We start from the raw sequence: 57,671 nt of genomic DNA on the forward strand, positions 1-57,671 counted from the left end.
AGCCAGCAGTGTTTTACCACTACCGGTAGGTCCGAGCAGCATGATATTGCTCTTACCCAGTTCTACGTCATCTTTTTGCTTGTCACCGTAACGCAGACGCTTGTAGTGATTGTATACAGCAACCGACAACACTTTCTTTGCGCGCGGTTGACCGATCACGTATTCATCGAGAATATCCTTGATTTCCCGGGGTGTCGGCAACTTGTCGGAGGAAGTCTCAGTTTCACTGTCCTGAATTTCTTCACGGATGATGTCGTTGCACAGATCAACGCATTCATCGCAAATAAATACGGAAGGGCCAGCAATGAGCTTGCGCACCTCATGCTGACTTTTTCCGCAGAAAGAGCAGTACAGCAACTTGCCGTTATCTTCACCCTTGCCGCTAGTTTCGTCGGTCATTCGATTACCTGTTGGAGGAACAACACCTGTCTTAAAAACAAGATGCAGGCATTGGGACGTATTTTCAAGTGTCAAACAGGAGAAATTACAGAAAAACGGTCAACAAATGCCAGTCAGACCCATTTTTCGTCTATCAAGCAGGAACTGCAGTGAATTCAGTACAATCCGTCACATACTGGCAGTCTGATACCGATATTTTGACTGTCTCCAAAGTACCAACCGACCACGTTCGACTATCTTGATAGATTTTAGCCAGCTGGTATCGGGGAGCCTGAGCGAGATTAGACAACACGAGCGCTATTTCGTTCAAACTCCACGCATTTTTACTTTTCTGTCGGAATGCGACTACTCAGAACCTTGTCAATCAGGCCGTATTCCATCGCCTGCTCAGCACTCATAAAGTTGTCACGATCAGTGTCTTTTTCAACCACTTCCATGGGCTGCCCGGTATGTTTCGCCAGCACATGATTCAGACGCTCCTTGATGGTCATAATTTCCTGAGCGTGGATGGCGATATCAGACGCCTGCCCCTGAAAACCACCCAACGGCTGATGAATCATCACTCTGGAGTGAGGCAGCGCGAATCGCTTGCCGTTAGCACCTGCAGCCAGAAGCAGTGAGCCCATACTGCAGGCCTGACCAATACACATGGTTGAAACATCGGGCTTAATAAACTGCATGGTATCGTAAATAGACATACCGGCAGTGACCGAGCCACCCGGAGAATTAATATAGAGATGAATATCCTTGTCGGGATTCTCTGACTCCAGGAACAGCAGCTGAGCCACGACCAGATTAGCCATGTGATCCTCAACCTGACCCACCAGAAAAATGACTCTTTCCTTGAGCAGCCTTGAGTATATGTCGTAAGAACGCTCACCTCTGGCGGACTGCTCAACGACAATAGGCACCAGGCCGGAATTGGTGATTGCCACGGATTGCGTTTCGATCAGTCTGGACATGTCCTGTCTTAACTCCTTGCCAAGTCGAAGAGGAACGACCCGCTCAGAGCGGGTCGCGAAACGTGTCATGGTTTAACCTGAATAATGCACCACCCTGAGGTGACTAGCATTATTAACGCGCACAAGGCGTTAATACGGCAGCGCGCGCCAAAACCTTAGACGACGCCCTGATCAGGCCTGCACTTCTTCGGAAGCTTCGGCTTCTTCAGTTTCCGCAGGAGCAGCTGGCTTGATGGCATCCTGGTAGCTGCATTGACTATCAGAAACCCTGGCTGCTTCCAGAACAGTATCCACCACCTGCTCTTCCAGAACAACATACTTAACTTCAGAGAGCTGTTCTTCGTTGCTGTAGTACCAGTCGATGACCTGCTGTGGCGTCTGGTAAGCAGAGGCCATTTCTTCGATCATGGTGCGAACACGATCGTCGTCAACCTTGATTTCGCGTTGCTTAACGATTTCGCCAATCAGCAGACCCAGAGCAACACGCTTCCTGGCATCTTTTTCGAACAGTTCAGCAGGCAATTGCTTTGGATCAAAACCGCTCTGAGCACCACCAAACCGCTGAGCCGCCTGCTCACGCATACGATCGATTTCCTGAGCAACCAGCGGAGAAGGAACCTCGATCTCGTGAGTGGTCAGCAAACCATCCATCACCTGGTTTTTAACCTTGCTCTTTATAGCCTGACGCAGTTCGCGCTCCATATTTTTGCGAACTTCTGCACGGAAAGCTTCTTCTCCGCCCTCGGTCACGCCGAAACGCTCAAAGAACTCGTCATTTAGCTCTGGCAGAGTAGCAGCCTGAACCTGGTGCACTTTGCAGGCAAATTCAACAGCCTGCCCCTTCAGCTCTTCAGCATGGTAGTCTTCCGGAAAAGTCAGTTCCAGCGTCTTTTCTTCGTTCACTGAGACGCCTACCAGACCGTCTTCAAAGCCCGGAATCATCTGACCGGAACCCAGCTCCAGAGTAGAATTCTCAGCTTTGCCGCCTTCAAACTCTTCACCCGCTTGCTCTCCTGAAGCATAGGTTCCACGGTAATCAAATACGATTTGATCACCCAGTTCAGCAGCACGCTCAACACTTTCAAAGGTTTTGCTCTGAGTACGCAAAGTTTCAATCATTTCATCAATGTCAGTGTCGGAAACTTCAGCGACGGGACGCTCAACTTCAACACCCGCGAAGTCACCCACTACGATCTCCGGGTAAACTTCAAAGATCGCGACAAACTCGAAATCCTTACCTTCTTCGTCACTCTTTGGCTCAACACGGGGCGCACCGGCAGGATTCAGATTTTCCTGGGTGACCGCCTCTATAAACGCCTCTTGCATCTGCTCACCGAGCACTTCCTGACGAGCACCCAGACCATAGCGACGCTTAACGACCTTAATAGGCACCTTGCCAGGACGGAAACCATCCAGGCGAACACGACGGGACAGATCTTGCAGTCGCTTGTTGATTTCCCCGTCGATCTTGTCAGCAGGGATTGTAATTGTCAGGCGACGCTCCAGACCGGAAGTCGTTTCTACGGAGACTTGCATTTGCGTTCCTCAATAAAACCTGAGTTGCAGTACGTATGAAACAAAGGCGCATAGACTAGCAAAAGTACTTATAGGTTGCACCCCGGAACACATAAACAGGCCATCTACCCCTCTCACGCCTCACTAGTAAGCCAGGACTGCGGACTAGTGGCAGATGAAATGTTCGACTCAACCAGGCTACTTTTCCAATACAAAAAAGGGGATAAGCAAGCTTATCCCCGTATCGTTCACTGGTGCGGATGGAGAGACTCGAACTCTCACGCCTTGCGGCACTGGAACCTAAGTCCAGCGTGTCTACCAATTCCACCACATCCGCTCACAGCACTCTACCGATGCTGCTTAACTCTTAACAAACCAACTATCAGGCCGAAGCCTTTTTTTTAAACTGGGGTGGACGATGGGGTTCGAACCCACGACCACCGGAATCACAATCCGGGGCTCTACCAACTGAGCTACGCCCACCAGCAATGAGCAAATCATTGAGACAGCAAATTATGGCGCGCCCGGCAGGATTCGAACCTGCGACCATCCGCTTAGAAGGCGGATGCTCTATCCAGCTGAGCTACGGGCGCATCATGTACCACCACACCGTTAAACACTACAACATTTTAACCCGTGGTTGAAATGGTCGGGGTAGAGAGATTCGAACTCCCGACATCCTGCTCCCAAAGCAGGCGCGCTACCAGACTGCGCTATACCCCGAAAACGATCAAATTTCCCGTCAATCCATTTGGCTGCTCTTTGCAGCGCGGCGAATATTACCTAGAACCGAGTGCCCCGTCAACGTCGTTTTGATTCACTCATTTGAGCCATCCATGACACGCCAGAGCTGGGATCCGCCTCACCTCGAACGGCGACTAATCTAACACAGCAGTACCAGACTGACCAGACTTGATGCACCCATTGTTTCTGTCTAATAAAGTCACATAGAACTCTAAGTGCTTCAAGGAAGCTCTATTTGCTGCCAATTAGTCAATTCAGCCTATTCAATTCATGAACTATGTAGAACTTCCATGATAAAATGAAAAACTCGTCCGCTTAACAGGCATCCACCAAAAACCATGACCGCTAGAATCATTGACGGCAAGGCCATTGCCGCAAAGCTGAAAGATTCCATTACCGAACGTGTTAAACAACGCATTGAACAGGGACTCAGGGTACCGGGTCTTGCTGTCATTCTGCTGGGTGACGACCCGGCCTCTCAGGTGTACGTAGGCAAAAAGAGAAGTGACTGTGAGCGTGTTGGCTTTCACTCTGTCTCTCATGACTTGCCTGCGTCCACCAGAGAAGCAGACCTGCTGGCTCTTATTGACCAGCTGAATGAGGATCCTGCTATCGATGGCATCCTGGTTCAACTTCCACTGCCAGAGCACATCAATTGCGATCTTGTAATAGAACGCATTCGTCCTGATAAAGATGTTGATGGCTTCCACCCACACAATATTGGCCGACTGGTTCAACGCATCCCTATGTTGCGCCCCTGCACTCCAAAAGGTGTTATGACCCTTCTGGAAAGTACCGGTGAGGCCATTCGTGGCAAGAATGCTGTAATTGTGGGCGCATCCAACATCGTTGGCCGCCCCATGACTATGGAGTTGCTGTTAGCAGGCTGCACAACAACGACAGCTCACCGCTTTACCCACGACCTCGAACAAGTGGTCGGTGGAGCCGAGATTTTGGTGGTTGCCGTGGGCAAGCCGGGACTGGTCAAAGGGGAATGGGTCAGGGAGGGGGCAATAGTCATAGACATTGGCATTAATCGTATGGACGACGGTCGACTGGTAGGGGATATCGAATTCGAAACTGCACAGCAGAAAGCCAGCTGGATCACCCCTGTACCAGGCGGCGTGGGTCCGATGACCGTAGCGACTCTTCTGGAAAACACGCTCTACGCAGCGGAATATCTTCACGACTAACGATCCCTATAGTGTTGAAAAGCTCCGTTGAACAGACCGGAGCTTTACTCCCTCTGTCACAATAGATGTCCATTTTATTCACTTTACTTCGGGCGTCCTCACCAGATGTCAATAATGAAAGGCTATATTCCTTTGTTATGAGTGGCATCTTGGCTATTCGGCTAAGATTTTTCTTTGATCTATTTATTTTTGCCAAATGCATAGGATAATCAAGTATTTTAAAAGGAAGCCCATATAGAGTCGAAGTCATGTCCCTGGTATCAACAAGACTGCTACGATTGCTTTACAAATACCACGAGCCTTCCACACTTATTATCTCACGATCGCTGTCCTTTTGACTCGCACCACTTTCAATTCACATCAGGAATCCGAACCTAATGTAAATAATGAAAGGCTATGGATCTTTGTCAAGAGAGGAATGTTAGCTATTTTGGCAACTTTTTTCTTTGATACAAATCTTTCGGCCTTGCCTGCCGGATGATCAATTTGACAAAAAGGAAGTCCATACAGACGCATGTCTCTGGTATCTATAACTACCGATTTTGGGCGATCTTTGGTATCACCGACAAACATCTGATTTATGGGAACGCCTTTTGAAGATATAAAATCAATTAAACTTAAAAAACCGTTTTGCGTACCTAGATAGTTATAGTATCCACCTACAATATGACATTCAAGATTTTGCATTTTTTGTTCACCACAAAACTGAAATATTTCTGACAGGTTTTCAGGTGAAAAGTCGGAAGCACACAAGTGACAAAGTAGCACTTTATTTTGAGATTTATCAAAAAGAGCGACACAAATACAGGGGGAAAGTCCTGTAGTAAAAATGTATCGTGGCGAACCATCTGTGAATCCCACTTCATACATATCTATCCATAACATAGAAGTATCGACATCGTTTAATGCTTTTGGATTGTAAAATGGAGTAATAGGTATTGTTTTAAGGGGCATCTCCTCTCCACCCAGTGTATGAATGTATGCCTGAGGTGCATCCTTAAACTCGACAATCAATTGATTTTTACCATCACTTTTCTGAACAATGGGAATAAGCCTTTCAGCTCTCAGCAAATCGGGAATATCAGTATTACTAAAAACCTCTCCAATCAAATAGTGATATTCACTAGCTTCAAAACAGCAATCCTGATCTTCACAAACATTTTCAGTTAAATCAAAAACAAGCTTGTTTTTATTGATATTGACGTTAATTCCGACACTTCCTAAAAAAGTCTCTTCGATATGTTTAAATAAATCAGCCCTACAATGATCAAGATTGGAATACCTTCTTAGCCTTATTGATGTTTGCTGACAACTACCAGCCACCTGCGTATCAGACGAGACTAGTGGCATCACACTCGCATCAGTATGCCCCCGAATGGTTAATTTCTCTTTTCTCTGACCACTTAAATCATTAACTATATAAGCAAACGAGTGATTTCCATCCAAGCCTATTTTTGAGTCCACAATATTACCCTTTGATTATTCAATTCCTTTGTTATATTAGTGACACAATTTCGATACTCATTCACTTTTATTGCTGACAACCTTGTAAGAATACCTGACAAATACTTCCAGCTTATTACGAATAATACCTCACGACTTCTGGCCTTTTTCACTCATCACTTTCAATTAACATCAGGAACCTAAACCAGATGTAAATAAAGAAAGGCTATGATTCTTCATTAATAGCGGCATCGTAGCTATACGGATAAGTTTATTCTTAGAGATATTCCTTTCAAAAATATCTGTTGAATACTCAAGTCCAGAAAAAGGGAGCCCATAGAGACTCATGTCTCTGGTATCTATAACTACCGATTTTGGGCGATCTTCTGTATCACCGACAAACATCTGTTTTATGGGAACACCTTTTGAAGATATAAAATCGATTAAACTTAAAAAACCGTTTTTTATACCCAGATATTTATAGTATCCACCCACAATGTGGCACTCAAGATTTCTCATTTCTTGCCCATCACAAAATCCAAAAACTTCTGATAAATTTTTGGGTGAAAAATCTAAAGCACCAAAGTGACAAAGCAGCACTTTATTTTGAGCTTTGTCAAAAAGGGCGAAACAAATGCAAGAAGCAAGCCCCGTGGTAAAAATGTATCGTGGCGAACCATCTGTGAACCCCAATTCAAACATATCCACCCTCAACATAGAAGTATCAACATCGTTTAATGCTTGAGGATTACAAAATGGGGTAATAGGTAATGTTTTGAGAGGTTTCTCTTCTCCATCCAGAGAATGAACGTAGGCCTCAGGGGCATCCTTAAGTTCTATAATTAATTGCTTTTTGCCATCACCTTTCAAAACAACAGGAATTAGTCTTTCAGCTCTAATTAAATCAGGAATATCAGTACCATCCAAGACACTTCCGATCAAAGCATGATATTGTCCTGTTTCAAAATATAAATCCTGAAGTTCACTCGTTTCTTTAGTTAAATCAAAAACAAGCCTATCTTTACTGATGCCGACAGTCATTCCAAACTTTTCTAAAATAACATCTTGAATATGTTTGAAGACATGATTTCTACCATGATCAAGTGAGGAGTATCTCCTTAACCTGATGGGTGTTTGCTGACAAGCACTCGCCCATTGTAAATCAGAGGAAACTACAGGCACTACTCTCGCAACAGTATGCCCCTGTTTTGTTGTTTGTTCTTTTACCTGGTTATTTGAAGCATTATCTATAGGAGCAAACGAGCGGTTTCTCTCTAAGCCTACTTTTGGGTCCATAATATTATCCTTTAACTTTTTAACTCTTTAGCTAATTTGGTCACTCAATTTCGATAATTGTTCAATATTATTGCTAACAACTTTGTAAAAATACCTAACAAAACACCCCAGAAGACTGTGGATATCGAGCACCATATTGAGCTGATCAGAAAAATTTACTTAGACCTGAGGCTTTTCTCACAGGCTATTGTTGTTTTTTCTTCCATAGTGTCAGGAGTTGATAGTTCAAAATCCAGATTCCTTCCATTAATTTTATCTATCAAACTCAAACGATCTCCTATCCGAAAAGCAGTACCCCATAATTCAAGATCATTATTTCTATCACTTCTAAAATAAAAATCCCATTTTTTATCAGTGATGCTTTGTTTTATAAAACCGATAGCAACATAGTCAGTACAACCATGCCCTGTATTTTTTTCCAATAAAACCATCATTAGCTCCTTTCCACCACATGAGTCTTCTTCTCCTTTTTTACAAGCTACTAACATACCTGCAATCAGATCTGACTTTATCTCTTCTGGATTCAGCAGCCACCAATAGCCATAGGGAGGCTTTTCAAGGACATCATCGGCCCTGGCACTATGCTGAATAAATTCCGGGCTTAGATAAATAATGGCAAAGCACAAAATGATATAACCTGAATCACGCATGTGAATTTCTCCGAATAGTTTACCCACTTAAATCGATAGTCCCCAGAGTAGCTCATTTTACATGGTTTAAGTATGCCTAACCGCTTTTGTGTCGTTGCTGAAACACTAAGGCCAAAGGCATGGGCTGCGACACGCTTGAAGCGAGGTTTCCGAGCATAAAAAAGTCAGTAGTATCAAAGACCATAATATTCCATTATCTCACGTCTAAGATCATCTCGTTTTATTTTATCAAGAATCACCATTAAGTCTTTAAAGGTAATTCGACCTTTCCTTTGTTTCCATCGCTCTAGCATTTGCATTGTTTTATCAACAACTCCAACAAAATTGGCATCAATAACTCTTACAACATCATAACTAATAACATCCGTATTTATGGCAAAGTTTTTCCAATCATCACCTAATTTATAACCAATATTCAGGAGTTCCCACTGTGATAAAACAGATTCCATGATAACAGACTTCGCTGTTCTTCTTTTTGGTTGCTGATACAGCGGTCCCGTTGCGTGAGCGGCTGCTTGTGTTAACGGAACAGATTCGGGATCCCATTGCCCGGACAGTTCATCAGACAGATGTGTAGGAACCATACCAAAGATCAAGAACATATTACGAATGAACTCATCTTTTTCTTCTGGTTTGGTATGATCCAGCATCAAAACAAGCCTTTCCGAGGCATTAAGGGAAAAATTGCTTAATAACTTAAGTTGCTCATGGGGTACATCTTTGGCAAAAAGAGCATGTTCAGGTAAGATAGCTCTTAAACGTTGCGCGAGCATAGATCTTACAAGAACCACAACGGTAAACATTGCTCTAACTTCTTCGAGATTTGATGACCCATCGGAAGAAACACTTAATGCCAAGGTTTGAAGTGGTTCATAACTGTGGAGTTGATGTAATATTTCACTGTTATAACTCGTAATAAAAGAATATTGATTATGACCCGAAAAACCCCACATAATATTTTCCAACTCTAAACTTTCGTCGTTGATAGCCGGAATGCCAAAAAGATATTTATAATAAATATCTCTGGCCAAGGCATTTAACATTCTTATTGTTATATATTCTGACGGAAAAATTTCACTTTGTAGCAAGTTACCAAGTTGTTCAAATACCTTATAAATAGAATTAATCAACTCTAATTTTTTTTGGGAATCCAACCCTGAATAAAGATTTTGAGTTGATTCATCAGATCCCAAAAGATTATTTCTCGTTAAGTAGTTCGATAATTCGTTTCCAAATCGCTCCAAACTTAATTTACTCTCAAATTCATCCCTTTTAAGAGCAAGTGCTTTAACTATTCTTGTCACCTCAGCATAATTCTCGACCCCTTGGGATTTTGCCAACTCACCAACTTCTGAAATAAGGTGATAAATTGAAATACTACCATGTAAAAACCCAACCCATTTAGAATGAAATTTACTTAGAGTATCTTTATCTGACATGAAACTTTGTGTTAAAAGATTATAAAGCTCTGGAAACTTATAATAGTCATTAATGTGAAAATAATCTCCTCTCTTTCTTCCATCAAACTTTAAACTTTGGAACCATTGAAATATACGAATTGCTGAATAATTAGCATCTTCTTTAGACACCATTATCTCACTATCTCGTCTTATTACAGGATTCGATTCTTTTGCTGCTCCCTCTTCAACCAGATTAGACTCACGATTCAGGCATTCATGGCATTTATTAAAGGCGATTGCAGGTTTATTACAATTTCGGCATAAAACACTGTTCGGTGATCCACCTGAACCATCGTCTCCTCCACTCCTTCTTCCACTAGTGCTGCCTTGATTATTATGCCTGTAATACTCTTTAAATTGGGTATTGGTGGGTGGCTTCGTACTAAGAGCCATTTCCTTATCAACCTGACTGGTTCCTCCAGAACAGCTGACCCCAGTAGGACAATGACCCGGAAAAACGGACACACTGCGTAATCGTTTTGGACCTAAAATGAACTCTTGCCGGGTATAACGACGGTAGTCTTCTTTTTGTAGCGGTGGTGCCGGGTTACTTTTCAGGTAATGATCAATTGCTGCCTCCAGATTATCCGGATTTCTGGACAATGTCAGAAAAAGACCAGGATTCTGTTCAAGATTTGCCCCCCTTATTTTGTTCCATAGTTCCTGCGAAATAATGATCACTTGCTCATTCCAGCCCTGCTTGACTTTAAGTACAATCTGGTTATCCCAAATCTGTTTTTTAACTGTCTGGCCGTCACTGCCATGGACAGGCACCAGAATCATTCTGCTGACCGGTTCACTCGTCCATTCAAAAGAGTAAAGGGGTGCCATTCCATTTCCAGGCCTTTTCTTGAATAAATCGTCTAAATCGTCGCCACCACTAAAACCGCCATCGCCAGAGCTTATGAATGACTCGCTATTATCGGCGATATCCGGAGTTCCGGGGGTTGCCAAAGGTCCACTGAAATGGCTTTTGTCCTCAAGATAGCCAGAGCCATTTTTTACCGCCCTTGTGTTGCGAAAAATAATATCGACGGATGATTTTTTTTGGTTATTGGAAGGGTTATTGTTGTAAATAATACGACCCGAAGGAGACGGTGAAACCGTACTTTCTGAGACAATACCGCTGCATTCCGGCTCTATAGCCCATCCATGAACATTGTCTTCAATGGACAGAACCAACGACTGATTACCTACCGGTAAACGCCAACTGGCCGAGTATTCATGCTGCCAGCGATCAGTGTCTGGTGCCAATGTCAACCGTCTCATTCCCAAGTTTTCTATACCAGGTATACCCTGAAATGTTAAAGGCCTTCTAATAGTCGGGAGGGAAGGAATATTTCCAGTCAACAATGCAGGAGGCGTCCTGAAACAAAAATTAAACAGGTCGCCTGGTTGGCCATCCAGGATTATATAAAGCTGATTGTTCTCAAGGTCAGAAACTATCTTGCTATTCTCGTCAACCCTCTTGAGATCGTAAGTAAGATGGAGAGGTGGACTGCCTCCTATAAACGACAGTTTGCTAATCTCTCCTGATGCTTCATCCCACGTCTCAATTGTTTTGGACGAACTCCACCAACCTGTCCAGCTTAATAGGTTGGTATAAGCAGCACTATGACCAGCGACCGGTAATATAACAGACAGAATAAATAACAGAAACAAGCCAACCAAAGTGTGAAGTCTTACTGTTTTCATATTTGGATTTTCCTACATATTTTACAGACCAGGCATAACAATAGACCTTAAAATTCGACTATGTTTGATTTATCGAGAGTCTTTTTAGTTCGTTCAAAAAAACCATTAAATTGCAGCGCCCACCTTGGCTGAAACACGACATCGTTTACCTTTCTCAGTTCTTTTGTTGTAACTGTTGGAGCTGAGGAGGTCTGGGCGTTTTTTGAATAATCATACTGAGTTATGGCTGTTTTATTTTTCACTTTTCTAAGTCTGTACTGAGTACTTCATAAGCACTGTTTCCAGATGAGTAAAGTCAAGAAAAACGCCTGATGAGTCATCATGAGTTGACTCACTGTCGTACAAAGTGAGCTGTAAGTCTAATTCTTGCATTAAGGTTTCAATCAGTGTGCATGCTATCTCAATGGCATGTAATATTTTCTTATTATTCAGAAAACCCGGGATTTCCTGATGTAAACGTGTTTTGACTTGATTTAGAAAATTGACATGCACAAAAGTACAGAGAATAATTGCAACGGCCACTCATGATAAAACGACTATTCGCTCATATCGGATATTTCAGGTGACTCGCTGACATTATAAACGACCGAATTGAAATTGCTCGATTAAATGTAGCTGCATAGTGTTTAAATCTGGTTTGCCGTAGACAGACGTCATCTATATGCAATGCTGAGCAAGGCAAATAATTCGAATGGAAATTTTGCACCAAAGCTGAGAGCTTGTTCAAATTTGACGAAACCAAATCAAAAAACTAAAAACTGGTTTAAGCCAAAAATATCCTCGCCATAAAGATTAATCTCTGAACCAAAATTTAACGCTTTAGGAAGTAATCATAATGATTTTGATCTTTGTTAATGTCTGGCTGTATTCAGCACTAAAGATGGCATTGCTCTTTATACTTTTTATGCTAATGTTGCATTAAAAAAATTAATATATACAACCTCTGGCAACATAAAACTTAATAAGCTAAAAAGGAGCAACTGTGGAACAGGCGATTCTTGTATTTCTTGAGCTAGTTTGGTTCAAAAACGTTTACTTAGCCCGTTTAATTGAAGAATGTATTGAGCATTATCCAGTCGTTCACCTCTACGTATCACAGGTTTTGAATAACCCTTTCTTTGAAAGTTACGAACAAATCGATGCTATTTCAGATTATATTCATCTTTATTGCACAGAGTATGGTTATCCGGATGGCACCTAACAGTCTTTAAAAAAACTGTATTACATCCTGTTATATTCAGAAGACTCAGTTTAATATTCATTTAATCCTGCTTCCATCATTCAGTCATAGCAGAGTGAGTGATAATAATTTCTGGCGTTTGAGGACATGAAATGACCATAACTCTCTCTTGATGGAGTCACGACTCATATATGTTAGCAGTATTGAGAGTGAGTGATAAAGTTACCCATTGAACTACCGATAAACATAAGAAATACTTAAATTCCAAAAAAAATGTCTAAAAAAAATCTAATACTATTCTTGCTCTGCTTAATGCAACCTTATTCTTTGAAAGCTGATTTCCAAAGCCTTCCAACATTACCAGACTTTGGGAAAGTTAACTCATACTATGATGCCGTCAGAATACTTTTCGATGATCATTTACAAGAGATAGAAGAAATAAAAACTTCCGGCGGTCAAGTTGAAAAAGTCTTTTCTGTTATACATCTAAAAAAAAGATGGTTTGTTAAAATCACAAGAGAAGACTGCCAATCATGTGAAACTACTCATTTTGATACTGAATGGAAACTAAAGAAAGAATATAAAAAATATTCATGGCTTAGTTTAAAAAATGCTGAGCTTATATTACCTACAAAAGGTGCAACCTTTATTCTGGAACACAAAAAACATTTAATTGCTAGTTATGCTTGGGTTCCTGGTTCAACATTTTCAGATATTTACAGCGAACATTTTAACAAAAAAACAGGAAACAAAACCTTAGAGAAAGCATTTTATCGCTATGGACAGGTTTTATCAGTTATGCACCTCGATCCTGAGAAACCAAGCGAGGATATAGATTTCATATTAAACAGCCCTGTAAGACTCCATCTCAGTGATAGAAATGGTAGAAATGAAAAATACCATGAAGATAAAGATAAAATTTACATCTTAGATTTAGCTGATGATAGTCAATATGTTGGAAGAGATGTGATAGTGAAAGAAGAATTGGAGTTTTGGCTAGTACATATGCTTGATCTTTATGACAATTTAAACACGAGTGAAAATTGCGGTAGCAATCATGAGTGTCTGTTAGTTCCCTTTGATAGTTTTGCGCAAGGATACATATCCTCTCTTCCAACGTACAATGCCAATGTCATCCTGGCTATGCTGAAAACAATATACTTTGAAATAGTCAAATATAATTGCAAGTTCAGCCACTCTGAATTTTGTTTTCTTGAAGAAAAGCTGAGGGCTCAAAACTGGCTCGGCAGTTAACTAATCTGTAGAAAAAGCACCTCAAAGGCTGCTTACGTTGTGAAACACCTCTGTACGTAAAACAAAACGACAGACTCGATTTACCTCAATGGATGATAAAATCCTCTACCCCTAGAGGGTATGAGTACCAGAGAGATAGTCTCCACATTCAAAGAGCCGTATGGTGCAGACGTGTCCGAGTCACTGATTTCCAAGGTTACAGATGCCGTTATTGAGCAAGTGATCGAATGGCAGTCTCGCCCTCTTGATCCCATTTACCCGATTGTCTATCTGGACTGCATTGTCGCGAAAGTCCGGCAAGATAAGCAGGTCATTAACGAGGCGATTTACCTGGCTCCGGGAGTCAATATCGAAAGCAAAAAGGAACTGCCGGGTATGTGGCTCTCTGAAAATGAAGGAGTAAAGTTCTGGCTCAGTGTTCTGATGCAGTGACAGAACCGTGGAATCAAAGATATTTTAAGCGCCTGTGTAGACGGCCTGAAAGGGTTTCCTGACGCTATTAACAGCGCGTTCCCTCAAACTCAGATACGGCTTTGCATTGTGCACATGATGCGAAATTCTATGAAATATGTTCCGTTTAATGGCTATAAGGCTGTTGCAACAGGACTCAAGGCCGTGTACTGATCTGCAACCGAAGAAGGGGCTCAGCAAGCTATGGCCCGGTTTGGTGAGCAATGTTTTTGTATCTTTTGCTTTTCTTTGTTTGCTCGTCTAACTCGTTGGTCCAATTTGTGGATACCCCTCCATCTTAAATTTTATAGTCATAAATACTCTAAATAAAAAGCATCTTTTTTCAACGACTTAACTATTCTAAAGGCTTCTGATATTAGCCGTAATGATGCTCAAACCCATAAAAAGACATATTACAGTACTTGTTTTTATTATTCTTAACAGTTTTTAGATAAAACTATCTACAATTATCTGCAATTGTGCGGGATGTCTCCGGGTTGACATCAACTGGTACTGATTAAAACATTTTCTTCTTTTTTGTGTATAGAGTTGCATGTCAGGCTTTTGTCCTGCATGGCAGCGAATAACCTTTCTATTTGTTATGTAATTCACTCTACAAATCGAGAATGCGTTTCCGGCTTTTTAGCGGAAGGAGTCAATATGAAAAAACTTTTTCGTGGTGTCGGCGTATTGCACAGTTCTGTCATCGTACTGGCATTCCTGCTCACCTCTATGGTTTCTGTAGCAGGTGAGTATGTACTTAATTTTCAAACCTTACAAAGAAACGTCAAACTCTATCTATCTGTCATCCCTGATACAGAGACCGATGGACCATCGGGAGCTCAGGGACTACAAGAGCAACCCTCTCAGTTTTTACCCAATGCTGATACTGAAAGCCAGAGCCCTAAAAGACAAAAACCAGAAACGATTGGAGGGCTGCCAGTTTCTGAGTCGTCACCGTCTGCCCGGCACACCCTCCCTGAACTGACATCCTCCGGTAATGATGAAAACAAGGAGTGTGGAGCCGCTGGCGGCTTAACGGCTTCCCAGGCATGTAAAGCTGTTTCTTCGCCAGTTTCAGTGACTTTAATTGATTCTGATGACAGGGAATCCAGTTCTATCACCCAACCCCTGACCACTCAACCTGGTGCCGGGCCCACTATCAACCTTCTGCAAACCGGAACTAACGCAGCTTACGCCTGGCTGGAAAGAGGAGTGCCTGGAGAAGATGTGCAGTTTTTTCAAATGCCTTCCAGTCAGCTGCAAGAGTTTGTCATGGTGTTCGCCAGTCTGGTTGCTATGAATGCTGGCGAAATCTATACTCGCCGACCTTTCCTTCGGTGCGGTCGCTATATATTTAACTCAGACGTTAACCCGAGCTGGTCTCGTGGAAGATGTGTGACTCCTTGTATGTTTGTCGTGGGAGCAGCAGGTACCGGAGGTGGCCTTGGCGCGGGGCTTCAGGGTCTGGGGTACGGATTCCTCACTGCGGGTTTGCTCTCTACTCTTTGCACTGCCTGTTTGTTTAGCCATACCCGGTTCCATAACCAGATTAATGTGAGCTTCACACTCACTTCGAACAACTTATCCATCGGTCAGGAAATCTACAATTTCAAGCAAATAGTAAAGGTACTGCAGTGCTCAGGGGGCTATAATTTAGTGTCATTTCAAAGAGACAGGGGCTCCCACAAACAGACACTGACGTTTAATGTCCGAGTTCCGGATCATATGAGTAACAGCCATCTGAAAGCCTGGCTCGAGAGAAGTAATCAACAGCTAATCAGACCGTTTCAAATAGATGTGCGCTCTATCAGCGACCCAACAAATATATTTGAACCAAGAACCGATCATTAAGACACAAATTAACTTTATACGGGGCGGCAGGCCGATTATTTCCACGTCGCTGTTGCCCTGTATCGGTAAAGGCGACCTTCTGATGAAGGAGTACAGAACTTGCCAATAGAAATGTAGAAAACAAGCAAAAGGTAATAATACAACCTGCCCAGATCAGTCTCAATACTTTTGCCTGGCAAACAGTTTAACGAAGCGTCTTTATTTTTTCACGTCTCTTTTTTTCTCCTTTATCCCCCTTTTATTAGCTACCTCTTATATTCGTCAACAAGAATGGCTAATCAAGTGCTGTCATAGTCGGAAATATTCTAAATAAATAGCACCTTTTTCCAGTGACTTAACTATTTTTAAAGATTTTTCATGAACAAATGTGATACAGGTGTGGTAATGAAAAAGCTTTGTAAGCCCGAGCTATTCTGCAGTTTTGTCACTGCGTGTGCATTCCTGATGACAACCACGGCTTCAGAAGCAGGTTATTACGTGCTTAATCTTAAAACCCCACAAACAAACGTCAAAGTATTTCTATCTGTCGAACCTGACACAGAAACAGACGCTCGATCGGAAGCGCAGGATGAGCAAGAGCAATCCTTCAGTTTGTTATCCGGAGATAATGCTGAGGGCGAAAAATTCAAAACAGTTGGAGGGTTGCCAGTTTCCGAGTCGACACCTTCTGCCCAGAGCCAGCCCCCTGAATTGACATCGAGCGATAATGATGAAAACCAGGAATGCGGAGCCGTTGGAGGCTTGCCTGTTCCTCAGTCATGTGAAGCGATTTCTTCACCCATTTCAGTGTGTTTGATTGATTCTAATGACAGAGTTGAATCCAATACTACTGACCAACTCTTGACCACTCAGCCTACTATTGTTTCAACCCCAACTATCCGCTATTTGGAAACCGGAAGAGCCAGGGTTGCCGCCTGGCTGGAAAGAGGCGTGGCATGCGATACTATCCGGTTCTACCAGATTTCTTCGGGCATGCTGGAAAAGTTTGTCCTTATGTTCGCCAGACTGGTTGCCATGGAAGCTGACGAAATGTATACCTGCCAGCCTTTCGTCCGGTTCAACAACTATATATTTGATTCAAGCGTTAATCCGCGCTGGTATAGAGGAAGAATTGCGATTTTTGTTGAGCTACTCGACACAGCAATACTTGCCGGTATTGGATTTACCTATGGGATACCTGGTCTGGGTATTGGAGGTCTGATTGCAGGGGGCCTCTTTATTCCTCTCACTGCCTGTTATTCTGGCTATACCCGGTTTACAAACCAGTTTTTGGTGAGCTTTACATTTAATTCAAACAACTTGCTCATCAGTCAGGAAATCTATAACTTGCAACAACAAATAGTGAAGATACTGCAGTTGTCAGGAGGCTTTAACTTATTAGCATTTCGTTTCGACCAATCATCCGCCAGTCAGACACTGACGTTTAATGTCCGGATGCCCAAATCAGTGAATGCCAGACGTCTGCGTCTCTGGCTGGTAAATCGTAATCATCATTTAGGCGCTCCATTTCAGATAGAGGTCTCTTCCGTCAGCGAGCTGATACATACTAAGAAAATCAATAAAGGCTATCCGGAAACCGATCTTTAGCGCTCAGTTCAACTCTAAGCACGACGCTGAACCGAATGCTTTCACTTGGCAACTGTCGTTTGTCAATATAGAAGGTAGCCTTATGAATGAGTATGCTCTGTACTATAGATAGAAATGCTGAAAAACGACCAGAAAGCAACATTACAGCCTAACCAGATCTATCTCAATCTCTTTGACGATTAAAAAGTCTAATGAAGATATTTTACTTTTTAATTTGGATGTCCCATTTATTACCATTTATTATTCAGCAGGAATGGCTGAGTAAGAGTTGTCATGGTCGGAAATGTTCTAAATTAAAACCATCTTTTTCCAGTGGCGCAAATAGCCTAAAGTTCCTGATTACGGGTGTGATCATGAAAAAAATGTGTAATATCGAGTTATTGTGGGGTTCACTCATCGCGGTCGCGTTCCTGCTGACGCCGACGCTTTCAGTAGCCGATTATTATGTACTTCAATTTAAAACTTCACGAAAGCTCGTCAAAGTCTATCTGTCTGTTGAGCCTGATACCAAAACGTTTGGTATATCAAAAATGCACCGATTTCAAGCCCCCCTGTTATCCAGTGACCATAGCGACAGTCAGGAATCTGAAACAGTGAGTGGATTGCCAATTTCTGATTCGCCACCGTCCGTCCAGAGTCAACCCCCCGAATTGACGTCAACTAATAATGATGAATGCCATGAGCGTCGAGCAGTCAGGGGCTCACCGATATCTACCCAGAGTCAACCCCTTCATTTGACGTCAATTGGCAATGATAAAGGCCATGGGCATGGGGCAGTCAAGAGCTTGCCATTATCTAGCCAGAGTCAACCCCTTGATTTAACGTCAATTGGCAATGATGAAGGCCATGAGCCTGGAGCAGTCGGGGGCTTGCCAATATCTACCCAGAGTCAACCCCTTGATTTAACGTCAATCGGTAATGATGAAGGCCATAAGCCCGGAGCAGTCGGGGGCTTACCAATATCTACCCAGAGTCAACCCCTTGATTTCACGTCAATCGGTAATGATGAAGGCCATGAGTCTGGAGCAGTCGGGGGCTTGCCAATATCTACCCAGAGTCAACCCATTGATTTCACGTCAATGAGTGATGATGGAGAGCAGGAGCAATCAGTCGAGGGCATGCCACTGACTGTCCAGCGCCTGCTGGAAGATTTGACATTGGTTGGTGATTCTATAGACCTGGAGCTTGAAGCAAATGAGGGTTTGTCTGTATCTGCCCAAGGTCAATCCCTTAAGTTATCATCGGTTGATCTTAATCAACCCGTTGAGTGTGAGGCCATTGGGGGCTTGTCAGTTTCCCAGACATCTGGACCCGCTCAGTCGCCAGTTTTAGTGCATATCTTTGATTCTGATAATGAGCGTGAATCGACTCCTTTAGTTGAGCCCTTAACCAGTCAACCCGTTGCTGGATCCAAGAATTTAGTCCACTTTGTTCCAACCGAAATCAGAAACGTTTACCTCCATCTCGAAAGAAGAGAGGAGAACGATAGCGTCTATTGGATTCGTGTTCCTTCAAAGCAGCTACCAGAATTTATCCGTGTATTTGCGAGTCTGGTGGCTATGGAAGCCAAAGATCTGTATACCCATCTGCCTTTCCCCCGATGTGGTAGCTTTGTATGTAACTCGATCGCAAACCCGTCCTGGTATCGTGGAAAGTTTGCGCTTCTGACTTCGTTGATTTTAACATCAGCAGGCACTGGTTTTGGGTATGGTATCGGGATTTCTAATTTAGGAACCGGAACGCTGGCCGGAGGTTTGCTCAGTCTTCCTGTGATCACCTTACTTTATAGTTATACTCGCTTTCCAAGGCAGTTTCAGGTGGGCTTCACATTTAGCTCGAGCAAGCTGGAAATCTATAGTTTGCAGCTAATAGAAATCATGCTGAAATGCACAGGGGGTTATGAATTGGTATCGTTCAGATTAAACGAACACCACAATAGCCAAACACTGGTATTTAATGTCCGGATGCCCAGTGCAGTGGATGACAACCAGCTAAGAACCTGGCTCGAAAGTCGTAATCATCAATGGGCTGACCTTTTTCAAATAGAGGTCTCGTCCATCAGCGTGCCGCCCCATACAATTGAATGCGAAACCAGATTTTAGAATTTAGATTAACTCTATAAAGAACCTCAGGCCATTTGCTTGCCTATCTCCATTATCAATAAAAGTGGCCTGCCAGGAGAGAAAGATTAAGCTACCCCTTCAAGAGATCCTGAAAAGCGTCCGTAAAGTAACATCAAAGCCGACCTGAATTGTCTCGATATTTTTTTCGGTATGAAAGTCTAAAAAAAAGCCTTATTTTTGGGTATCCCTATTATTTATTTGATTCTTTAGAAGCAATGGCCGATCAAGCGTTCTCATAGTCGGAAATATTCTAAATAAAACGCACCTTTTTCCAGCAGATTAACTATTTTAAAGCTTCTGATTAACAGGTGTGATTATGAAAAAACTTTTTAGTATCGAAATATTATGGACCTTTATCATTTCAACGTGGCTCCTGCTGGCTCCGATGGTTTCAGCAGCCGACCATTACGTTCTTAATTTTGAATCGCCCCAGACAACCGTCAAACTCTACCTATCCATAGACCCTGATACCGAAGTAGATGAAGCATCGGGAACGCAAGAAGATCAGGAGCCATCTTCCGGGTTGCTGTCCAGTGATAATGCTAAAACCCGGAAACCTAAAACAATTGGCGGGTTACCCATTTCCGAGACCAAACCTTCCGCTCAGAGACAAACCCTTGGATTGACACCCGCTGCCGATGAAAATCAAGAATGTGGAGCCGTCGGGGGCTTGCCAGTCTCTCGGGCAATTGAAGTCGTTTCTTCGTCAGCTACAGCGCCCTCCCGTGCTTCTGATCGACCCTTAACCTCTCAACCCGCTGCTGTTTCGAAACATTCTGTCTACAAACTGCCAACCGGGACTGCCACAGTTACTGCTTTCCTGGAAAGAATAGAGAGTGCTGCAAGTGTTCCGGTCATTCATATTCCATCAAATCAGCTGCAGACGCTTGTCCGCTTATTCGCCAGTCTGGTTGCTATGGAAGCTGACGAAATGTATGCCTGCCAGCCATATCCTCGATGTGGCATTTTTGTAAGTGACCCGGAAGCGCTAGAGCACAAATGTCTGATAGAGTGCTCATGTGGTAACCAGGTATGTGACTCCGTAGTAAATCCGTCGTGGTCCCGTGGAAAGTATGCGGTTCTGGGTGCTCTGTGTATAACAGGAATAAGTTCCGGTGCCGGGTTTGGTGCAGGAATGACTAAATTTGGAGCCGGATGCCTGACCTCTGGACTTTTCGGCTCGGCTCTTGCTGCCTTATTTTTCAGCCACACTCGCTTTACAAACCAGTTTCAGGTGAGTTTCACCTTTGACTCGGACTCAAGCATATTGGACATCGACAGATTGCAGCAGATAAGGCTCATGCTGCAATACACAGGAGGGTATGATCTGGTGTCGTACAGTCTGGGGGAAACCAGCCAGACGGTGAGCTTTAACATCTGGACGTCGAAAGCAGTGAATGCCGACCAGCTAAAAACCTGGTTCGATAATCGAAATCAGCAATGGTCTGGCCCATACCAAATAGAAATCTGTCCCATCAGCAGGCAGACCTCTTTCGAGCCTTCGGATACAGACACTCGCGAGACCAAACTATAGGAAGCCGTTAACGATCTTATTGAAAAGACCACCAGCGACTTCTTAGAATTCAGATTAACTTTACCCGGGGCGGCAAACCGATTGCTTCCCCATCTCAGCGGTCCGGTATAGATGAAGATGGTCTAAAGTCTAAAGTCTAAAGGAATGATTTTAATTTTCAGCTGTCCTTTTATTTTCTCTGCAACGTCCATGACTCATGCGGAATGGCTGACTAAGCGTTGTTATATTCAGAGTCCTTCTCAATAAAAAGCATCTTTTTACAATGGATTAACCACTTTAGAGCTTCTGATTAAAATTACAAAAGTAACCCTTCGGGATATTATCCGATGATGGTGCTGAAAGCCGGGAGTTTAAAACGGTTGAGGGTTGCCAATTACTATGTCACCCCTTCTACCCAAGATCAGCCCCTTGAATTAACATCGACTGGTAATGATGACTTTAGAGCCTGCTGAGCAGAACTGTCCCGATGTTCCTGCCCGGTAAAAAGTCTAACAAGACCTGCGACTGTACTTTGATGGATAATTCTATTGCCTCTCAGACCCGGATCATGGCTGGACTAAGGTGCATCTATCTGTACAATAGAGCGACCCTTCCCTAATGGGCCTGATGGATTTGAGACAATTTGAAAGCTTAAGTCCAACAGACGCCGGAAACCAGAATTGCTATCAGGGTCTGTATTTATGATCAACGCTTATCACCGTGATACCGAGCAGTACTGCATCACCCGCATACAGACCGATATGGTGCTTCCTGAAAATACCCTCTGGCTAGACCTTGTTGAATTGGAAGACAGTGAAGATGAGTGGCTGAAACAGGAGTGTCCGGGATTTATAGAAGACGAAGATGCACTGTACGAAATTGAAGCCTCTTCTCGATTTTTTGAAAGTGAGACAGGTTTTCATATTCGTTCTATTTTCCCCCATCAGGCGGGTCAGGAGTTTCGCAGCATCAACGTTGCTTTCAACCTTCGTGACGACCAGCTGGTTACACTTCAGGATGAACCTACTGCCCTTTTCCGATTAATGAGGAACTATCTGAAACTTCAACACATCAAGGCACGAACACCGATCGATATCTTGATCGCTTTGTTTGATACTAAAGTTCAGTTTCTGGCTGACACTCTGGAAGAAGTTTACGAGAATCTCGAAGCCACCAGTCAGCATGCTCTTTCTGATGATGACACTGACGTCGATGACCTGTTGAAAAATATTACCCTGCAGGAAGATATAAACGGCAAAGTTCGTCTTAATCTGCTGGACAGCCAGCGCTGCCTTGGATACATCCTGAAAAACTGCCGTCACAAGCTGGATGACGGACAGGTCGACCAGGTACGAGACATTCTGCGTGATATTGACTCCCTGACACCCCACACGGGCTTTCTCTTTGACAAGATCAACTTCCTGATGGATGCCACCATGGGTTTCATCAACCTGGAGCAGAACAATATCATTAAGATATTCTCCGTAGCAGCCGTTATGTTCCTGCCACCTACCCTTATTGCCAGTATCTATGGTATGAACTTCAAAGTAATGCCGGAGCTCAATGCCAGCTGGGGATACCCTCTAGCCCTGATTTTGATGTTAGCGAGTGCCCTTGGCACCTATGTGTTCTTTAAACGAAAAGGCTGGTTATAGAAGCTCTGTCAAGCTGTAGCCTGTCAGATGGCAGGCTTTACTCTTATTTCTGAAATGTCAGTCTAACGGCAAAGGATTGTTCATCTTTCCCAAAACTGATGCTGGCGTTATGCCTTTCAGCGACCACTTTAACCAGCGACAAACCCAATCCGTGACCGGGTGTTGTCCGACTCTGATCAAGCCGATAAAGCCTCTGGAATACCTTTTCATATTCTGATTCAGGAATACCTGCCCCCTGGTCAATCACTGATACCGAATTCTGATCAACACGAATTTTGATCTCACTCCCTTCATGGGAGTACTTGATGGCATTCTCAACCAGATTAAAAAGAATTCTGAATAGCAACTGGTGATTCCCCTGAACAACCAGATTCTGCTGCACTTCAAGCATTAAAGACTGCTCACTGGCTTCTGCCAGAGGCTCAGCCAGCTCAACAACCTCCGCGCCTATTTCGGTCAGGTCACAAGGGACAAATTCAAGATGTCCATGCCTATATTCCAGTTTGCTGAGCTCAAGCATGGCATTGAAGGTATGCAGAATGGTATCAAGCTCAGCCTGGGCCTCAAGAATATCCTCAACACCAGCACCGCCATTTAAATGGTATCCATCCAACTTGATCCTCAGTCGGGATAGCGGTGTTCTGAGATCATGAGCAATACTGCTGGTTACCGTTGCTATAGCTTCTACTGAGTCTTCAATCTGCTCAAGCATTTGATTGATATGGCCCGCCAGCTCATCAAACTCATCACCTTTTTCAGTGACTGGAACCCTGGCTGCTAACTGACCTTCACTGACTGTTGCAGTCACCTGATTGATTCCACGAAGCCGTGCCAGTACTTTTTTTGAAAATAGAAATCCGGTCAATAGCCCCACCAGCAAAACCAGTACCATTGCAATATAAAAGGCCAGCGTGAAACGAGAGGCAAACAGGTTAAAGTCTGAAGAGTTGTAGGCCAGTACCAGAGGCCCCCAGCGACTGTTGATACGACTCCCCCTCACCCTCTGAAAGCGACCGTCTCCCAACACCGAATCTCCCAGTATCCAGAAACTGCCCATGGCCGGGGACAGCGGGACGGTTTCAGGCAGATAATTCAGATTACCCTGGTAGCCTTCGGCGCTTTTATACACCACCAGTGCTTGCCGGCTTTTCTCTGCCAGCTGACGAACGGCCAGACTGAACTCACTTTCTGACTGGCTTTTGGCCAAGGATGCCAGAGAATTGAGCTGTTCCAGAACAAACTGATCTTGCCGTTTCTGGTAGAACCCCAGACTATAGTCCTTCACCAACCAAAGCGCTGATCCGCACAGTATCAGGACAATAGCCGTATGCAGTAAGGTGTAACGTAGCAGTGAGGATCTTTGTAACCGACCCAGAGGGTTAAGCCGGCTCACGGAGAACATAACCCGCTCCTCTCACGGTCTGAATCAGGGCTACCCCTCCGGCAGAATCCAGCTTTTTCCTCAATTTAGCGACATGCACATCAATAATGTTGCTGCCCGGATCAAAGTGATAATCCCACACGGATTCAAACAGCATGGTTCTGGAGATCACCTGACCTTTATGCTCAAGAAGAAAGCGCAGAAGTTGGAACTCTCTCGGCTGAAGATTGACTTCCATCTGGTTTTTGATTACACGCCTGGACAATAAATCCACTTCAAGATCAGAGATAGCCAGAGTATTTTCAGCTTCTTTGAAATGCCCCCTGCGTGTCAGGATTTCTGCCCTTACCAGGAGTTCACCAAAAGAGAAAGGTTTGCAAAGGTAATCATCTCCCCCCTGCTTCAAACCTTTAATGCGTTCATCAACACCATCGAGAGCACTGAGGATGATAACCGGTGTCTGGTTTTCAGCGGCTCGCAGTGCCGCCAGCACTTTAAGCCCTTCCATCTGGGGCAGCATCCGGTCCAGAACAATGATATCGTAGCGTTCACCCAACGCCATAAACAGACCATCCCGGCCATTGTCAACCAGATCCACGGTCCAGCCATGCTCCGTGAATCCCTTAGCAATGTATTCACGGGTTGTCTGGTCGTCCTCAACCACAAGCAACTTCATATCACCACACCTGCAAACAGTCTGTTCCGTCCATGACGGAAGGCATCAAAAGCTCAATCATTATCGGGTTACCGGAATCGGCTTGCCAGACTGTAAATCCACAATGACCTTGCGCACCCCCTTATCTGTCAACAACTCAATTTCAAAAAAAACAATGCCCTTCTCTTGTTCAAGCTCTGCCTCCAAAAGCTGTCCCGGAACAATCTTTTTCGCTTCATCAATGGCCTTCTTCAAGGTCATGCCACTGTTCATCAGCAGTTGGTACTTTTTACGCTTTAGCGCCTTGCTGGAGACACTGTCCTTGTCATCAAGCCAAATCTTGCCAGACTCGGCATCCATAATGACCTCCAGCTCAACGCTGTCTTCAGGATCAATAATCGTGAACTCATAAACCATTGAGCCATCTTCATCATCGATTCCAAATTCACTGAGGTGCCCGGGATAGCGGTCAGCAATTTGCATAATGGCCTGTTCCGGCTTGATTTTGGCATTTTCGATGGCCAGTTGCAGCACGACATCATCCTGGCCTGCCAGAACGGCGGTTGATACCATAAAAAGGCTCAGAATGGCCTCTTTTAGCAACCCCATGAGACTAACCTGTAAAAAAATGAGTGAATAATCGCGAAGGATAACCACCCTATAATGAAGACCCAATGAGCAGAAGATTAACAAAAGTTAATCTTCTGCTCATCTTGAATAAATTCCAGCCAAAGGGCAGATCAGACTACCACTTTCCGAAATTGCGTCCATACTGTTTGTTTAGTGCAAAAACCGTTCGTCTCCCGGGACTGGAGATGGACATCTGCTTCTGACCAGATAAACATTCAACAAAGGCAGAACCTGACGCATGAAGCACCGATTAAGCCTTCAGAATATTGTTGGTATGGGGTTCATGACCTTCGCCATGTTCCTTGGCGCGGGCAATCTCATATTTCCTCCATTAGCAGGTCAACTGGCTGGTACCCAGGTCTGGCTTGCAGCTGCCGGGTTTCTGATAACAGGTGTTCTTCTACCTCTACTGGCCGTAGTCATGATTTCCAGGGTTGGAGGAGGCTTTAATGAGATCACCCGTGAACTGCCGCGCAGCGCGATTGTCCTGATGGGTTGTTTTATCTACATCATTGTTGTCCCGATTTATGGTGTGCCAAGAACCGGCCTTGTTGCTTATGAAATGGGTGTCATCCCGTTTTTGGAAGAGCCTGATAGCATTTCCAGGCTGGCATACAGCATCATTTTCTTTGGAATTGCCTGGTACCTCAGCCTGTATCCGGGCAAATTACTTGAATCAGTTGGCAAGATCATTACACCAGCCCTTATTCTGTTACTGGTGGTTCTTGGCGTCTCCCCAATCATCTCCCCTATGGGAGAAGCCGGTGAACCCATGAACGGATATCTGGAGAATCCTTTCTTTCGAGGGTTTCTTGAAGGCTACATGACGATGGACGCCCTGGCTGCACTGTTGTTCGGCATTGTCATCATCACCAATCTGAAATCTCACGGCATTACTTCACCCGGCGCCCTGGTCAGATATTCTGTCATAACGGGCTGTATAGCGGCTTTCGGACTGGCGCTGGTCTACCTGTCTCTCTTCAATCTGGGTGCCCAGAGCCGCGAAGTCATCCCGCAACCGGAAAACGGCGGCCAGATTTTATCCGTTTATGTCCACAAGCTGTTTGGTATCTATGGCAATGTACTGCTTGCAACAGTCGTGACACTGGCCTGTCTAACTACCGCAATTGGTTTGATCACTGCTGCTTCGAAGTATTTCTGTGATCTCTCTGAAAAACTCAATTACAAGGCAATTGTCGCCACCATCAGTTTCTCCTGCATGATGTTTGCAAACCTTAACCTGAACCAGATGATCGAACTGTTTATCCCTGTCTTGCTCATACTTTACCCGGTCTCTATTGCCTTGATTCTTCTGGGGCTGATCAGGAGCCTCATGCCCAACCCTCAACTGGTATACAGGGCTACTCTCCTTGTCACCTTCTTACTCAGCCTGGTTGATGCCAGTAAGGGTTTAAGCCATCCTATTGCAAGACACCTGTTAACGCCTTTTCAGTCTCTGCCAGGGTACGACTTTAACTTAAGCTGGGTTGTGCCCTTTGCAGTGACTGTTGTGCTGTCCTGCCTGATTGGTAAACGCATTACGTTATCGTAACCTGTTCATTAGACCAACGTCTTGGCAAGTAACCAAACATCAAGTAAGCTGCTCGACTTGCGATAGACCATCGCGGCTACCATTCACTCATTTTATGTATAAATAAGTAGCTTACCCATGACCCGTTTTCCGGCATTACCCGCGGTTATCCTGATGATATCCGCTCTGACTGGCTGCCAGGTGCTGCAACAACCTGCTCAGACTAAGGACAGTCAAAAGACCTCTAAGACTGAAACCGCAGCAACCGATCCAGAACATAAAACAGAAGAAGAGCAAGGCAATAAACCTTCCAAGCCTCCTTTCCCGGATACCATTTCTGTCAAACAACAACTGGTTCAGACTCCTGCCCGTGTTGGGGGAAAACTGGTTCTGGGTTTTGCAGAGATAGGCACTCTCACAGAATACGGTCTGGAAATGAATGCCAAGATCGATACCGGTGCAGGACGCTCCTCGATTGATGCCAGAAACATTAAGAACTTTGAACGGGATGGCAAAAAGTGGGTTCGCTTTGATCTCCCCAGAACCAGCAAGGGCAATGTCTCTCTGGAACTGCCCGTCAAAGACACCATCCAGATCAAGGTTCCGGGTGAGGAAAAGTCCCAGACTCGTTATGTTGTCAACATGAACATCAAGGTCGGCGATATTACCCAGAACCTGGATGTCTCATTGAACGACAGAGCTCGTTTTGAATTCCCGCTGCTTATTGGTCGCGATTTTCTCAAGGATATGGCCATCGCCAATGTTGGCAAGAAATACATCGCAAACGAGAAAGTGCTCGATACAGTGACCGTCAAGGTTCCAGCTGACGACAAACTGAGAGTAAAGAAACAGATCGACAGGCCAGTGGATGTCAGTGGTCTTGCTTTGTTAGGCGAGCTTGAGCAGGTACATATCAAAGGATTCAAGAACGCATTCAAGGCACGTATTGATACAGGCGCAAAAACGTCTTCTATCAATGCCACAGATATTAAATATTTCACCAAGAATGGTGAAAAGTGGGTTCGCTTCAAGGTCGTCAATGATGGCAAAAGCCAGACCTTTGAGCGCAAGGTTCATCGTGAAGTTTCAATCAAACGACATGGCGGTCTGGCAAACCAGGACCGAGTCACTGTCTTTATTCCCATTACATTGGGACAGATCTCGAAGAATGTTGAATTTACTCTGACCAACCGCACCGGCTTCGAATACCCAATCCTTATTGGTGAAAGACTCCTGAGCAATACGGCTCTGGTTGATGTTGCCCGGCAAAATATTGCCGAAACAAAAAAGTGAGGTTTTGAATGAAAGGACGTTTTCAACTCAGTCTGGCGGTGGTCATTTTGATCACAGCAGGTCTGGGCCTGACTTTATACAAACACTTTGCCCTGGGGTTCCCCTTAACCCGGGGAGAAACCACCACCGTCTGGAGTGTTGAGGCTGAGATACAATTCAAGGCTGACGGTGGACCTGCCAAGGCATCCCTGACCCTGCCCGATCAGCAATCCGGTTTTCGTATTCTAAATGAGTCTTTTGCTTCTCCGGGCTATGGCATTAACCAATATGATGAGGAAGGGCAACGTCGCGCAGAGTGGAGCATCCGCAAGGCCAGCGGTAAACAGAGCCTGTTTTACAAGGTGAGCCTGCATCCGGACCGACAGCTGGTGGAACCTTTGGCTCCTCCTGTTGAAGAGGACGACGACACACTAAAAGCTAAACCTTCACTGCCAGAACCCTACCAGACCGCCGCAGACTCATTACTGGAACAGGTGAAAGAACGATCCGCTGATAGTCGAAGTTTTACAGGCACGCTGATCAAGGAATTTATAGCCCAACAGCCCAGCCAGAATACCAACATGCTCTTGAGCATGATTGATAGCCGTGCTGAACTCACCAATCTGCTGATCGAGATGCTCTCCATGGCCGATATTCCGGCCCGGGTTGTTCGAGGCCTTTACCTTGAAGACGGCAGGCGTCGTCAGCCCATAGTAGAGATGCTGGAAGTCTATACCAATGACGGTTGGGTACTCTTTGATCCTGAAACCGGTGTATCCGGCAACCCGGAAAACTTCTTCCTCTGGCAACGCGGTGGCAAATCCTTGCTGGATGTCATGGGTGGGACAGCGTCCCGGGTCTCCTTTTCTATGATTTCCCAGAACGAGCCCACAAGGGATCTGGCCATTGAAACTTCTCGAGCTGACAATGCAGCCCTGGTCGATTTCTCTATCTACGCCCTGCCCCTGGAAGTTCAAAATGCCTTCAAGAGTATTCTGCTGATTCCCATTGGTACTCTGGTCGTACTGATTATGCGCATCCTGGTCGGCCTGAGAACCTCAGGAACCTTTATGCCCGTCCTGATCTCCGTGGCCTTCCTGGAAACCCAGTTACTACCAGGTCTGATTATCTTTGTCACCATTGTTTCCATCGGCCTCTGGATACGCTCGATATTGAGTCAGCTCAATATGCTCCTTGTCGCGCGATTGGCGGCGGTCATCATCGTCGTTATAGGCATAATGGGAGTTATGAGTGTACTCAGCTGGAAGATGGGGATTACCCAAGCTCTGACCGTCACCTTCTTCCCGATGATTATTCTGGCATGGACCATTGAGAGGATGTCTATCCTCTGGGAAGAAGAAGGCCCGAAAGACGTTCTGATTGAAGGCTCTGGCAGCCTGCTGGTGGCCACTATGAGTTACCTGCTGATGTCCAATCCACTGGTTGAACACCTGACCTATAACTTCCCGGAGCTATTGCTGACCGTACTGGGTCTGACTCTGATGTTAGGCCAATACACCGGCTACCGTCTATTGGAACTTCGTCGCTTCAAGCCTCTGGTTGGAGGTTAACCCATGGAGTTCATCAAACGGTTTTTCCGCAGTTTTGCCAGCCCTTCCAGCCTCCACGAGGCTGGAATTCTCAGCATGAACATGCGCAACCTGGATTATGTTATTAAATACAATCCCCGCAAACTGCTCCCCCAGGTGGACGATAAACTCACCACCAAAAGGATGGCAGAAAAAGCCAATGTAGACGTCCCCAAACTGCTGGGTATTGTGGAATACCAGCACGATATTAAAAATCTGAGCATCCTGCTTGAAGAACACAACAGTTTCGTGATCAAGCCAGCCCAGGGCAGTGGCGGCAAGGGCATCCTGGTCATCGTGGGTCGCGATGGTGCGAGGTATGTAAAAGCCAGTGGCGACACCCTGGAATTTGAAGACATCAACCGCCATGTTTCCAATATTCTGGGAGGCCTTTACAGCCTTGGTGGTAAAAGTGATGTAGCCATGATTGAGAGCCTGATTGTGGCAGATCCGGTATTCAATGACTACAGCTTTGAAGGCGTACCGGACATCCGTATGATTGTTTTCCGGGGCTTTCCCGTCATGGGTATGTTGCGTCTGGCCACCCGGGCTTCCGATGGCAAGGCCAACCTGCACCAGGGAGCCGTTGGAGTGGGTCTGGACATAGCTTCCGGCAAAAGCTTGAGAGCCGTTCAGTTTGATCTGCCGATTAATCAGCATCCTGACACGGGTCACAGCTTTGAAAAACTGGAAGTACCTCACTGGGACAAACTGCTCAAGCTGACTTCAGCCTGTTATGACATGACTGGATTGGGATATCTGGGCGTGGACATTGTTCTGGATGAAAGGGATGGTCCACTGATCCTTGAACTCAATGCCCGTCCCGGTCTGGCCATCCAGATCGCCAATGACCGTGGCATCCAGCCCCGCCTGGAGCTGATAGAGTCTCTGCCCAACTGGAATATGCCTATTAAAGAGAAAGTCGCATTCTCTAAAGAGCACTTTGCCATGTAATCTCCACTACATCAGGGCTCAGCGCCCTGATGTACGCTTCTCAAACCATTCATCAAAAACATCACTGATAAGTTAACTGAGTGATGAGACCGCCTTCCCTCCTTGGCCTGAAGACCTTGTCTGTGTCACAATCGTTTAAAGAGTGAATGGATTTAAGAATCAACCCTAATAAAAATGAAAAGCTGTCACTTCGTCATGGAGGACTGCCTGAATTGCAGGTTCTAATGATCTACTCATTCTGTTCGCAAAGAACAGTCATCTCCATCAGGACTTTACTGGTCATTCTGCTGACCTTTGTTGTCAGTCAGACTGCCCGGGCGACTGCTGTTGCAGAATCTTCAGAGGCTGGACCGGTTAAACTGGCCGGCTTCCTGACCCCGGTTTCAGCACCGAAAGCAATTCTGACTGGTAAACACCCCGAAACCAGTGATCGCTGGTACAAGCTCCGCCTGAACCTGAACCACTCTCTTAATTCTGACTGGTTGCTGGTATTCAGAAGAACCCCTCACAAAAAACTCGATGTGTTCACACCTTCCGAAAAAGGTTATCGAATGACTTCATTGGGCATTAGCGGTCATAACCGCAATTCAGACCCCAGAGTTCTGAAACTTATTCTGCCTGATAACAAGATTCACGATATTTATTTACGGGTGGACAACGCAGAGCCTAACAGATTGAATCCCAGCCTCTGGCCACAGTCACTCTATATGCTGGATGAGTACAAGAACCAAGCCTTTTCAGCTTCATTACTGGCACTGCTTCTGCTTTTTCTCATCGTTACAGCGGCCGCGATGATCTACACCCGACACCCATCATACCTGTTGCTTGCTGCACATCTGCTGGCTACCACTTCACTGGTTGTATTATACCAAGGCAACATTTTCTGGATAATCAAAGGAGTCGGGAATCCCGGATTCTGGGTACTGACCGTGGCAGTCATCAGCCTTGCTTCGGCTCTGGGCTGCTACAAAAATCTTGGCTTGCTGGCGCTCTTCACTCCCAAGGCAGACAGACTGATACTCTGGCTTTGCTGCCTGTCGGTCGGATTCACTCTCAGCTTCTTCGTCACACAACAAATCTTGTTACTCAATGGGGCATTTTTATTGATCGCTCTGGCCGCAGTCCTCCTCACTGCCAGCCTGCTGACCATTTTTTCTCAGGGTGTAAGACCTGCCAAACTGGCTTTACCGGTCACGACCACACTGTTCCTTGCCTTATTCAGCAGCTGGGTCTCAAAGGACTGGCCCAGAGTCATACCCAGTCAGGCAGAACTGGCATTAATTGCTCTGCAATCCATGCTGATTACCGGCCTTTACTGGGTTAACCGCAAACATAAGAATCGTCAGGCTATCTCAATCAACCTGGTCAACAACTACACCGATAAGCGACAAGTCTTTGATCTCGCCCTGCGGAAACACCTTCAGCCCGCCAACAATGCCCTCGCGGATGAAAGGGCCATTCGAAAACGCATCCTGGCAACTCTGGATGCGGTAATGCCCGGAACACCCTCTATGATATTGGTTAAAAATAAAGATCAATGGGGTGTTAGCAGCCATTACCCCAAAGCCGCCCGGATTCTAAAAAGCAGTATTGAGACTATTGAAGATGAGCTAACGGATATCATTGGCTCAGAGCAAGAGCACCATATCCGGCTTGAAGATCGTAACGGCGTTAAATACTGGATATTTTTGCTTCACACCGAAGAAAACCACCATACTCTACTGGTAGTCTCACCGGGAAGCCAGCCCGGGAAATCCTTGAAATGGCAGCAGATAACCAACATCAGCACCCATGCCCGAACCCTGTTTCAGGCCAATCAGCAGGCTCGCTTCTGGAAACTGCAAGCCAGTCTTGATCCACTGACGGGTATTCTGAATCGCAGAGCTTTTACCAATGAGGCCTCAGAGCTGCTTCACCACCCTGCTCGCAAAAATTCTCAGTCCTGCCTGATTTTCATAGATATCGATGACTTCAAGCAGATCAATGACCGTTTCGGCCACCCAGCGGGCGACAGGGTTCTCTCTGACATGGCCAGTCGACTACGAAAAGAGCTTCGTCAACAGGACCTGATTGCCCGCTACGGCGGTGAGGAATTTGTCGTTCTCCTGCCCTACACAGACGCAGTCTGGGGCGTTCAGATCGCTGAGCGACTCAGAAACTCAGCATTACTTTATGAAGGTGGCCCTATTCCACTGAGCATCAGCCTGGGGATTGCTGCCACCGGTCCGCAGACCAACACTCTCGATAAAATACTGAAAGAAGCAGACGACGCCTTGTATCAGGCCAAGCACTTGGGCAAGAACAGAGTCTGTCGGGCATCTTCCTGTGCAGATATGCGGCTATCGGCTCATGAACCAGAGAAAGGTTAACAGCTCGCGAGATAAGAGATTACAAAACGCTTATCCTAAGACGTAAATCTACATATACTGAACCATCATACTGAGACTTTAGAATTAAGAAGTGCTCCCCTGCCAAAAAAAGCGAAATATACGACAATGACCGCCCCTTTCAGTCGCTGGCGACAGCAACGGAATGATGACGAACTCCAGCTTGAAGAACGCGATTTGAACTGGCTGGAGAAAGTGGCACGCGCTCCTCATCAGGAGCCCTGGAGTGTCACTGTAATGCAGTACGCCTGGACTGCAGGTCCGGTCACACTTCTGGCCGCCTTTGCAGGCTACTATATTGCCTACGGCACCATGATGCCGTTGGACAGAACCCTTTATTTCGTTGGCTATTCCATTGTTGCCATTGGTCTGGGTCTGTTCACCAAGCTGATTTACGACGTTACCCACGGCCGACGGATCAATCAAGACAAAAACAACCTGCTCAGCATCATCGACCGAATTCCCGAAGTCATTTATGTAGTGCGCGACCTGGCCCAACGTAATATGGCCAAAGATGCACGTCGCATCCACTCTGCCGGTATTCTTTTGCAAAAGTTCGATCTTGGCCCGGAATGGATATCAGCAGCCATTGAAGATATTACGGGTGACCCTGATCTGGCCCGCAAGGCTGAACAGATTGAAATATTCCGCAGGGCCGGCCTTTATCATAGAATGCGTGACATTGTCCACGAAGTCTCCGAAGACACGGAGCGTTATCATAACGAACTCAAAGAACTTCACCCGCGCATAGCCCAGGCGCTCAAAAACAGATTAAGCGGTATCGTGGCCAGACCCCATGAAGGACAAACCAGGGAGCCTCTGTTCATTGAGCGGATTCTCACTGCCAGTGAGCGGGACAATGAAGAAATAATGACCCTTCACGATGTCGAGGAAATACTCATATTATGCTTCGAGCTGATTTGCGGGCGCAAAATTTCCTGGCTTAAAATTGAGTATACCGGTCGCTGGGACCTGGCCAAGGCTCTGGACAAGCTCGAGGAAGAACGCAATGGTTTCCGGATCAGCCGGGCCAGGGTTTACTCCCGCCTCAAGGCCCTGGCGACCTGGCTCCATAATGTTGATATCCAGAATGGCATTATTACCGATCACGGCCTGAGCCCCCCGAAGTTAGTGGCTGCGGTCAGGGAGTCACTCGACAATCTCAGTTTGCAGGTTCTTCAGGCCGGAGAACTGACCCATAAAACCGGCAAACACGTTATAGCCCTTAACATAAAACGCAAGCAACTCGATAAAGCCATTCAACTCTACAATGAAGCTCATCGTGCCTACCTGAAGCAGGGAAGGGACAGTGAGAAACTCAAACGCGCCCTGAAGTACTGGCAAAAACTCTCCACACTTTATCAGCAAAACCCTAAAGAAAACTTAAAACGAAGCCTGACTATTTCAGAGCAGAGTATCGAACTAGACGATGATACCAGAATGGAGGTCGCGAACCGTCTGGAAGCGTTTTCAAAGGAATCCCGCATAAGGCAAGATAGCTATCGCCCCGCCCTGTCGTCTGCCCGGAGATATTTGACAGAAACACGTGCCAGGGAGGTGGCTATCGAGGTGGCAACTATTCTTGACCCTTACATACATCTTCATGACCCACAAATTCAGAGAGCTATTGAGAGCTCCAATGCTTCCAGCCTGGCTTTTCTTGAGCCGGGTATGAGCGCCAGGACAAAGGCAGCGCTGGGAGAAGCTCTGGCCGCAGATGTTGACAAAAACCTCTCAGCCAGTGCCGAGAAGCTGGCCCAGAACCTGATTCGGTATTATCGTGTTCCCCTGAGTGAGAGAACCATTAACTTTCTGGTAAAAACCTATCAGGCCGATTTACAACGATTGCAATTTATTGCCCAGTTCGAAACTCCAATGAGCGCTAGCCATTCGCTGGATAATATTTCGCCTATCGAAGTCCCTCCTGCCAACAGCAATTGGCAAATCCACCTGTATAACGCCAATAAAATCATTAGCAAATACAGCTCTGCCAGAGTTCATCGCTGACACATCACTTGTCCGGCCGGACAGTGATCACACGGGTGAATATTTCCCATAAACTGATCAGAAATACTGATGAATAGTTATTACAGATATCAGCATCGCTTATAACCCAAAAGCCGGCTTATAACCAGAATGTTTCGTTTTCACACAGTCTTTTACTCTTTATTTTTACAAATCAAGCATTTATCCCCCTAAAAAACACCTTAAAAATAAGGTATTTAAAACATTTTTGATAAAGATCAAACTTTGCCTCTTACCGTGGTTCATCTATGTAACAAATGCGAGTAACATGTGCGCATGTCTGATTAACCAGCCATAGATTGATCCAGACCTGTCTAAGACTCGTATAAGCATGCACCGCTGCGTGGGCTATAAACATGCATTTAACATGTATCTATTATGCTGAATGCGCGGTAACTGCATCACAAAGGACCTCTGTGGCAGCACACATTTTCTGATTTCTGTTAGGGATCTGATTTAACACTGTCATTAACGAGGAGCACCATGATTACAGACGAAATCATTGACCTATCGCGATTCCAGTTCGCGATGACAGCACTCTATCACTTCCTCTTTGTTCCGCTGACCCTGGGCATGACCTTTATTCTGGCGATTATGGAGTCGGTCTATGTTATGACCGGCAAACAGGTCTACCGGGATATGACCAAATTCTGGGGTAAATTATTTGGTATTAACTTTGCCCTTGGTGTCGCTACTGGCCTCACCATGGAATTCCAGTTCGGAACCAACTGGTCATACTACTCTCATTATGTCGGTGACATTTTTGGTGCTCCACTGGCCATTGAAGCCCTGATGGCCTTCTTTCTGGAATCAACATTTGTCGGCATGTTCTTCTTCGGCTGGGACCGACTCAGTAAGGTGCAGCATCTGGCCTGCACCTGGTTAATGGCAATAGGTACTAACCTTTCGGCCATGTGGATTCTCATTGCTAATGCCTGGATGCAGAACCCGGTAGGCGCAGAGTTCAATTATGAAACCATGCGCATGGAAATGACCAACTTCGCAGACCTGATTCTAAATCCTGTGGCTCAGGTAAAATTCATTCATACCGTTTCTGCCGGATATACAACAGGTGCCATCTTTGTACTGTCGATCAGTGCCTGGTATATGCTGAAAGGCCGCGATATTGGTTTTGCCCGTCGTTCATTTGCTGTAGCCGCAGGCTTTGGCTTGGCATCCATCCTGTCTACGCTTTTGCTGGGCGACGAATCCGGTTATGAACTGGGTGACGTGCAGCAAGTCAAGCTGGCAGCGATCGAAGCCGAGTGGGATACCGAACCGGCGCCAGCCGCCTTTACTGTATTCGGCTTACCCAATCAGGAAGAACAGAGAACGGATTATGCGATCAAAATCCCCTACGTCATGGGCATTATCGCTACCCGCTCAACAGACACTGAAGTACTGGGTATCAAAGACCTGGTTGACGACAAGATTCAGAGAATCAATAACGGTATCAAAGCCTACGAACTCCTTGAAAAGCTGAAAAACGGTGAAGACACACCTGAAAACCGTCGAGAGTTTGATAAAGTCGTTGATGATCTGGGCTATGGTCTGCTGCTCAGTCGCTATACCGATGACATTCCAAACGCCACTCCACAGATGGTTCGGCAGGCTGCAGAAGAGGCTATACCGACTGTATGGCCGCTGTTCTTCTCCTTCAGAATCATGGTGGGTCTCGGTGTTCTGATGCTATTGCTGCTAATAACCGCTTTCTACAAAACAGCCCGCAGAACTGAGTACAATAGTCCAACATTCCTCAAACTCTGTTTCTACGCTTTGCCACTGCCATTCATTGCCAGTGAAATGGGCTGGTTCGTCGCTGAGTTTGGCCGTCAACCCTGGTCGATTTCAGGCATTCTACCCACTTACCTGTCTGCTTCCAGCCGAACAGAAATGGATCTGTGGCTCAGTATCATCGGTTTTACTGCGCTCTACAGCATCTGCATCATTATCGAAATTTACCTAATCGTTAAATATGCCCGCAAAGGTCCTAGCAGCCTGCACACCGGCCGCTATCACTTTGAACGCAATCGCTCCGACGATATGGCTCAGGCATAAAAAGGAGGCCCCTATGGACTACGAAGTTCTCAAATTCATCTGGTGGGTTCTGATCGGTGTCCTGTTCATTGGCTTTGCCATAATGGACGGGTATGATCTGGGAACCGCCAACCTGCTGCCCTTCATGAGCAAAACCGACGAAGAGCGTCGTATCATGATCAATGCCGTCGCTCCTCACTGGGACGGTAACCAGGTCTGGCTGATCACTTCGGGTGGCGCACTCTTTGCAGCTTGGCCTAACGTTTATGCCACAGCCTTCTCTGGCTTTTACTGGGCTATGCTGCTGGTTCTGTTTGCACTGATTGTCCGTCCTCTGGCTTTTGATTATCGTTCCAAGGTAAAACCTGAGCAAACGAAATACTGTGACTGGGGGTTGTTTATCAGCGGTATAGTCCCTTCTCTGGTATTCGGCGTAGCCTTTGGCAACCTGTTTCAGGGCTTTGGCTTTAATCTGGACGACACCATGCGCTCTAGCTTTACCCAAGGCTTCTTTTCACTGCTGAATCCCTTTGCTCTTCTTTGCGGTGTTGTCAGTGTTTCTATGCTGACGATGCAGGGCTCTGTGTGGCAGAGCATGCGTTCTGGCAGTCCGATCAAAGAACGCGCAAGCATTGTCGCTCGTCTGTCTGCCCTGGCAACCATTGTCACCTTTGCACTGGCGGGTGTCTGGGTAGCCAATCTGCCCGGCTTTGAAGTTGTCAGCGGTCTGGTTATGAATGGCGAAGCCAACCCACTGACCAAAACGGTTCACATTGCAGACGCGGGCATCTGGCTGGCTAATTACACCAAGTACCCGATTATGCTGATTGCACCGGTCATGGGTTTTACTGGAGCCCTCGGTGTCTTCCTGCTGGCTAAAAGCCGTCTTCACGGACTGACCTTTGCCTGCAGCTCAATCACTCAGGCTGGGATTATCATGACAGCCGGGTTCTCGCTGTTCCCGTTCATCCTGCCATCCAGCACCCACCCTAACGTCAGCCTGACGCTGTGGGATGCAACGTCCAGTTATCTGACGCTGGGTATCATGACAGTGGTTGCCCTGATCTTTGTTCCCATCATTCTGGGTTACACCATCTGGTGTTTCTACAAATTATGGGGCCGTATGACAGCAGAGCACCTTAACGAAAACACGCACTCACTGTACTAAGGAGGTCAGACTATGTGGTATTTTGCCTGGATTCTGGGCGTACTTCTGGCGTGTGCCTTTGGTATCATCAATGTCATGTGGTATGAATTTCACACCGATCATTTTGATGAAGAGACCGGGGAGCCAATCAACAAGGATTGATGTTGGTCTTTGGGAGTGATTCTTTGTTACTCCCAAACTCGATTTCAGTTCTTGGATATTCACAACAAAAAAGTAACGATTGAGAATCCTGACCTGAGGTCAGATCCAGTTGTTCGGAATGCATGACGCCACACTGATGCAAAGCAGCAATGTGCCGTTGTGCGCTGTGTACAATCGAGAAACGTAACTGTTTATTCATACAGCACTTTCGTATATGCTGCATATACATAAACAGGGTTGGTATTGATGACACTCATGGCTGAAGAACGTATAACAAGTGCTGAAGATTGTTGCGGTATGCGTTTAGAGGCCGGTTTATCACCAAAATCTCTTGAAACTACCAATATTGGCTCACCAAACCAGCGGTTTCAGCAACAGCAAGATCCTTGTATTGAGCATTGAGTACGCAGCTACTGCTGTTTCAGTTCACCCCTGTCTCGCATCTTACAAGTTAAGATCAGCAAGCAACTGAAAGCTGGTTGGGGCTACGCCGAGCATCTCGATTGCTCGGGTATAGTGCTTGAAACTCTGCACGCTGTGGACTGGAGCCAGCTTGACCTTAGTGAGCAGCTGGCATTGTTAAAAATGCAAAACAAAAGCTCCTGGTTTTACCGCAGAATATAATGTTCACATTCTGGTTTACTCTGAGCAGCATGAAGCGATGGAGTCGGCCATTTTCCACGAAAAACAGCTGAAGAAATCCTGATATACCTGATGCTTCGCGGCTCCGGTTATGGCAAGGCCATTGCCGAATTTTACGAAATTCCCTCAAACTCCGTGCAAAAGCAGCTTGTCCGGCTTAAAGAAGATGGTGTTTTGGTGAGTCACCTGATTGGTAAGGTCAGAGAATATCAGCTTAACTCCCGATATCCTTTCCTGTCACCATTGCAAGAACTACTTAAGTCGGCTCTACCTGCTTATCCGGATTCCATGATCCAGAACCTCACCATAACCAGAAGCCGCCCCAGAGCATCTGGCAAACCGACTGTCGCTATCCCACCAGGAGATCATTAATTTAAGGATTAAATCATGACAGATTTTAGTGGCACACTTATTATTGAACTGGCTGCCATTGTCGCCAATCATCTTAAGCAGCATGACATTCGAGTGGTTTTGGTGGGTGGTTTGGCCGTTGAAATTTACAGTGAAAATCTATACCTGACCAGAGATATTGATATGGTTAATATCAGCTACGACGCCTCAGAATCGTTGAAAGCCGCAATGGCTGAATCAGGATTCTTTAAACAAGGCAGCGTGTTTATCAATGAGTCAACGCAGATTTGTGTTGAGTTTCCTTCCGCGCCTCTCGCTATTGGAAACAAGATTGTTGAAGAAACCACTGTCGCTCATTCAGAGCAAGGCGACATACCCATTTTGTTTGCCTCCGATGTCATTAAAGATCGACTTCTGGCTTATTTTCACTGGCAAGACCGCCCCTCTCTGGTTCGGCCACTGGCCATTATGATTAACCATGAAGTCATAAGTAAATTCATGGCTTGTTACTGTTTAGTCGGTATCAATAGCTACCAATGTGGCATTGATTACCGGGAATGAGAGGAGCCCATTTAATTCGTTATGTGGCTAAAGAATATCAAAATCAAGAAATAATACTTTTGTCTAATTAACACCCATTTATATCTGTGCATAATTAACAGCTAACAGATTATAGATTTCATATAGAGGGGGTGCTATATGTATTCAACTGGTGATTTAGTTTCGTTAGCAACTGGTTTTTTTGGTGCAACTACTGGTTGCTCAGAAAATGTTTTGAGTGTTTATAGAAAAAAAAGTGGAAACCCAAAACTGCTTGGCTTATCACTAATTCCCACAAATGTAGATTTAATAGTAAATAAAGAAAATGAAGCATCTATTAATCTTCCTGCAAAAAGCCTTGCAGACAGAGCTGCTAAAGTCGCAACACCTTTAAGAAGAATTATTGCTCATGGTGCATCTTCTATGATGGTTACGGGACAAGAAGGTTTTAATTCAAACAACCCTTATTCAAAAGAAGCTAATATGAGTTTAATTTCTGGAATGGTATAATAATGAACAATTCCATTAAATTTATAAAACAACCATACATTATGCAGCCACATAAATCGGGTAAGAGCTGGTCTTTCTCCAGCTCCCCCCAAACCACACCGTCATGAGGGCCCTATTTGTTTGGCATAAAATATAAATTAACATCTTGGGTATTAATATGTCATCTAAAATAGACTGACTGATAAACCATACCTCTCCAGCCTCTCTGACCGCCCCCTGATTTGTAGGAAAAATCAGAAGAAGCGACAACTAACCTGACACAGGGGGTGCTAACCCGTGCTTAGCCAATCTTCATAACAAAACAAGGTAACTCGCTGATTTACCAAGAAAGAAAGTATGTAGAAAAGTGGACGATAAAGACTTAAACGACAAAGATTAAATATTTTCTACTGCTTGAAGGGAAGCTAGCTCTCATAGAGAACCAGTCTAAAAAAACGTCCGTTTTTTTAGACTGGCAGTCATTTCGTCAATAATCGACATAGCAGATGGTCGGCAAAGTTTGAAAGATACCTCCGTTTAATGCAGGACCAAAACGCGGGCTTTTTTAAAGTCCAAATGTTTCTATTCTCAAACCGGTGCAGCTAACAAAGGATTTGTCTATCAATATCATAGAAACAAACAATTATAAAAATATTCTCTAATTGTTAATCTACATTCGATAGGAAATGTCTAATAAAAAGTGTCTAAAAAAGAGAAAATGCGTCATGAAACCAAGTGATTTTTTTAAAGTCTCTGCACTGGCGGGTATTGTCGCCCTTAGTTTTGCACAAACTGCACTAAGTCAGGAAATGACCAAGCCTGGAGGCACTGTGGGTGTCGGTAAAATAATACCCAATCAAGCAAAATCTAACTTGTTCTGGTGGCCTAATCAGCTGGATCTAACCCCTCTGCGTGATCACGACTCACGTTCAAACCCTTTGGGTGAAGGTTTCAATTATAAGGAAGCCTTCAAAGCATTGGATATGGATGCACTGAAAAAAGATATTGATTCAGTACTCACTGATTCACAAGATTGGTGGCCTGCTGACTGGGGCAACTATGGTCCTTTCTTCATCCGCATGACCTGGCATGCAGCGGGCACTTACAGAACACTGGATGGGCGCGGTGGTGCAGGTGGCGGTCAACAACGTTTTAATCCACTAAACAGTTGGCCAGACAACGGTAACCTGGATAAAGCACGTCGCCTATTGTGGCCCGTTAAGCAAAAATACGGCGAAGCCATTTCCTGGGGCGATTTGATTGTTTTGGCGGGTAATGTCGCATTGGAAAATATGGGTTTTAAAACCTACGGATATGCCGCCGGTCGTGATGATGACTGGGAGCCGGATTTAGTTTACTGGGGCCCGGAAGTCGAAATGTTAGCAAGTGACCGTCGCAGTGAAAACGGTAAACTTAAAAAGCCTCTGGCAGCGGTTCATATGGGCCTGATTTATGTCAATCCGGAAGGTCCAGCCGGTGTACCCGATCCAAAAGCATCGGCAATCAATATTCGCGAATCATTTGGTCGCATGGCAATGAATGATGAAGAAACTCTGGCTCTGATAGCTGGAGGGCATACTTTTGGTAAAATGCACGGCGCTCACAAACCCAAAGATTGCGTAGGTCCTGAGCCAGGTGCTGCACCTATTGAGGAACAAGGCTTTGGCTGGAAAAACAAATGTGGTAAAGGTCACGCTGAAGATACAGTAACCAGTGGTTTAGAAGGAGCTTGGACCCAGTTACCCACTCGTTGGACATCGTTGTATCTGTCTAATTTACTGCAGTTTGACTGGAAACTCAGCACCAGTCCAGCAGGCGCAAAACAGTGGATTCCCACTGATGAATCGTTGCACAAAGCGGTGCCAGATGCCCATGTAGAAGGTAAATTCAACCCTCCAGTAATGACCACTGCTGACCTCGCCCTCAAAGAAGATCCGGCTTACCGCAAGATTGCTGAGCGCTTTCTAGAAGATCCCGAAGAGTACCGTCTGGCATTTGCGAAGGCATGGTACAAGCTGACTCACCGGGATATGGGACCTCGTGATAACTATCTGGGAGACGACTTCCCTAAAGAAGACCTAATTTGGCAGGATCCCATTGACAAGCCAGACTACAAATTGGTTTCGGAACATGACGTAAAGAAACTGAAAAAAGAAATTTTGAAATCAGGTTTAAGCGTATCTGAACTGGTGCGCGTTGCATGGGGGGCAGCAGCTTCCTATCGTGATTCAGACATGCGTGGTGGAGCCAATGGTGCCCGTATTGCTTTGGCACCTCAAAAAGACTGGGCAGTGAATAACCCTGCGGAAGTAAAAAAAGTCTTGGAAAAACTGCAAGTCATCAAAGATGATTTCGACGGCTTTCGCAAGAAAATTTCACTAGCAGATTTAATTGTACTAGGCGGTGCCGCAGCAGTGGAAAAAGCGGCAAAAGACGCAGGTGTAATTGCAACAGTACCCTTTGTACCTGGTCGTGGCGATGCGACTCAGACACAAACCGACGTAAACTCCTTCAACCTGCTGAAACCGCAGGCAGATGGCTTCCGTAACTTCTATTCCAGTAATTATTACAGGTCACCTACTGAAGCTCTGGTGGACAAAGCCGATCAACTAGCCCTGACAGTGCCTGAAATGACTGTTCTGGTGGGTGGCTTACGTGTTCTGAATGCCAATACTGGTGGTAGTCTTCACGGAGTTTTTACGGATAAACCAGGCACTCTTAGCAACGACTTTTTCGTCAATCTGTTGGACATGTCTACCCGCTGGCTTAAAGCAGATACAGAAGGCGTTTATGAAGGTGTTGATCGTAAATCAGGTGAGGTGAAATACTCGGCGACACCGGTGGATTTGATTTTCGGTTCTAGTTCAGAGCTCAGGGCTGTGGCTGAAGTTTATGCCTTTGACAATGCCAAAGAGCGCTTTGTGAAAGACTTCATTGAAGCCTGGACCAAAGTAATGACAAATGACCGCTTTGATTTGCAATAAGCGACATCAACAGATAAGGCCGCATTTTGCAGCCTTATCTTAGGGGCGGTGTTTTTCAAGATAGCTGTCTGCCACTGCCAGCAAAGACAGCATTTGCTCCCGAGTGGGAACGCTGCCGTTATGCTGCCGAAATGCAGTCTGCACCAAGGTATTCAGCAACTCAAGGAGGCTAAACTGTTTCCTTATCTTCTTGCCGATAAAACTTATTCTTAAAAGAGCATCAGGAGATAAGATGGCTGGAAAAGTTATTAATTCGCTCAAAACCGTCTACAGGTCAGTCAAAAGCCTGACCTGAATCAACGGACTTACTTTTTCATCCAGGCCTCGGACCAGTGCAAACCAGTTCCCGGAGCGTAATACAAAGAAGACTGATTACACCAACCAGAGTACGGAAAAGGCTTGCACTGATAGACCCCGCCATCTGTGCCAAGAACAACTGTATCAGGCTGATAGGTACCTTTACCTTCCGGATACTTATATTCGTAATCCGGTGTCGGAAGGGGTGTGGGTGCGTTATCCGCTTTTATGACTGAAGTGGATGCTGAGTGTTTGGTGTCCGGAGCCCAGATACGATTGCTGAACAAGTTGCCTTCATCATACATCAAATGATCCATGTCCTGATGCCAGATACCAATGAAGGCTTTACCCCGATTGCGATCATTCACCTTCAGTGCCAACTCTGTGGTCCAAAGGTTAAAGTCGGCATTGCTGCTGGTAATTGCAATCTGCTCATCAGTCACTTCTTTACCTGTACCGTCAAAGAGTCGGAAGCGGACCGTATCACCTACTTCAGCAATATCGTGCCCGTTGCTCACAAAAGTTCCAACATTCACCAACTTAGGCATAGGATCTGGATCTGGATCTGGCGAAGGTGTTGGAGGCGGTGTAACTCCACCACCGCTGAAAGTAATGTCTGAACAGTTATAGAATCCTTCACCCGCAGGATCAGCTCGCTGCCAACGCACATAAAGAATACCGGTACCGCTTCTTCCTTCGGGAATGTTGATATCCATCTCGAAATACCCGTTCACTACGGGCAGATCATCATGGCTGCTGATCAATTCGAGGTCTGACCAGTGCAACCGTTGTGAGGAAGAATCAAAGCCGGGTTTGGTCAGATAAATACGCCAGTAGCTGGGGTTGTGAGGTGCAGTTGCCCTGAATCTCAGTGTGTGAGTACCGGCAGACAATTCAGTCTTCTGCCATTCTGAGGAAGGAATATCCATGCCCGCTTTAGCGGCAGACCCAGCACTGCAAAGATTACCATCTGTCACAACTGACCTGACAGCTGCGTTATTATTATAATCAATGACATTAGCAGCAAACTCATTCTTCTGAACAAAAGGGTACGTCCCAGATTCCAAAAACGCAGCACGACAAGCTATATTGGGAATCGTGGAACCATCCTGATTACCCCAATACCCCCCATCATCTGCACAGATAGTCTGTCTTGCTTTAGGAAATTCAGTCCAGCCATGGCCAATAGCCATACTGGAAAACACGGCAGTGGTCAGCGATGCCACTCCGACAAAAGAAGTTTTTATCATTTTTATTATCATCTTCTACCCTGACAAAAGCCATAAAATATAAATACGACTTTCACATACTAATGCCAAAACAATGACAACAAAACCTGCGAATAATACCTACTAATACGCAATACTCTCAGCGAAAGCCGCACCGGAGAATTTCTGTGGAACAACAACTCTCTTTTTCAGACAGCAAGTTCACCCAGAAACAACGCGAAATCAGTCGAAAGCTTTTTCTGGAACTTATGAACACTTGGTTAATGGATATGAGTCTTGTTCTCTGAGAAGGAACATTGATTAACGGCACGATTATCGAGGTGCTAACATCGACAAAGAATAAAGCCAGACATTGTGATCACCTGTGCGGCCTCCTAAACTACATCAAGCTAGGAAAAGTAATCGACGACAGTTTGGCATAGCAGTAGCTGAGAAAAGGTTAGAGGAGTACATTGAACAATACAGCAAGGTTTACAATAGTCAATAATTCACACCATTGGTATTAATGTTCCATTTATACAAACCATTAGATTTGGCATAGAGTGTAAATTAACATCTTGGGTATTAATATGTCATCTAAAATAAACTGGCTGATAAATCACACCTCTCCAAGTTCTCTGGTGCTTCAGCGATGGCTAACGGAGAATGGTATCGACTATTCTCTGGCTCAGAAATATGCCAAGAGCGGCTGGCTGAAGAGGCTCAGCTCTAGTGTTTACTATCGCCCAGAGCCCAGTGGCGAGATTAAACCTGACTGGCCAGATGCATTACAAGCCCTGACTCAACAGTTACAGTTGCCAATACACCTTGCAGGTCTTAGCAGTCTGACTCACCAGGGACTTGGTCATTACCTGCAACTGCATTCAGAACAAGTCTGGGTCGGTACCAAAAATAAGCAAATCCTGCCTAAATGGTTTCGAGAATTTTCCGAACAGCCTTGGTTATATAGTGGGAACCACAAGCTTTTTGAACTCACCGACAGAGATTTCACGAAAGTGACAGTAAAAGGAAAGGAGATCAAAGCCAGCCGCCCGGAACTCGCAGCTTATGAAGTGGTCGACGCTAAACACTTTATATGGAATCTCAATTCGAGACAGTGAAACATTAGTTGCAATGGGGCGTGTTATTGGCGATGGAGTATGTAATTTCGAAATCGTAGACGTTGCGGTAGATCCGAGTTACCAAGGTCAGGGTCTGGGACGAAAAGTCATGGAATATATAGATAGCTATTTGTCCTCCGTCGCACTCGGTAACTTTCCAGGTACATATGTTTCAATGATTGCTGATGAGCCAGAATTCTATCAAAAACTAGCAGCCTGTCGGACTTAAGGCTGTCCTACTGCGGTTGCAATAAATTGGTCTAAAAATTCCTGCTTCTTCGTCAAATAGCTCGCTATTCTCCTCAGAAGCAGAAATTTTTATCCTCAATTTCTTGCAATCCTCGCTACGGACGCTTAAGTCCGACAGGCTGCTAGGCTACAAACTTGTTTCTCCTGCAAGTCAGGGGATGACCAAAAAGTTCAAACCCCACACATAACGAGTGAACAATGGACAATTCTATTCATATTTGTTGCATCACTGACCATCGCAATTACTGGCCCAGGCATAATACTCACAATATCCAACGCAGTTAACTATGGGATTTCTGGAGCAGTATGCTCCGCACACATCGAAGCAGCTCTGTCAATATCAATACCCACTTGACTGACTTATTGGAAAAAAACGTGCCCGTGAGAGTGCACCTCTAACGGGGCGGAGGCTCATGCCTCCATGTTCCGTCTCTACCATAATGCAACTGCTTAATTTGTTGTAAACCGAGCAGATTTTCAACTCTGAAGTCAAGTGGCTGCCTATTTTCAAAAGCGTTTATCCATTCTAAACCGGATAAACCGGTAAAAAGCTTTTCACCTCTATCCAAAGCCTTTTGATCCATAATTATATATCCAATGTCGTTTCCAAATATGCTGCATTTGTTTAAATCTAAAGAACCTGCCATTTCTTTATAACTATCAAATGCCTCACCACTTGAAAGATATTCATAAAGTGAGTCAGCTGATTTCAGTAAGTAATCAGAGTTAAAACGCTGCATTTTTTCGCAATAGAATCCTTCATGCAAAAAATAATTGATATGACGAGCAATTCTAGAAGGGACATGATCACTATGAAAAGAATTAACAAACCTAAATCTATTAGAAACCACACTGCCCAGCCTGAAACCATTTGCTGCTATTTGATACAGAGGTCTACGTATGAATGTATTATCAATATCTGAATATATTATGCTTTTTCCTTTCATTAATTCTAGCCTTTTTATATATTCAAACTTAGATTCTTCTTTTGCTTTATTTTTTACTGCACTTAAAACAAAAGGAAATTCTTTACATATTACACAACGAACGTCATCGATCAGCTGTGAACTATTGGTTTCGAGACAATATTTACAGTCACTAAGAAAATCAAGATCTTTCTCTAGACTGAGCATTATTATATTTTCATGCTTTTTAAATAAAGTCCTCATCTTTATCAATTCAGACTCCTGCATATCTCTTTCAAGATATACAATAAACACAGGCACATCCCATTGTTTTAATTTTTCAGCTTGCTCTTCAATTCGCCTAACATAGTTTAAACCTTTAATATGCTCTGGGTTATTACTACCATCAAAGATTCCTGTGCCATATTTAGCCCACCATGTATGAAATACAGGCCCGGGAGGTACTATTCTTAAATTCAAACTTTCAACTTGTTCCCAAGTGTCTATCCCTGAAAACTTAAGCGAGTCTATCATTGTTTGATAGGATACTACATCAACATCTAAATCAGACTGAGTACACAAAAGTTGATCAACTATTTTTTTATGTAAAGGAGAACTATGCACCCTTTCAACAGAATATTCCTCTATCTTTTTTCTTGCCCCCAATGTTTTTGGCTTTAATTCATCATCACTTTTAACGAGAAGGTTTTTACTGGAAGGATCTATTGTCACAGGAGAATATGCAGTTCCATCTACCGTTTGAGACGATGCCATAGTTGACACAGTTAATATTGGTTTGATAGATGAATCCATGCTTTAACCCTTCCTTGATAAAGATACATACATACTTGGAGCCAAATTCTTCTAGAAAAGTTCATAACAGCATCGACAGGCCCGCTAACCTCCCCCTCAACAGCCTAATCTAATGACGCAGCCTTCCCAACCAGCTTGAGCTTCCAAAGCTCCTGGATGGCTACATTGTAGAGCTCACAGTAAAACCGCAAAGCATGACTCGGGGCTTGGGCCTGCTTTAAGGAAATAGCCAAGGTACGCTTGCGCTGTAAGCACTGGGAGACAGGGTCAATCAGTCTACACTATCAACCACCTTCGTATCTTCATTTAACTGGCTCTTTGATGACGACACTTTGCTGCTACGACTATTTTCCAGAAGCCAGCTTCTGAACACTTCTGCCTTGGGATGCATGTACTGGCGGGCAGGCGCAGTGAGATAGAATCCCTCAGAAGTCCTGACTCTCTGTGGCAATGGCGCCACCAACTCACCACTGGCCAACATTCCTGCGACAAGTGACGTCCGGCCCAGTGCAAAACCCTGACCATACTTCGCCATTTCCAGTGCTGTAATCAGGGTATCAAACTGCATGCCTGAAGAGTTTTCGTGGAATTCACAACCCAGCTGCTTGAACCAGTACCCCCAGCCTTCTTCATAACCAATGACATGCAACAGGGTATGACCTGATAGCTGTTCCGGACAATCGGGCAGTGGCAGCCCTCTGGCCAAGACCGGACTGCAAACAGGAAAGAGCTCGTCCTCTGTTAAACAATCAGACTTAAGACCCGGCCAGTCGCCCCGTCCATAACGTATTTCAAGGTCTGCTTCCCTGTCCTTGTCCTCCGCCCAGATATTACTGGTAAAACGTATGCCGATCTCAGGAAACTCTTCTCTGAAACGGCCCATTCTAGGAGCCAGCCAGGTCGTAAAAAAGACCAGATTCACCCTGACAGTCAGCAATCTGTCCCTGCCCTGACCAAACAGCTCTTCCGTAGCCACGGCCAGCGAGCTGACTGCTTCATGAACAGCGGGAAGATAAGCCATACCGGCTTCCGTCAATTCCAGCCCGCGGGGAAGCCTCTTGAACAGGGCTACTCCAAGCTGAGACTCAAGACCTTTGACCTGCTGGCTGACCGCAGCCTGGGTAAGATTCAATTCATTGGCTGCATGGGTAAAGCTGAGCAGTCGGGCAGACGCCTCAAAGGAGCGCAGCCAGTTCAGTGGGGGTAGTCGCTTCTTCACTGTAATAATCACTGCAGGGCGAGAGCCTGCAGTATTATTCCCAAACATCCGAAAGACAGTTCATTTTTTGTAACAAACCTGTAATCAAACTGATTCCGGGGCTATTACCTCAACTCTGCTTACTTCATGGTGGGCATCGAAAACTGTACACTTTCCCGGACACCCGCTGAAGGCCAGCGCTGGGTAATGGTCTTGCGACGTGTATAAAAACGCACCGCATCCGGACCATAAGCATGGAGATCACCAAACAGTGAGCGCTTCCAGCCACCAAAGCTATGATAGGCCACTGGCACTGGCAAAGGCACATTGATACCCACCATTCCTACCCTGATGTGATCGGAGAAATAACGAGCAGCCTCCCCATCCCGGGTAAAGATGCAGGTACCATTACCGTATTCATGACGATCAATCAGATCCATGGCTTCCTGCATACTGTTGACTCGGACAACCTGCAGGACGGGGCCAAAGATTTCGTTCTGATAGCTGGTCATTTCTGGCGTTACCCTGTCAATAAGTGTACCACCGACAAAGTAACCTTCCTGATAGCCGCAGACATCGGGCTGGCGACCATCAACCACGATCTCGGCTCCCTGCTCTTCGGCACTGTCAATGAAACCGACTACTTTTTCCTGATGCTGTCGGGTAATGACCGGTCCAAAATCATTTGAGCTGTCGTTGTATGCACCCACTTTCAGGGACTGCATGGCTTCTGTCAGCTTGCCTACCAACTGGTCGGCCGCTTCATCACCCACAGCAACGGCTACAGACAATGCCATGCAGCGCTCGCCGGAGGAACCAAAAGCTGCTCCCAGCAGCTGATTAACAGCATTGTCCATATCGGCATCCGGCATTACGATCGCATGGTTCTTGGCACCACCCAATGCCTGGCATCTTTTGCCATTAGCTGTCGCTGTCGTGTAGATAGTCTCAGCGACGGGGGTAGATCCAACAAAGCTGATAGCCTCGACTCTTTCATCATGTAGCAGTGTATCCACAGCTTCCTTGTCACCATTGACAACATTCATGACACCTGCAGGCAGACCGGCTTCTTGCAGCAGTTGAGCCACGAACAGGGTTGAACCTGGTACCCGCTCGGAAGGCTTCAAAACAAAGGTATTGCCGCAGACAATGGCCATCGGGTACATCCAAAGTGGCACCATGACCGGAAAGTTGAAGGGAGTGATCCCGGCAACAACCCCCAGAGGCTGAAACTCACTCCAGGAATCAATGCCAGGTCCGGCATTGCGACTGTGCTCTCCCTTTAACAGCTCTGGCGCACCGCAAGCATATTCAACATTTTCAATACCGCGTTGCAGCTCCCCCATGGCATCGTGGGAGATCTTGCCATGCTCCTGACCGATCAATTCACAGATACGTTCGGCATTCTGCTCGAGGAGTTCCTTGAACCGGAACATGATGCGGGCACGCTTTATCGGAGGCGTGTTTCTCCAGGCAGGGAAAGCTGCTTCTGCGGCGGCAACCGCCTCTTCTACTCTAGCTTTGGAAGCCAGAGCAACCTGCTTTTCAGCCTGTCCGGTTGCCGGGTTATAAACCGCCTGATGACGTATATCATCATTGACTTCACTACCATTGATCAAGTGGCCAATCGTGTTCATTTTTTCACTCTCTTGTTATTATCAGAAATGGTTTTCTTGGCTCGCGACTGTCTTGTTTGGTTTTGGCTTAGTCCCAGAGCTGCTGGTAAATCGTTTTAATCTCTTCTGCGTCAGGCACCCTGGGATTATTAGCCGGTGAACCGGATGCCAGAGCCTGTAATGCCATGATGTCCAGCACATCAAAAAATGCATCTTTATCAATGCCAAATTCCTGTGGACCGGGAACTGAAAGCTCGTCATTCAGAGCTTTAAGCTCGATCAGCAGCTTCTGGTTTGCTACGTCATCAGTGTCTCCCTGTTCAGCGACGCCCATAGCCCGCGCACAGTCAGCATAGCGATCAGGCGCAGCGGGAATTGAATACTTAGTCACAGCCGGCAATAGCATGGCATTGGACAAGCCGTGGGGAACATGGAAAAAAGCGCCAATAGGTCTGCTCATACCATGCACCAGAGCCACCGAAGCATTGGAAAAGGCGACACCCGCCAGAGTTGAGCCCAGCATCATGGCTTCGCGGGCTTTTTCATCCTTGCCATTGTGATAAGCAGTTCGAAGGTTCGGTGCAATCAGGCGCATGGCTTCCAGAGCCTGACTGTCACTGTATAAACTGGCTTTTTTACTGACGTAGGCCTCCATGGCGTGGGTCAGTGCATCAATACCTGTGTCTGCTGTCGTTCGGGCAGGCACACTCAATGACAGGTTATAGTCCACCAGTGCCGCTGTCGGCATATAAGCAGCCCCGACACAGAGCATTTTTTCGTCGCAGGTTTCATCCGTGATAATGGTGACTCGAGTGGCCTCAGAGCCCGTACCGGCAGTGGTGGGTATGGCAATCACCGGCAGTCCGGGCTGATCCATGATCCTTGGGAACTTATAATCCCGCATTTCACCGCCATGGCATGACAGTACAGCTATTGCCTTGGCGCTGTCGATAGGACTACCTCCACCCAGAGCGACAATACAGTCGTAGTTTTCCTGCCTGGCCATTTCAACACCCGCCCGTATGGAACCGACGGTGGGTTCCGGTACGGTATCTGCAAAAACACTGGACTCAATGTCGTTTTTTGTCAGACAGTCCTGCAGTGTCTGGACATAACCCAGCTGAACCATCATGGCATCAGTAATAATGAGAGGCCTTGTACAACTCAAACTGGCCAGTACATCAGGAAGAGCCTGGCTGGCCCCCGCCCCCACCTGCATGATGCGGGGCAAAATCACTCGTGTAGACATAACAAACCTCTTGTAATCGACTGAAATGACGTGCAAATCTTGCTCACAGTCCATATCTATCAGGAACGTCCATCTCTTGCCATTGAGACCCCGTAATCCTCCCCACCTGGTAAAGCCTCCTCGCGCAGGGCTTTGATAAGACCATAGGTGGCAAGAAGCAGAATGATCGAGAATGGCAGTGCCGCAACGATAGAGGCTGTTTGCAAAGCCTTAAGACCACCGGCGTACAGTAGAACGGCTGCCGAGGCACCAATCACCAGTCCCCAGAACACTCTGAACCGGGCAGGCGGATTGTCACTCCCCATAGACACCAGGGTACAAATCACCAGAGTCGCCGAGTCCCCGGAGGTCACAAAATAAGTCACCAGCATGATGGTGCAGATGCTCGCCATCAGCACGGACATCAGCTCACTCTCAATTAGCAGTTTCAGAGTGGTAAACAGAGCAGTAGTGATATCTTTGTTCACAGCCTCTGTAACACCGCCGTCACCGTAAAGCTCCAGATAGAAGGCGCTGTTGCCAAATATAGTGATCCAGAAAGCTGCCAGTGTCGTAGGTGCCACAAGAACACCAAGAATAAATTCACGAATGGTCCGGCCCTTGGAGATACGGGCAATGAACATGCTGACAAAAGGCCCCCATGCAATCCACCAGCCCCAATAGAAGATGGTCCACCACCCCTGCCATTGGGCATCTGGCTCTGGATCAACCCACAACCCCAGGGAAACGGCATTCAACAGATAGTCACCGGTATTGGTAAAGAATGCCCCCAGCAGATAGGCAGTCGGACCAAAGATAACGAACAGCCCCAAAATGACTATGGTCAGATGCATATTGAAAACACTCAGGATACGAATGCCTTTGTTCAACCCGGTCAATACTGAAAGAGTTGCCACTACCGAGATAACTGCAATCAGGATGACCTGATGAGTGGTGGACACTTCTATGCCCAGAAGATAGCCCAACCCGGCGTTCATCTGTTGTGCACCCAGTCCCAGTGAAGTAGCTATGCCGAAAACGGTTCCGAATACTGCCAGCAGGTCAGCTGCATGACCTATAGGCCCATAAATCCTGTCGCCAAAGATGGGGTAGAGACTTGAGCGGATAGTGATGGGAAGCCCTTTACGATAGGCAAAGTAGGCCAGAATCAGACCAGTCACAGAAAACAATCCCCAACCATGCAAACCCCAGTGAAAAATTGAGATTCTCATGGCAACCTGAGCCGCTTCTACCGTCATAGCCTCGTCTTCGCTGATAAACGGGTTGCTTTGAAAGTGGTAAATCGGCTCGGCAATACTCCAGAATAGAATGCCAATACCGATGCCAGCACCAAACAACATGGAAAACCAGGTAAAATTACTGAATTCCGGTCTGTCATCATCACTGCCCAGACGAATATCTCCATAGCGGCTGAACACCAGCCAGATAGAAAAAAACAAGAAAAAAGACATTATCCCTATGTAATACCAGCCCAGATCCGAAGCAATAAAGTTTTTTGCCGCTGAATAAATGCCATCGGCGTATTCAGGATCAGCAACGGTAAAAACAATAAATGCCAGAACCAACAATGCGGAACCAACGGCCATCACTGGATTGGCTCCCGCGAGTAAGCCAGCATACGACGTCGTATTATTATTATTCATTATGCTTTGCTCTTTTTGGGTTCACGAACAACCATGACCGAACACTTTGCATGGTGACTACTGACCAGATTCATAGCGTTGGGGAGCGAGTGCTCCCAGAGGCTTTCACAGCTTCGATCTATGAGAATTAATATATTTTTATTTTTATTACTCATTTTCAACCTTCTATTTGAGGCATTTACCCTCAGGAACATCATCAAATGTGACTTGCATATCGGAGCGCGCCACCATTATCAGTGGCTGGAAAAAGAATGAGAAACAATAAAATAGATACCTGAGACCACATTATTTTTATAGCTAGACGGAGAAGGAGTTCACCTTTCAATTCGGAAATGCCCATTAAAGCTCGACATCAGCCAGTTTATTTTGAATCAACTCTCGTTTAAGTTACGGTAAGAATGGCAAGCACTTTTTTCAGCAATAAAAAAAATAAGGTCTCAGGGGTGTTTTTTTTTGCTGGTCGATCGTGCCATCCATTCATACCATTTTTCAGGCATAAACGCGTGCAATGAGCGCACCGTATTTTAATAAAACGCCGCCTCTTTTTGACAGGATTACCAGATGCACAATAAGAATAAATTGCCATTGAATGGTGTCAGGGTTGTTGATTTTGGCCAGCAAATTGCCGGTCCGGCTGTTGCCATGGTGCTGGCCGATCTGGGTGCAACCGTCGTCCATGTTGATCCACCAGAAGGTCCTCAATGGGACCATCCCGCCAATGCTGTTCTAAACAGGAACAAACTCTGCCTGAGGCTTGACCTGAAAACTGAGTCTGGCTTGCTTCGGGCACTGTCATTGATTGAAAAAGCCGATATCATCATTGAGAGCTTCAGACCCGACGTTATGAAACGTCTGGGCATTGATTTTCAGCAATTGAGAGAGTCGCGCCCGGATCTGATTTCACTGTCCATTCCCGGCTTTGCCAGTAATGACCATTTGAGAAGAGAATGGAAAGCCACTGAAGCAGTTGTTGCAGCTACTGCTGGTGCCTTCACAGATATGGGATTCAACCGCATCCTGATGGGTTTGAACCCGAGCTTTTCTCCTCTTCCTCTGGCATCTTCCTATGCCACATCGCTGGCTGCCAGTTCAGTGGTTCTGGCACTTAACGCCCGAGAAAAAACCGGCAGAGGCGATCACATTGAAGTCCCTATCATTGCCGCCATGATGGAAGGCCTATCCTATAACTCTTACGTGGTCGAGGGACTGCCAGAGCGCTACAAAACAATGCGTGAGCATGAAATTGAGCATCGCAGGAGCAACAACATTTCCATGGATCTTGGTTACAAAGAGCTTCAGGAGTATTTGGACCCCTTCTACCGAACCTACAAATGCGCCGATGGCCGTATGTTCTATTGCGTATGCCCATCTCACCGTAATCATGCTCGCCGTTGCCTGGAGGCTCTGGGTATTTATGAAGAATTACTGGCTGAGGGACTTCCGGATGTTGAAGACCTGCACCTGCCCATTAGGGAGTGGGACGGTGAAACGTCCATAGGCGTCTATCCATTACCGAAGAAATGGGCTGACATCATCTCAGCAAAAATGAAGAAAGTCTTCCTGACCAGAACCTCGCAAGAGTGGGGAGAGATTTTCGGTAAAGGACAGATTCCGGGCGCTCCTCACAGAACAACCCGGGAGTGGGTGAATGATGAGCACACCAACCAGTCAGGCCTGATCGTTGAGGTGAATGACCCCGTCTATGGTCTGATGAAACAACCTGGCCCCATTGCATGGCTTGAAGAGTTTGCTGAGCAAATGGTTACTCCCAATCCGCGCAAGCATGTCAGCTACGAAGAAGCCCTCTTTGAACTGAATACAGTCACGAATGAAGATGACCAGAGTCGGTTTGCCGCTCGCAGAAAGCAGAAAGCCCCCGCTCACTGGCTGGACGGACTTCGAATTCTTGATTTGACCAATGTTATTGCCGGACCACACTCTACAGCCTTTATGGCACGCTTTGGTGCCGAAGTGATTAAGCTGGACCCGGTCACCCCTCTTTATGATCCTCTCATTGGTACTCTTTTTACCTTCCAGACCGGCGTTGGTAAACGTAGCGCTCTGGTCAACATCCTGTCTGAAGAAGGACGCGAGGTATTCAACAAACTGGTCAAGTCAGTGGATATGGTGGTTATCAATGCTCCTGAACGCCAGATGAAGCCTCTGGGTCTGGACCACGAATCTTTGCAAGCCATTAACCCGGGCGTTCTTTTCTGTCGTCTGGATTGTTTAGGCGGTCCTTTGCCCGGTCCAAAAACCAATTACATTGGTTATGACGACATCATTCAGGCCAACAGCGGCATTATGAGTCGCTTCGGTGGTCCTCAGACTCCGGAAGAACACGCCCACCTCGGCACACTGGACGTAAACTGCGGTTTCTCAGGTGGACTGGCTATGGCTGTCGCTCTCTATCACCGCGAGAAAACTGGTCAGCCTACCCGGGCAAGAACATCATTGTCTGCAGTCACCAACCTGGCACAAATTCCCTTTGCCTTTGACTATCAGGGAAGAGCTCCGTTCAACGAGCCTTCAGGTCGACAGGCTCTGGGCTATAACGCCCTGTCTCACTTCTATGAAACACAGGAAGGATGGATTTATCTGGACAGTAATGACACTGAGCTGGGCAGACTGGGTCAGGTAGAGGGTCTCGAAGGTGTAGTAACGGCTGACAATCTCTCAGATTATCTGACAGAAGCCTTTAAAACAGCCCCGGCCGTTGACTGGAAGTCCTCGCTGGACAGGGTAGATGTGGCTTCGGCCATTCCACAGGCTATTGAACATCTCAGAGAGCAATATGGACGTGTTGCCGATGGTAAAGCAGGAACCGACTTGGGTAGCTTTGCCTTTTCTATCTATCCAGAGCATCCCAGCGGTCATCAGATCACACAGATCGATCATTATTCCATTCGACCCACAGATTCAGCTATCGTAGCCGCCACGCCTGCTGAAAGGTTTGGTCAATCAACCAGGGAAGTGTTAGCTGAAATGGGCTATGACAGTGAGTCTATTGAGTCAATGATTGAGCGTCGAATTGCAGGTACTGGCTGGGGCAAGGAGTTCCTTCCCAGCTGATCATCCATCGGCAGGTATATCCTGCCCCCTTTTCCATAAACATATCGCATTAAGCGTTTGAGACTCCTGCCAATTAGGCCGCGCCTTAAGTTATCATTCAGAGCTTTTGGCTGCGGCCATTTTTTTTGAACCACAAGGGAACACTCTCTCATAACGAGAGTTCGACGCAAAAAAGACATGGAGTCTCCAAACAAGCCATCTTTCGGATACTAGCAGCCTGTCGGACTTAAGCGTCCGTAGCGAGGATTGCAAGAAATTGAGGATAAAAATTTCTGCTTCTGAGGAGAATAGCGAGCTATTTGACGAAGAAGCAGGAATTTTTAGACCAATTTATTGCAACCGCAGTAGGACAGCCTTAAGTCCGACAGGCTGCTAGGAGGCTGACCGAGAATAGACTGCCCTACTGCGGCGGCAGCAAATTGGTCTGAAAAATCCGCTTTTGTTCGTCAAATAGCTCGCTATTCTCCTCACAAAACCGAATTTTCATCCTCAATTTTCTGCCGTCCTCGCTACGGGCGCTATTCTCGGTCAGCCTCCTAGACCCTGGACAG

Annotated in this window: 41 protein-coding genes, 4 tRNA genes and 3 pseudogenes (1 of these 48 running past the window's edge); 27 read left to right on the plus strand and 21 right to left on the minus strand. The window is 45.8% G+C overall.

The window, feature by feature from the left end; genetic code table 11:
• The 7 genes from clpX to KBW69_RS01720 all read right to left on the minus strand — a co-directional run.
• Positions 1-399, minus strand: the 5' end (the start) of a protein-coding gene (clpX, locus tag KBW69_RS01690) for an ATP-dependent Clp protease ATP-binding subunit ClpX (protein WP_257279692.1). 891 nt of this gene lie to the left of the window's left edge; the window shows 399 of its 1,290 coding nt (coding positions 1-399); it begins with the start codon at positions 397-399; its stop codon lies off the left edge, out of view.
• Between the two features lie 323 nt (positions 400-722).
• Positions 723-1,361, minus strand: a complete 639-nt coding sequence (gene clpP, locus KBW69_RS01695; RefSeq protein ID WP_257279757.1) for an ATP-dependent Clp endopeptidase proteolytic subunit ClpP — start codon at positions 1,359-1,361, stop codon at positions 723-725.
• A gap of 171 nt (positions 1,362-1,532) precedes the next feature.
• Positions 1,533-2,897: a trigger factor gene (gene tig, locus KBW69_RS01700; RefSeq protein ID WP_257279693.1), complete on the minus strand. Its 1,365-nt coding sequence runs from the start codon at positions 2,895-2,897 to the stop codon at positions 1,533-1,535.
• 231 nt (positions 2,898-3,128) lie between these two features.
• Positions 3,129-3,213, minus strand: a tRNA-Leu gene (locus KBW69_RS01705).
• Positions 3,214-3,283: 70 nt separating this feature from the next.
• Positions 3,284-3,359, minus strand: a tRNA-His gene (locus tag KBW69_RS01710).
• Positions 3,360-3,392: 33 nt separating this feature from the next.
• Positions 3,393-3,469 (minus strand) — tRNA-Arg (locus tag KBW69_RS01715).
• Positions 3,470-3,522: 53 nt separating this feature from the next.
• Positions 3,523-3,599: transfer RNA gene (locus KBW69_RS01720), tRNA-Pro, on the minus strand.
• A gap of 359 nt (positions 3,600-3,958) precedes the next feature.
• Between KBW69_RS01720 and folD the strand changes: the two genes are divergently transcribed.
• Positions 3,959-4,813 (plus strand): bifunctional methylenetetrahydrofolate dehydrogenase/methenyltetrahydrofolate cyclohydrolase FolD, encoded by an 855-nt coding sequence (folD, locus tag KBW69_RS01725; RefSeq protein ID WP_257279694.1) that lies wholly within the window; start codon positions 3,959-3,961, stop codon positions 4,811-4,813.
• A gap of 360 nt (positions 4,814-5,173) precedes the next feature.
• On the opposite strand, the gene KBW69_RS01730 is transcribed toward folD, so the two are convergent.
• The 4 genes from KBW69_RS01730 to KBW69_RS01745 all read right to left on the minus strand — a co-directional run bounded on the left by KBW69_RS01730 (position 5,174) and on the right by KBW69_RS01745 (position 11,357).
• Positions 5,174-6,277: a hypothetical protein gene (locus KBW69_RS01730; protein WP_257279695.1), complete on the minus strand. Its 1,104-nt coding sequence runs from the start codon at positions 6,275-6,277 to the stop codon at positions 5,174-5,176.
• Between the two features lie 171 nt (positions 6,278-6,448).
• Positions 6,449-7,552 carry a hypothetical protein gene (locus KBW69_RS01735; protein WP_257279696.1) on the minus strand — a complete coding sequence of 368 codons (1,104 nt, stop codon included), beginning with the start codon at positions 7,550-7,552 and terminating at the stop codon, positions 6,449-6,451.
• Positions 7,553-7,707: 155 nt separating this feature from the next.
• Positions 7,708-8,202: a hypothetical protein gene (locus tag KBW69_RS01740; RefSeq protein ID WP_257279697.1), complete on the minus strand. Its 495-nt coding sequence runs from the start codon at positions 8,200-8,202 to the stop codon at positions 7,708-7,710.
• A gap of 173 nt (positions 8,203-8,375) precedes the next feature.
• Complete coding sequence (locus KBW69_RS01745; protein ID WP_257279698.1) at positions 8,376-11,357, minus strand: death domain-containing protein; 2,982 nt, start codon at positions 11,355-11,357, stop codon at positions 8,376-8,378.
• Between the two features lie 982 nt (positions 11,358-12,339).
• On the opposite strand from KBW69_RS01745, the gene KBW69_RS01750 reads away from it, so the two are divergent.
• The 8 genes and pseudogenes from KBW69_RS01750 (at position 12,340) to corA (ending at position 22,973) form a co-directional block, all read left to right on the plus strand.
• Complete coding sequence (locus tag KBW69_RS01750) at positions 12,340-12,558, plus strand: hypothetical protein (protein WP_257279699.1); 219 nt, start codon at positions 12,340-12,342, stop codon at positions 12,556-12,558.
• A 252-nt stretch (positions 12,559-12,810) separates the two neighbouring features.
• Entirely contained in the window at positions 12,811-13,791 is a 981-nt protein-coding gene (locus tag KBW69_RS01755; protein ID WP_257279700.1) for a hypothetical protein, read from the plus strand.
• A 64-nt stretch (positions 13,792-13,855) separates the two neighbouring features.
• Positions 13,856-14,412: pseudogene (locus KBW69_RS01760) on the plus strand (transposase); the annotation flags it as partial.
• A gap of 489 nt (positions 14,413-14,901) precedes the next feature.
• On the plus strand, positions 14,902-16,095 hold the full coding sequence (locus tag KBW69_RS01765; RefSeq protein WP_257279701.1) for a hypothetical protein: 1,194 nt from the start codon (positions 14,902-14,904) through the stop codon (positions 16,093-16,095).
• A 384-nt stretch (positions 16,096-16,479) separates the two neighbouring features.
• On the plus strand, positions 16,480-17,682 hold the full coding sequence (locus KBW69_RS01770; protein ID WP_257279702.1) for a hypothetical protein: 1,203 nt from the start codon (positions 16,480-16,482) through the stop codon (positions 17,680-17,682).
• A gap of 353 nt (positions 17,683-18,035) precedes the next feature.
• Positions 18,036-19,784 carry a hypothetical protein gene (locus KBW69_RS01775; protein ID WP_257279703.1) on the plus strand — a complete coding sequence of 583 codons (1,749 nt, stop codon included), beginning with the start codon at positions 18,036-18,038 and terminating at the stop codon, positions 19,782-19,784.
• A gap of 337 nt (positions 19,785-20,121) precedes the next feature.
• Entirely contained in the window at positions 20,122-21,339 is a 1,218-nt protein-coding gene (locus KBW69_RS01780) for a hypothetical protein (RefSeq protein ID WP_257279704.1), read from the plus strand.
• A gap of 680 nt (positions 21,340-22,019) precedes the next feature.
• Entirely contained in the window at positions 22,020-22,973 is a 954-nt protein-coding gene (corA, locus tag KBW69_RS01785; protein WP_257279705.1) for a magnesium/cobalt transporter CorA, read from the plus strand.
• Between the two features lie 43 nt (positions 22,974-23,016).
• Here the strand turns inward: corA and KBW69_RS01790 are convergent, their stop codons facing one another.
• The 3 genes from KBW69_RS01790 to KBW69_RS01800 are packed head-to-tail and all read right to left on the minus strand — an operon-like array spanning position 23,017 to position 25,618.
• Positions 23,017-24,375 carry an ATP-binding protein gene (locus KBW69_RS01790; protein WP_257279706.1) on the minus strand — a complete coding sequence of 453 codons (1,359 nt, stop codon included), beginning with the start codon at positions 24,373-24,375 and terminating at the stop codon, positions 23,017-23,019.
• Positions 24,353-25,030 (minus strand): response regulator transcription factor, encoded by a 678-nt coding sequence (locus KBW69_RS01795; protein ID WP_257279707.1) that lies wholly within the window; start codon positions 25,028-25,030, stop codon positions 24,353-24,355. The genes KBW69_RS01790 and KBW69_RS01795 overlap by 23 nt, the downstream gene beginning before the upstream one ends.
• A gap of 60 nt (positions 25,031-25,090) precedes the next feature.
• Positions 25,091-25,618, minus strand: coding sequence for a PepSY domain-containing protein (locus KBW69_RS01800; RefSeq protein ID WP_257279708.1), 528 nt, complete (start codon positions 25,616-25,618; stop codon positions 25,091-25,093).
• 259 nt (positions 25,619-25,877) lie between these two features.
• Between KBW69_RS01800 and brnQ the strand changes: the two genes are divergently transcribed.
• The 15 genes and pseudogenes from brnQ to katG all read left to right on the plus strand — a co-directional run bounded on the left by brnQ (position 25,878) and on the right by katG (position 43,749).
• Complete coding sequence (gene brnQ / locus KBW69_RS01805) at positions 25,878-27,191, plus strand: branched-chain amino acid transport system II carrier protein (protein WP_257279709.1); 1,314 nt, start codon at positions 25,878-25,880, stop codon at positions 27,189-27,191.
• Between the two features lie 117 nt (positions 27,192-27,308).
• Positions 27,309-28,463: a RimK/LysX family protein gene (locus tag KBW69_RS01810; RefSeq protein WP_257279710.1), complete on the plus strand. Its 1,155-nt coding sequence runs from the start codon at positions 27,309-27,311 to the stop codon at positions 28,461-28,463.
• An 8-nt stretch (positions 28,464-28,471) separates the two neighbouring features.
• On the plus strand, positions 28,472-30,013 hold the full coding sequence (locus KBW69_RS01815) for a UUP1 family membrane protein (RefSeq protein WP_257279711.1): 1,542 nt from the start codon (positions 28,472-28,474) through the stop codon (positions 30,011-30,013).
• Positions 30,014-30,016: 3 nt separating this feature from the next.
• A complete protein-coding gene (locus tag KBW69_RS01820; RefSeq protein ID WP_257279712.1) occupies positions 30,017-30,985 on the plus strand; it encodes an alpha-L-glutamate ligase-like protein in 969 nt (322 codons plus the stop codon).
• A 224-nt stretch (positions 30,986-31,209) separates the two neighbouring features.
• Positions 31,210-33,354 (plus strand): diguanylate cyclase, encoded by a 2,145-nt coding sequence (locus KBW69_RS01825; protein WP_257279713.1) that lies wholly within the window; start codon positions 31,210-31,212, stop codon positions 33,352-33,354.
• Positions 33,355-33,480: 126 nt separating this feature from the next.
• Positions 33,481-35,379, plus strand: a complete 1,899-nt coding sequence (locus tag KBW69_RS01830) for a hypothetical protein (RefSeq protein ID WP_257279714.1) — start codon at positions 33,481-33,483, stop codon at positions 35,377-35,379.
• Positions 35,380-35,880: 501 nt separating this feature from the next.
• A complete protein-coding gene (locus KBW69_RS01835) occupies positions 35,881-37,455 on the plus strand; it encodes a cytochrome ubiquinol oxidase subunit I (protein ID WP_257279715.1) in 1,575 nt (524 codons plus the stop codon).
• A gap of 13 nt (positions 37,456-37,468) precedes the next feature.
• Positions 37,469-38,602 carry a cytochrome d ubiquinol oxidase subunit II gene (gene cydB / locus KBW69_RS01840; protein WP_257279716.1) on the plus strand — a complete coding sequence of 378 codons (1,134 nt, stop codon included), beginning with the start codon at positions 37,469-37,471 and terminating at the stop codon, positions 38,600-38,602.
• Positions 38,603-38,614: 12 nt separating this feature from the next.
• Positions 38,615-38,743: a cytochrome bd-I oxidase subunit CydX gene (gene cydX, locus KBW69_RS01845; RefSeq protein ID WP_257279717.1), complete on the plus strand. Its 129-nt coding sequence runs from the start codon at positions 38,615-38,617 to the stop codon at positions 38,741-38,743.
• Positions 38,744-38,998: 255 nt separating this feature from the next.
• A complete protein-coding gene (locus KBW69_RS01850) occupies positions 38,999-39,145 on the plus strand; it encodes a hypothetical protein (protein ID WP_257279720.1) in 147 nt (48 codons plus the stop codon).
• Positions 39,146-39,160: 15 nt separating this feature from the next.
• Positions 39,161-39,367 (plus strand): annotated as a pseudogene (gene traN, locus KBW69_RS23610) (conjugal transfer protein TraN); the annotation flags it as partial.
• Positions 39,368-39,457: 90 nt separating this feature from the next.
• On the plus strand, positions 39,458-39,757 hold the full coding sequence (locus KBW69_RS01855) for a hypothetical protein (RefSeq protein WP_257279721.1): 300 nt from the start codon (positions 39,458-39,460) through the stop codon (positions 39,755-39,757).
• A gap of 15 nt (positions 39,758-39,772) precedes the next feature.
• The gene (locus tag KBW69_RS01860) at positions 39,773-40,297 is read left to right on the plus strand and encodes a hypothetical protein (protein WP_257279722.1); all 525 of its coding nucleotides are present in this window, start codon (positions 39,773-39,775) and stop codon (positions 40,295-40,297) included.
• Between the two features lie 138 nt (positions 40,298-40,435).
• Positions 40,436-40,786 carry a hypothetical protein gene (locus KBW69_RS01865; RefSeq protein WP_257279723.1) on the plus strand — a complete coding sequence of 117 codons (351 nt, stop codon included), beginning with the start codon at positions 40,436-40,438 and terminating at the stop codon, positions 40,784-40,786.
• Positions 40,787-41,574: 788 nt separating this feature from the next.
• Entirely contained in the window at positions 41,575-43,749 is a 2,175-nt protein-coding gene (katG, locus tag KBW69_RS01870; protein ID WP_257279758.1) for a catalase/peroxidase HPI, read from the plus strand.
• A 305-nt stretch (positions 43,750-44,054) separates the two neighbouring features.
• Here the strand turns inward: katG and KBW69_RS01875 are convergent, their stop codons facing one another.
• Entirely contained in the window at positions 44,055-45,296 is a 1,242-nt protein-coding gene (locus KBW69_RS01875; protein ID WP_257279724.1) for a lytic polysaccharide monooxygenase, read from the minus strand.
• A 548-nt stretch (positions 45,297-45,844) separates the two neighbouring features.
• Here KBW69_RS01875 and KBW69_RS01880 point away from each other — a divergent pair.
• Together KBW69_RS01880 and KBW69_RS23615 are read left to right on the plus strand one after the other, a co-directional pair.
• Positions 45,845-46,339, plus strand: a pseudogene (locus KBW69_RS01880) (AbiEi antitoxin N-terminal domain-containing protein); the annotation flags it as partial.
• Positions 46,323-46,604, plus strand: coding sequence for a GNAT family N-acetyltransferase (locus KBW69_RS23615; RefSeq protein WP_373690659.1), 282 nt, complete (start codon positions 46,323-46,325; stop codon positions 46,602-46,604). The pseudogene KBW69_RS01880 and the gene KBW69_RS23615, both read left to right, overlap by 17 nt.
• Before the next feature lie 415 nt (positions 46,605-47,019).
• Here KBW69_RS23615 and KBW69_RS01885 read toward each other — a convergent pair whose 3' ends face one another.
• The 6 genes from KBW69_RS01885 to KBW69_RS01910 all read right to left on the minus strand — a co-directional run bounded on the left by KBW69_RS01885 (position 47,020) and on the right by KBW69_RS01910 (position 54,203).
• Complete coding sequence (locus tag KBW69_RS01885) at positions 47,020-48,342, minus strand: hypothetical protein (RefSeq protein WP_257279725.1); 1,323 nt, start codon at positions 48,340-48,342, stop codon at positions 47,020-47,022.
• A 271-nt stretch (positions 48,343-48,613) separates the two neighbouring features.
• Positions 48,614-49,573 (minus strand): transcriptional regulator GcvA, encoded by a 960-nt coding sequence (gene gcvA, locus KBW69_RS01890; RefSeq protein WP_257279726.1) that lies wholly within the window; start codon positions 49,571-49,573, stop codon positions 48,614-48,616.
• A 107-nt stretch (positions 49,574-49,680) separates the two neighbouring features.
• Entirely contained in the window at positions 49,681-51,177 is a 1,497-nt protein-coding gene (locus KBW69_RS01895) for a CoA-acylating methylmalonate-semialdehyde dehydrogenase (protein ID WP_257279727.1), read from the minus strand.
• A 67-nt stretch (positions 51,178-51,244) separates the two neighbouring features.
• Positions 51,245-52,405, minus strand: a complete 1,161-nt coding sequence (locus tag KBW69_RS01900; RefSeq protein WP_257279728.1) for an iron-containing alcohol dehydrogenase — start codon at positions 52,403-52,405, stop codon at positions 51,245-51,247.
• A gap of 59 nt (positions 52,406-52,464) precedes the next feature.
• Positions 52,465-54,048 carry a BCCT family transporter gene (locus tag KBW69_RS01905; protein WP_257279729.1) on the minus strand — a complete coding sequence of 528 codons (1,584 nt, stop codon included), beginning with the start codon at positions 54,046-54,048 and terminating at the stop codon, positions 52,465-52,467.
• Positions 54,048-54,203 (minus strand): hypothetical protein, encoded by a 156-nt coding sequence (locus tag KBW69_RS01910; RefSeq protein WP_257279730.1) that lies wholly within the window; start codon positions 54,201-54,203, stop codon positions 54,048-54,050. Before KBW69_RS01910 ends, KBW69_RS01905 begins: the two co-directional genes overlap by 1 nt.
• A gap of 406 nt (positions 54,204-54,609) precedes the next feature.
• Between KBW69_RS01910 and KBW69_RS01915 the strand changes: the two genes are divergently transcribed.
• Entirely contained in the window at positions 54,610-57,120 is a 2,511-nt protein-coding gene (locus KBW69_RS01915) for a CoA transferase (protein WP_257279731.1), read from the plus strand.
• Positions 57,121-57,671 lie beyond the last annotated feature (551 nt).

The sequence above is a fragment of the Endozoicomonas sp. ISHI1 genome (genome assembly GCF_024606225.1).
Classification (GTDB): Bacteria; Pseudomonadota; Gammaproteobacteria; order Pseudomonadales; family Endozoicomonadaceae; genus Endozoicomonas_A.

What these genes read in the sequence shown, in the direction of transcription:
- clpP (WP_257279757.1), bottom strand. Translation starts at nt 1,361, where the DNA reads ATGTCCAGACTGATCGAAACGCAATCCGTGGCAATCACCAATTCCGGC.
- tig (WP_257279693.1), bottom strand. Translation starts at nt 2,897, where the DNA reads ATGCAAGTCTCCGTAGAAACGACTTCCGGTCTGGAGCGTCGCCTGACA.
- folD (WP_257279694.1), top strand. Translation starts at nt 3,959, where the DNA reads ATGACCGCTAGAATCATTGACGGCAAGGCCATTGCCGCAAAGCTGAAA.
- KBW69_RS01735 (WP_257279696.1), bottom strand. Translation starts at nt 7,552, where the DNA reads ATGGACCCAAAAGTAGGCTTAGAGAGAAACCGCTCGTTTGCTCCTATA.
- KBW69_RS01740 (WP_257279697.1), bottom strand. Translation starts at nt 8,202, where the DNA reads ATGCGTGATTCAGGTTATATCATTTTGTGCTTTGCCATTATTTATCTA.
- KBW69_RS01745 (WP_257279698.1), bottom strand. Translation starts at nt 11,357, where the DNA reads ATGAAAACAGTAAGACTTCACACTTTGGTTGGCTTGTTTCTGTTATTT.
- KBW69_RS01755 (WP_257279700.1), top strand. Translation starts at nt 12,811, where the DNA reads ATGTCTAAAAAAAATCTAATACTATTCTTGCTCTGCTTAATGCAACCT.
- KBW69_RS01765 (WP_257279701.1), top strand. Translation starts at nt 14,902, where the DNA reads ATGAAAAAACTTTTTCGTGGTGTCGGCGTATTGCACAGTTCTGTCATC.
- KBW69_RS01770 (WP_257279702.1), top strand. Translation starts at nt 16,480, where the DNA reads ATGAAAAAGCTTTGTAAGCCCGAGCTATTCTGCAGTTTTGTCACTGCG.
- KBW69_RS01775 (WP_257279703.1), top strand. Translation starts at nt 18,036, where the DNA reads ATGAAAAAAATGTGTAATATCGAGTTATTGTGGGGTTCACTCATCGCG.
- KBW69_RS01780 (WP_257279704.1), top strand. Translation starts at nt 20,122, where the DNA reads ATGAAAAAACTTTTTAGTATCGAAATATTATGGACCTTTATCATTTCA.
- corA (WP_257279705.1), top strand. Translation starts at nt 22,020, where the DNA reads ATGATCAACGCTTATCACCGTGATACCGAGCAGTACTGCATCACCCGC.
- KBW69_RS01790 (WP_257279706.1), bottom strand. Translation starts at nt 24,375, where the DNA reads ATGTTCTCCGTGAGCCGGCTTAACCCTCTGGGTCGGTTACAAAGATCC.
- KBW69_RS01795 (WP_257279707.1), bottom strand. Translation starts at nt 25,030, where the DNA reads ATGAAGTTGCTTGTGGTTGAGGACGACCAGACAACCCGTGAATACATT.
- KBW69_RS01800 (WP_257279708.1), bottom strand. Translation starts at nt 25,618, where the DNA reads ATGGGGTTGCTAAAAGAGGCCATTCTGAGCCTTTTTATGGTATCAACC.
- brnQ (WP_257279709.1), top strand. Translation starts at nt 25,878, where the DNA reads ATGAAGCACCGATTAAGCCTTCAGAATATTGTTGGTATGGGGTTCATG.
- KBW69_RS01810 (WP_257279710.1), top strand. Translation starts at nt 27,309, where the DNA reads ATGACCCGTTTTCCGGCATTACCCGCGGTTATCCTGATGATATCCGCT.
- KBW69_RS01815 (WP_257279711.1), top strand. Translation starts at nt 28,472, where the DNA reads ATGAAAGGACGTTTTCAACTCAGTCTGGCGGTGGTCATTTTGATCACA.
- KBW69_RS01820 (WP_257279712.1), top strand. Translation starts at nt 30,017, where the DNA reads ATGGAGTTCATCAAACGGTTTTTCCGCAGTTTTGCCAGCCCTTCCAGC.
- KBW69_RS01825 (WP_257279713.1), top strand. Translation starts at nt 31,210, where the DNA reads ATGATCTACTCATTCTGTTCGCAAAGAACAGTCATCTCCATCAGGACT.
- KBW69_RS01830 (WP_257279714.1), top strand. Translation starts at nt 33,481, where the DNA reads ATGACCGCCCCTTTCAGTCGCTGGCGACAGCAACGGAATGATGACGAA.
- KBW69_RS01835 (WP_257279715.1), top strand. Translation starts at nt 35,881, where the DNA reads ATGATTACAGACGAAATCATTGACCTATCGCGATTCCAGTTCGCGATG.
- cydB (WP_257279716.1), top strand. Translation starts at nt 37,469, where the DNA reads ATGGACTACGAAGTTCTCAAATTCATCTGGTGGGTTCTGATCGGTGTC.
- cydX (WP_257279717.1), top strand. Translation starts at nt 38,615, where the DNA reads ATGTGGTATTTTGCCTGGATTCTGGGCGTACTTCTGGCGTGTGCCTTT.
- KBW69_RS01850 (WP_257279720.1), top strand. Translation starts at nt 38,999, where the DNA reads ATGGCTGAAGAACGTATAACAAGTGCTGAAGATTGTTGCGGTATGCGT.
- KBW69_RS01855 (WP_257279721.1), top strand. Translation starts at nt 39,458, where the DNA reads ATGCTTCGCGGCTCCGGTTATGGCAAGGCCATTGCCGAATTTTACGAA.
- KBW69_RS01860 (WP_257279722.1), top strand. Translation starts at nt 39,773, where the DNA reads ATGACAGATTTTAGTGGCACACTTATTATTGAACTGGCTGCCATTGTC.
- KBW69_RS01865 (WP_257279723.1), top strand. Translation starts at nt 40,436, where the DNA reads ATGTATTCAACTGGTGATTTAGTTTCGTTAGCAACTGGTTTTTTTGGT.
- katG (WP_257279758.1), top strand. Translation starts at nt 41,575, where the DNA reads ATGACCAAGCCTGGAGGCACTGTGGGTGTCGGTAAAATAATACCCAAT.
- KBW69_RS01875 (WP_257279724.1), bottom strand. Translation starts at nt 45,296, where the DNA reads ATGATAAAAACTTCTTTTGTCGGAGTGGCATCGCTGACCACTGCCGTG.
- KBW69_RS23615 (WP_373690659.1), top strand. Translation starts at nt 46,323, where the DNA reads ATGAAGTGGTCGACGCTAAACACTTTATATGGAATCTCAATTCGAGAC.
- KBW69_RS01885 (WP_257279725.1), bottom strand. Translation starts at nt 48,342, where the DNA reads ATGGATTCATCTATCAAACCAATATTAACTGTGTCAACTATGGCATCG.
- KBW69_RS01895 (WP_257279727.1), bottom strand. Translation starts at nt 51,177, where the DNA reads ATGAACACGATTGGCCACTTGATCAATGGTAGTGAAGTCAATGATGAT.
- KBW69_RS01900 (WP_257279728.1), bottom strand. Translation starts at nt 52,405, where the DNA reads ATGTCTACACGAGTGATTTTGCCCCGCATCATGCAGGTGGGGGCGGGG.
- KBW69_RS01905 (WP_257279729.1), bottom strand. Translation starts at nt 54,048, where the DNA reads ATGAATAATAATAATACGACGTCGTATGCTGGCTTACTCGCGGGAGCC.
- KBW69_RS01910 (WP_257279730.1), bottom strand. Translation starts at nt 54,203, where the DNA reads ATGAGTAATAAAAATAAAAATATATTAATTCTCATAGATCGAAGCTGT.
- KBW69_RS01915 (WP_257279731.1), top strand. Translation starts at nt 54,610, where the DNA reads ATGCACAATAAGAATAAATTGCCATTGAATGGTGTCAGGGTTGTTGAT.